The 57,671-nt window shown below is 48.9% G+C and carries 34 protein-coding genes (1 of these 34 running past the window's edge); 15 read left to right on the forward strand and 19 right to left on the reverse strand.

All coding sequences use genetic code 11. The features are described from left to right. Positions 1 to 118: 118 nt before the first annotated feature. The 7 genes from E5358_RS10255 to E5358_RS10285 all read right to left on the reverse strand — a co-directional run bounded on the left by E5358_RS10255 (position 119) and on the right by E5358_RS10285 (position 18,873). The gene (locus E5358_RS10255; RefSeq protein ID WP_277821253.1) at positions 119 to 1,507 is read right to left on the reverse strand and encodes a glycoside hydrolase family 43 protein; all 1,389 of its coding nucleotides are present in this window, start codon (positions 1,505 to 1,507) and stop codon (positions 119 to 121) included. Positions 1,508 to 1,770: 263 nt separating this feature from the next. Beyond that, positions 1,771 to 5,985 (reverse strand): beta-d-glucuronidase/beta-L-arabinofuranosidase, encoded by a 4,215-nt coding sequence (locus E5358_RS10260; RefSeq protein ID WP_135940101.1) that lies wholly within the window; start codon positions 5,983 to 5,985, stop codon positions 1,771 to 1,773. A gap of 115 nt (positions 5,986 to 6,100) precedes the next feature. Further along, the gene (locus E5358_RS10265; RefSeq protein ID WP_135940102.1) at positions 6,101 to 8,941 is read right to left on the reverse strand and encodes an alpha-d-galacturonidase; all 2,841 of its coding nucleotides are present in this window, start codon (positions 8,939 to 8,941) and stop codon (positions 6,101 to 6,103) included. Between the two features lie 68 nt (positions 8,942 to 9,009). Beyond that, positions 9,010 to 13,080, reverse strand: coding sequence for a family 78 glycoside hydrolase catalytic domain (locus tag E5358_RS10270; protein WP_277821254.1), 4,071 nt, complete (start codon positions 13,078 to 13,080; stop codon positions 9,010 to 9,012). Positions 13,081 to 13,153: 73 nt separating this feature from the next. Next, positions 13,154 to 14,929 carry an exo-alpha-sialidase gene (locus tag E5358_RS10275; RefSeq protein ID WP_135940103.1) on the reverse strand — a complete coding sequence of 592 codons (1,776 nt, stop codon included), beginning with the start codon at positions 14,927 to 14,929 and terminating at the stop codon, positions 13,154 to 13,156. 3 nt (positions 14,930 to 14,932) lie between these two features. Further along, the gene (locus E5358_RS10280) at positions 14,933 to 16,408 is read right to left on the reverse strand and encodes a glycoside hydrolase family 140 protein (protein ID WP_135940104.1); all 1,476 of its coding nucleotides are present in this window, start codon (positions 16,406 to 16,408) and stop codon (positions 14,933 to 14,935) included. Between the two features lie 2 nt (positions 16,409 to 16,410). Further along, positions 16,411 to 18,873 (reverse strand): glycosyl hydrolase family 95 catalytic domain-containing protein, encoded by a 2,463-nt coding sequence (locus E5358_RS10285; RefSeq protein WP_135940105.1) that lies wholly within the window; start codon positions 18,871 to 18,873, stop codon positions 16,411 to 16,413. A gap of 807 nt (positions 18,874 to 19,680) precedes the next feature. Between E5358_RS10285 and E5358_RS15365 the strand changes: the two genes are divergently transcribed. Together E5358_RS15365 and E5358_RS10290 are read left to right on the forward strand one after the other, a co-directional pair. Beyond that, positions 19,681 to 19,851 (forward strand): hypothetical protein, encoded by a 171-nt coding sequence (locus E5358_RS15365; protein ID WP_277821255.1) that lies wholly within the window; start codon positions 19,681 to 19,683, stop codon positions 19,849 to 19,851. Positions 19,852 to 19,897: 46 nt separating this feature from the next. After that, positions 19,898 to 20,317 carry a hypothetical protein gene (locus E5358_RS10290; protein ID WP_277821256.1) on the forward strand — a complete coding sequence of 140 codons (420 nt, stop codon included), beginning with the start codon at positions 19,898 to 19,900 and terminating at the stop codon, positions 20,315 to 20,317. Positions 20,318 to 20,572: 255 nt separating this feature from the next. Here E5358_RS10290 and E5358_RS10295 read toward each other — a convergent pair whose 3' ends face one another. From E5358_RS10295 to E5358_RS10330, 8 genes are all read right to left on the reverse strand, one after another. After that, positions 20,573 to 23,665, reverse strand: a complete 3,093-nt coding sequence (locus tag E5358_RS10295; RefSeq protein WP_135940106.1) for a beta-glucosidase — start codon at positions 23,663 to 23,665, stop codon at positions 20,573 to 20,575. A gap of 358 nt (positions 23,666 to 24,023) precedes the next feature. Next, entirely contained in the window at positions 24,024 to 27,047 is a 3,024-nt protein-coding gene (locus E5358_RS10300) for a helix-turn-helix domain-containing protein (protein ID WP_135940107.1), read from the reverse strand. 24 nt (positions 27,048 to 27,071) lie between these two features. Continuing rightward, positions 27,072 to 28,568 carry a xylulokinase gene (locus E5358_RS10305; protein ID WP_135940108.1) on the reverse strand — a complete coding sequence of 499 codons (1,497 nt, stop codon included), beginning with the start codon at positions 28,566 to 28,568 and terminating at the stop codon, positions 27,072 to 27,074. 161 nt (positions 28,569 to 28,729) lie between these two features. Beyond that, positions 28,730 to 30,289 (reverse strand): ATP-binding protein, encoded by a 1,560-nt coding sequence (locus E5358_RS10310; protein WP_135940109.1) that lies wholly within the window; start codon positions 30,287 to 30,289, stop codon positions 28,730 to 28,732. Between the two features lie 588 nt (positions 30,290 to 30,877). Continuing rightward, the gene (locus E5358_RS15370) at positions 30,878 to 33,067 is read right to left on the reverse strand and encodes a TonB-dependent receptor (protein ID WP_277821257.1); all 2,190 of its coding nucleotides are present in this window, start codon (positions 33,065 to 33,067) and stop codon (positions 30,878 to 30,880) included. Positions 33,068 to 33,186: 119 nt separating this feature from the next. After that, positions 33,187 to 33,915 (reverse strand): winged helix-turn-helix domain-containing protein, encoded by a 729-nt coding sequence (locus tag E5358_RS10320; protein ID WP_135940110.1) that lies wholly within the window; start codon positions 33,913 to 33,915, stop codon positions 33,187 to 33,189. Between the two features lie 206 nt (positions 33,916 to 34,121). After that, positions 34,122 to 34,853, reverse strand: a complete 732-nt coding sequence (locus E5358_RS10325) for a Fic family protein (protein WP_135940111.1) — start codon at positions 34,851 to 34,853, stop codon at positions 34,122 to 34,124. A 29-nt stretch (positions 34,854 to 34,882) separates the two neighbouring features. Continuing rightward, complete coding sequence (locus E5358_RS10330) at positions 34,883 to 36,160, reverse strand: SH3 domain-containing protein (RefSeq protein WP_135940112.1); 1,278 nt, start codon at positions 36,158 to 36,160, stop codon at positions 34,883 to 34,885. A gap of 295 nt (positions 36,161 to 36,455) precedes the next feature. On the opposite strand from E5358_RS10330, the gene E5358_RS10335 reads away from it, so the two are divergent. The 9 genes from E5358_RS10335 (at position 36,456) to E5358_RS10375 (ending at position 47,178) form a co-directional block, all read left to right on the forward strand. Then, positions 36,456 to 37,703 carry an efflux RND transporter periplasmic adaptor subunit gene (locus tag E5358_RS10335; RefSeq protein WP_135940113.1) on the forward strand — a complete coding sequence of 416 codons (1,248 nt, stop codon included), beginning with the start codon at positions 36,456 to 36,458 and terminating at the stop codon, positions 37,701 to 37,703. A 19-nt stretch (positions 37,704 to 37,722) separates the two neighbouring features. Then, a complete protein-coding gene (locus E5358_RS10340; protein WP_135940114.1) occupies positions 37,723 to 38,793 on the forward strand; it encodes an ABC transporter permease in 1,071 nt (356 codons plus the stop codon). Positions 38,794 to 38,815: 22 nt separating this feature from the next. Beyond that, on the forward strand, positions 38,816 to 39,247 hold the full coding sequence (locus E5358_RS10345; RefSeq protein WP_135940115.1) for an FtsX-like permease family protein: 432 nt from the start codon (positions 38,816 to 38,818) through the stop codon (positions 39,245 to 39,247). A 43-nt stretch (positions 39,248 to 39,290) separates the two neighbouring features. Beyond that, positions 39,291 to 39,956, forward strand: coding sequence for an ABC transporter ATP-binding protein (locus tag E5358_RS10350; protein ID WP_135940154.1), 666 nt, complete (start codon positions 39,291 to 39,293; stop codon positions 39,954 to 39,956). Between the two features lie 30 nt (positions 39,957 to 39,986). After that, positions 39,987 to 41,276, forward strand: a complete 1,290-nt coding sequence (locus E5358_RS10355) for an ABC transporter permease (protein ID WP_135940116.1) — start codon at positions 39,987 to 39,989, stop codon at positions 41,274 to 41,276. Positions 41,277 to 41,285: 9 nt separating this feature from the next. Next, complete coding sequence (locus E5358_RS10360; RefSeq protein ID WP_135940117.1) at positions 41,286 to 42,524, forward strand: ABC transporter permease; 1,239 nt, start codon at positions 41,286 to 41,288, stop codon at positions 42,522 to 42,524. A gap of 191 nt (positions 42,525 to 42,715) precedes the next feature. Then, on the forward strand, positions 42,716 to 44,209 hold the full coding sequence (locus tag E5358_RS10365; protein WP_135940118.1) for a TolC family protein: 1,494 nt from the start codon (positions 42,716 to 42,718) through the stop codon (positions 44,207 to 44,209). A 228-nt stretch (positions 44,210 to 44,437) separates the two neighbouring features. Further along, a complete protein-coding gene (locus tag E5358_RS10370) occupies positions 44,438 to 45,748 on the forward strand; it encodes a sigma-54-dependent transcriptional regulator (RefSeq protein ID WP_135940119.1) in 1,311 nt (436 codons plus the stop codon). A gap of 284 nt (positions 45,749 to 46,032) precedes the next feature. Continuing rightward, positions 46,033 to 47,178, forward strand: coding sequence for a sensor histidine kinase (locus E5358_RS10375; RefSeq protein ID WP_135940120.1), 1,146 nt, complete (start codon positions 46,033 to 46,035; stop codon positions 47,176 to 47,178). Positions 47,179 to 47,552: 374 nt separating this feature from the next. On the opposite strand, the gene E5358_RS10380 is transcribed toward E5358_RS10375, so the two are convergent. After that, positions 47,553 to 48,881, reverse strand: coding sequence for a family 43 glycosylhydrolase (locus E5358_RS10380; RefSeq protein ID WP_135940121.1), 1,329 nt, complete (start codon positions 48,879 to 48,881; stop codon positions 47,553 to 47,555). A 312-nt stretch (positions 48,882 to 49,193) separates the two neighbouring features. Here E5358_RS10380 and E5358_RS10385 point away from each other — a divergent pair, with 312 nt between their 5' ends. Further along, a complete protein-coding gene (locus E5358_RS10385; protein ID WP_135940122.1) occupies positions 49,194 to 50,336 on the forward strand; it encodes an AAA family ATPase in 1,143 nt (380 codons plus the stop codon). Positions 50,337 to 50,666: 330 nt separating this feature from the next. Here the strand turns inward: E5358_RS10385 and E5358_RS10390 are convergent, their stop codons facing one another. Both E5358_RS10390 and E5358_RS10395 read right to left on the reverse strand, forming a co-directional pair. Next, positions 50,667 to 52,628 carry a TlpA family protein disulfide reductase gene (locus E5358_RS10390; RefSeq protein ID WP_168354641.1) on the reverse strand — a complete coding sequence of 654 codons (1,962 nt, stop codon included), beginning with the start codon at positions 52,626 to 52,628 and terminating at the stop codon, positions 50,667 to 50,669. 91 nt (positions 52,629 to 52,719) lie between these two features. After that, the gene (locus tag E5358_RS10395; protein ID WP_135940124.1) at positions 52,720 to 53,238 is read right to left on the reverse strand and encodes an NADAR family protein; all 519 of its coding nucleotides are present in this window, start codon (positions 53,236 to 53,238) and stop codon (positions 52,720 to 52,722) included. Between the two features lie 246 nt (positions 53,239 to 53,484). Here E5358_RS10395 and E5358_RS10400 point away from each other — a divergent pair, with 246 nt between their 5' ends. The 3 genes from E5358_RS10400 (at position 53,485) to serB (ending at position 56,624) form a co-directional block, all read left to right on the forward strand. Beyond that, on the forward strand, positions 53,485 to 54,231 hold the full coding sequence (locus E5358_RS10400; RefSeq protein WP_135940125.1) for an SDR family NAD(P)-dependent oxidoreductase: 747 nt from the start codon (positions 53,485 to 53,487) through the stop codon (positions 54,229 to 54,231). Positions 54,232 to 54,366: 135 nt separating this feature from the next. Continuing rightward, positions 54,367 to 55,341: an Rpn family recombination-promoting nuclease/putative transposase gene (locus E5358_RS10405; protein ID WP_135940126.1), complete on the forward strand. Its 975-nt coding sequence runs from the start codon at positions 54,367 to 54,369 to the stop codon at positions 55,339 to 55,341. A gap of 62 nt (positions 55,342 to 55,403) precedes the next feature. Further along, on the forward strand, positions 55,404 to 56,624 hold the full coding sequence (gene serB, locus E5358_RS10410; protein ID WP_422121074.1) for a phosphoserine phosphatase SerB: 1,221 nt from the start codon (positions 55,404 to 55,406) through the stop codon (positions 56,622 to 56,624). Between the two features lie 129 nt (positions 56,625 to 56,753). On the opposite strand, the gene E5358_RS10415 is transcribed toward serB, so the two are convergent. Then, positions 56,754 to 57,671: the 3' portion of an Omp28-related outer membrane protein gene (locus E5358_RS10415; RefSeq protein ID WP_168354642.1), read on the reverse strand. It continues 1,050 nt past the right edge of the window; 918 of the gene's 1,968 nt are visible here — the last part of the coding sequence; the start codon falls outside the window, past its right edge; its stop codon occupies positions 56,754 to 56,756.

Genomic DNA, 57,671 nt, shown 5'->3' on the forward strand with positions numbered 1-57,671 from the left:
TATTTTTTGTATTTTAGCGAATAATTAACGAATATAAATTAGTTTGAACAAGTTCGATGACATTTTTGCAGAATATCTCTATTTCACCATAAATATCTATGCATATCTCAAAAAGGAATCACTCCTTCATTTGCCAACAGTCCATGTCGAACAATTCGCCGTCGTCGCCTCGGAAGAGCATATATACATCGTGAACACCGCTAATGTCCTTATTGACAACTGCTTCACATTCTGACTGATGGACATCGGTGACACGAACGGAAGCGATAGGATTCTTGCTCAAATGGTCAATGAAGAACTCTATGCTGCCGCACTGCTTGACATTCCTGACAATGGCTTTCACCTTTGACGGCTTGCCTTTGCCGAAATCAACATTGCGAACTCGCAGCCAGTCGCCGTTATGCACGGAGGTGATGACATGGTCGTTGCCTGCCATACGGTCGGTCTTGAGTCCATAGCTGTCTGCCATTGTCTCTGCCTCTATGCGAACATAAGGGTTGAGAGTGCCTGCTGGATGCTTCACACCGTCATTGGTGAAAGGGATGAAAGGAATCTTGCCGTCTTTCGTGAACTCAAACTCCTCCACTGCCGTAGAGCGGCGGAACCCTTGACCGTTAGGGAGCAGCCCGTTATGGTAGAACATGAAGTTACGCCCCTTGAACTCTATGCTGCCGCCATGGATGGTGAAGCTCTTTGGTGACTCACCCATTATCTTTCCTTCGTATTTCCATGGACCGTTGATGCTTTTTGAGGTTGAGTAAGCCATGTGTTCAGGCACACCGCCGGCGGCATAGACAAGGTAATAGAGTCCGTTGCGCTTGAACACCCACGGTCCTTCCTCAAAGTTGGTCTTCATGACTTTCTTTCCAAGCTTATAGTCCATCTTCAGCTTCTTTGGTCCAAAGGCTTTCTCGTCGTTCAAGCCCTTCACTTCCATCACCTCACTGCCAAGGGAAATCATGTCGTCGTTAAGACGGGCATACCACAGTCCGTTGTTTCCCCAAAAGAGATATGCCTGACCGTCATCGTCAACGAACACAGAAGGGTCGATATATCCCCAGTTGCCCGGGACAAGAGGACGGTTCAATGGGTCAGTATATGGACCTTCCGGACGGTCGGCAACGCCTACGCCTATGCCATGAAGATGGGCTGTGGTGTCTTCGGCACAGATATACCAATACCATTTGCCGTTGCGCTCTATCGCCTGCGAAGCCCATGCGTTATCGCCTTGCTTAGCCCAACGGAAGGTGGCGGTGGACATAGGAGTGCCACGGTAAGTCCAGTTAACCATATCGGTAGAGCTGTAGAGCTGCCAGTCCTTCATACTGAAATACTGTGCATCGTCCTCATCATGGTCGACAAAGAGGTAGACAGTATCGTTATGGACATAAGGTGCCGGGTCGGGCGTGAACGATGTCTGTATGACAGGGTTTTGCGCAAAGGATGGGGCTGCACTGAGAAGCATGCAGGCGGTCGCAACGATTGATGTCAGGTTTTTGTTTTTCATATAATGTTCTGATTTTGTTGTCCTCGTTATCTTTAGCATGGATACACATACATTTTAGCATGGATGCACACAGATTTTGTTTTCAAAAATCTATACGCAATGCCATACAAGCACAGAGAATGTTTCTGCAAAGTTACTGTATTTCATGCAAACAAACTTTCTTTAATGTTCCATAAAGTTTTATCTATGTATCATTTCACAAAGTATTATACAAAAAAAGGCTGCCCAAACATGAGCAGCCTTCTTCTATACCTTATATTATATTATTGCACTTCCAAATACTCAAACTCGACAGGGGTTGCGCCGACGATAGGTTTTTTTGTGCCGGGCACAAGGAGCTGTACCTGATAGTTGCCGGCGTTAATCTGAGTTCCCGTTGTTGTGGAAACGAGCTTGAACTTCTTTGGTGTTGTAGGGAATTTCATCTCACGGTCGACAAGGACAGCACCCTTCTGGTCAACGATGCGGAGCTGTGCCGTTAGCGGTGTGCCCACGTTCTTGTAACGGAAGCGCAGGGCATACTCGCGTGCAACACCGGGGGTGATGATGAACTCCTTCTTCTTATTGAGTGTGTAGCGTGATGCAGGGAAAGCCTCTTCCTCAGCAGGGAGCATGGATTTCGGCAGTTTCTCAACACGGTCGTTGTCAACCTTTGCCCAAAAACCAGCCTCGCTCTTATCAGCAAGTGGCTTGACGGAGGCGTCAGATGTGCGTACTGCAATCGCTGAGATGACAGCCTGACCAGCCTTGACCTCTGGGAAGGATATTGTCAGCTTGCCACCTTTCACCTCTGCCTCAACAGTCTTGCGGAACGCTCCCGCATGACCTGCCTCTGCCCAAAGGTCTATGTCGGCAATCTTTACCTCACCATTTACGGCAACGGAGAAGAGACGCTGACCATCACAGTCCGTCTTCAGTCCGCCACCAAGTCCGAGCCATGGCTCTGCGAAATAAAGCTCAACTGTGTATTTTCCGTCAGCAAGCGGGAATTCATAGCAGAGTTTGTGGCGTCCGAAGCGGAATGTTTGGAAGAGTTCCCAATCCTTTGTGCCGTGGATAGGCTCCGCGATGCTGCCCTGAGAAGCACGTATGCCATCCCAAGATTTGCCATAAGTGAGGTTGTCACCCTGCCACTTGTTGCCGAAAGAGTCAGTGTAGCTGTCACCGCCACAGTTGAGTCGGAGGACATAGTTCTGTCCCTCGGCAGGCTGAAGGCTTACAGGGTGCATGTCAGCAGCTACGGAGACAATGTCAGACCCTTTGTAAAGTTTTGCAAATCCTGGAGCTTCAGGCAGCCCTTCAAGGAGAATGATGTCCTCAGCAACCGCCTTTCCGCCACGGAAACCTACGGCACGGAGCACATTAAACTTAATAAGGCGGTGTTCCCAAAGCATGTGTGTGCCCGGTTTGCGTGCGTTGCGCTTTCTTCCGAGATACTCGCTGTCATCGGCACTATTGTAGAGACGCACGCTGTCGCAGTTGGAATATACAGCGATGTCTGTACGGCGCGCACCGGTTTTCTTGAAGCGGTCTGCCCATGTATGGCTGTTGATGTAGACCATCGGGTCAACATCAGGAGATACATAGTTGGACCTGTACATATAGTAAACGTCAGCCGGCTGCTCCCAAGATGTGAGAAGTCCCTTGTAGTTCACAGGTCCTATCTTGTCAGCCATGCGGTAAGCACCGTCCGGCTGCACACGTCCCGGATTGTCATGTGTGGCGAAAATCCACTGATAATGTCCGCAGACACTGTCGCGCGCTTCCTCAGCGAGGCGCACTTTTGTCTCAAGAAGGTCTGTCGCGCGCTCCTCGCTGTAAGACTTTTCCTTGCGGAGAGAATCCACAAGGGCCTCACTGTGAAGGCCTATGGTACGCCATGCGCCGTACTCACCGTTAAGGAGCTGGTTAGGCTGTTTGAGTTCCTTGTCGTAGTTGAGTGCTGTTCCGCCGTATGTTCCGCTCCAGTTCTGTATGACATTCCAGTCGGAGCCCTCACCACCGTTACATGTTGTGACAGGGCGACGGGCAGGGTCAAGTTTCTTGATTATCGCAGTACATTCCTCTGCAAAGTCTTTCGGGAGGGTTGACTCGTTCTGCAAGCCCCACATGACTACCGATGGAGAGTTACGGCGTTCCTTGATGTATTGGCGTAACAGAGTCTTGAAATTCTCGCGGAACTGTGGCGTGTCGTACCAGATGTGTGCGGAGAACTGGCTCCAGAAGAGCATACCTTCCTTATCTGCCAACTGCTGATAGAGGAGATTGTGTGGCTGATGAGCCTCACGGTAGGCATTGAAACCTGCCTGACGGATGAGTTTCATACGTGACTCTATCTGCTCATTGCTGAACGCATGGCTGCTGCCGAAGAGGTGATCATAGTCGCATGTGCCATTGATGAACACCGGTTTGCCGTTCAGATAGAAGCGGTTGTCGCCGTCATTGCGCATCAGAGGCCATGAGAAGTTACGTATGCCGTAGGCTGTCTCCACCTGGTCGGTGGTCTTACCATTGCGCTTAACCATGGAAACCACCTTATAAAGATAAGGGTCTTCCTGTGACCACAATGTCGCATCGGTTACATTTGCCTGCTGTCGCACTGTCTTTGTCTCACCCGGTTTGAGGGTGATCTTGTCAGTACAACGAAAGACACGCTTGCCGGAAGCCATGTTAAAGTTGTTCACAACCTCAAAGTCTGCCACCGTAGTGCCGTAGTTCTTCACTTCCGTCTCTATGAAAACAGAGTCGCAAGCATCATTGTTCCATACATGAACACCGAACGGTTCGATGCGCACCTCGTCAGTCTCAACAAGGCTTACAGGGCGATAGATACCGAAAGGCTGCGAGCCTTCGGAGAAGCCCCATTCGGAAGAGCAACCACCACATACCCAAGGCATGTCGGTGATGAGTTCCGGATGGTCGCAGAGGACAGTCAGACGGTTGTCACCATCCTTTATGCAGTCAGTGATGTCAAGGGTGTATGTAAGTCGTCCAACAGGCTTGCGGTCGAATTTCTTGCCGTTGACTGTTACAGTGGCGTAAGAGCCGAGTCCTTCAAAATAGAGGAAATAACGCTTTCCCAGAACACGAGTGGCACGGAAATTCTTCTCATAAAGCGCAGAACCATGAAGGTTTCCGTGCTTCTTCTGGCTGTATCCGTAATAGTCATCCCAGTTATGTGGGACATTGCCCTGCCACACTTTGCCTTTCGCTGCAGCGTCTGTGGCAGTGAGGAGAGTTGACGTCCATCCTTCGGAGAGTGAGGTAACAGTACGCTTTGCCTTACGCTGCGGAGCAGGGAACGCCACGTCGGACTTACCCATCGGGCGTGATGTGGCAAGCGCTATGCCACGCTGTCCGTCGTTGTTCACGGCACAATAGAAATGGTATACAACACCGTCATGCTTCAACACATAGCTCTTATGGGCAAACATCTCATCATACTGCTTTGTCGGCCATACCAAATCCTGTCCGTTCCAGTCCTGCCAATGAACCAAATCGCGGGAAACAGAGAATGTGTTGAAGGCGTTATACTTCCTGTCAGGACTGAAAGCGGAGAAGTAGAACATTACATACAGTGGCTGTTCCTTTCCTTTCACGGTAGTGGAAGATGAAGCATTTCTCTCCTGTTCCCACTTGGTGAAGTCCACAATCTGCGCGTCACCGGTGATGATCCCCGGTGCTTCGTGGGTGAACACTGGGTTTCCTGCATAGCGTTCCCATTTCTTCATGTCGTTGGAGAGTGCTATGCCGATGCGTTCTGCCTTAAGATTGTTCTCAGGGTTTATGCCACCTGCATTGTAGAACATCACAAAACGCTTGCCGAAAGTCTTGCGCTTGTCTTCATATATGGTGGACTTGTACTGTATGAGTTTCTCCCACCACTGTGCCCCCTTGTCATTGATATGCAGGAGAGGCTTGTCGAGTGACTGCCATTCATGTGTCGTTGTGATGGAAGTATCAATGCCGTCCTTCAGCGCAACGTCAGTCCATGCCTTGCCAATGAACAGCGGTGCACGGACTCCTTCGTAGCCTGTGCCCTCGCCACCAATGTATGTCATCCAGTGCTTGCCCTTATATGTTCGCATACGGTAGTCACCGTTCCATTCCCAATCTATGAGAGCCGGGAAACCGCCTCGCTGGTTCATGTCCCATCCACTGTCCTTATAGTCAAGAATGCAGCCAAGGGGACGCCAATGGAGCAAGTCATCACTTTCGCTCAACCATGTAGTATAGCCACGACCGTCAAGTCCGTCGGAGCCGTTGTAGATGACATAAGTCATATACCATTTGTTGCCTTCACGGTAGACTGTAGGGCAATCTATCTTATGACCGTTGTCCTTCGGTGCAACGACCATACCGTATTTGTATGGTGATTTCACCTCATTATATATATCCGTCATAACCTCCTTGGAGACTTTCTGCGCCACGGCAGAGAGGGAAAGGAATGACAGAACCGTCAGAAGTGTATGTTTCATTTTTCCAAAAATATAGTTTTCAGATTGTTTTTCTCTCCTCTAATATAATTATAATGCTTATACAAGGAGCAGCGGGACAGGGCTTTCAACCCAATCCCACTGCATGAATTCATTATCAATAAAACAGCCAGTCGATTGAACTGTCCGCACCGGAAAGACCTGCATCGCGAGGGTTAATTTTGTCGGAGGTGTAGCCAAGAACAACAAGGAATCCCTTAGGCAACTGCAGACGGTGCTTGCCGGCAGCGAAATTGTAAGGATGGACATTCACCTGTGGCATGCCATTGATACGTAATGCCGAGGTGAAGCATGGATCCTGCTGTCCGTACTCGCTGGCTGTGGCGTCAATCTCCAATTTCGGTGCGCGTGCATACTTGCGCTGGTCGTCACGGAAATAACCCACAAGAAGCGTCACAGGCTTGTCGCAAGAGAACTCCACAACGGTACCGTCGTTACGCTGTGCCTTGGAAGAGAACACATAAGCCTGCATTCCTTCGAGTTCCTTGCCATAGTCCGTGATTACGGAATCAAGGTCATTGAACAGTTTTGCGCCTTTCTCTATCTTCACAGTCTGAGCGTTACCCAAGAGAGTAACTTTAGCGTTGCGCAACGGTTTGATGACCTTCTTCTGATTGTCGGCTGAAGGAGACTTGAGCTGTGCTATATTCTTCTTAAGGTTTGCAAGTTCTTCTTCGTACTTAGGAAGGAGCTCACTCCAGTGCTTCATCTTGCCGTCGTCTCCTGCAATAGGCACACGACGCATTGAAGTCTGCATACTGTTAGCATAATGGTATGTCTTATTTGTTATGGCAACAAGACGGCGATAATGCTCCAAACCCTCCTCAAGGAGTGGCACAGCCTTGTCAAGTTCTGAAATATCGTTTGTGTACTTGTAGTTAAGCACATGCTCACAAGCACGTACTTTCAGACCAAAAGCATACGCAAACTCACGGTAGCTGTGAATATCATTCTTCAGACGCTCAAATTCGGCATTGTTCTTGCCGATGTTCTTGCTTGCAGCCTCTATTGCCTTAACAGCCTTGTCACCATGCTCCATGCACTGACGCACGATGTCAAGAGGAAGTTCGCCCACATGTTCCTTGACATTCAGTTTAGGATTGATATTATCAGGGAAGTTGGTGTTGATAGGCAATGGTGCGTTATGCTCCTTTGCTACATACTCGATGAGTTTCTCACCGTCAGGTCCGCAGCTCTCATAGAAGCCCGGATAGACTGTGTATTTATAAGGGTTTACAAGTTGTGAGCAGAACATTCCGAGGAGGAGTGTCTGACGGTTGCCCTCGGTAATGCCGAAACGGCGCAGGAGTTTCGGAGCGATTTCGCCACTTTCCTCCAATGCTTCACGGATACGTGCTGCATTCTCAGCCGTTGTGCCGTAAGTGTTTGCGAGTGTGTCATCCCAAAAAACAATCTCCTCATTGCGGTCGCGATGGCAATTCCAAGCATAGCGTCCCCATGCGGAGTACCACATCCAATCGCGGTCAAGCTGCTTCTGGCGTGAACCGTCAGCAAGTTTGTCGGCTGTGTAAGGCCAGTCCCAATACGACGCCTGCGGATAAAGGTGCAGGGCATTGGCATTATGTGCATTGTGCATAGCGTTCACTGTCTTCTGGATAAAGTCAGGGGAAGACCAGCGGAATGGCTCCAGATTGGCAAGAATGTGTACGTTTGCGATGTGTGTGGAACCAAGAGCGGCAAGGGCACGGTGGGTTTCTCCCCATGGACCTTGTGGAGTGTAGGTAGTCAGGGACTCTCCGTTGTACTTGTTCATCGTGTAGAGATTCTTGTACAAAGGCAGTGAAGCCTCCATGACCATCTTGCAGTCAGTGTCGTGGGCACGCAGGAGAATCGGCGGCTCGTCTGTTCGTCCGAGAGTCTTCAAGCCGTCCTTCACGGCAGGAATAATAGTCTTTGTCATCCACTCAACATCATCTTCGTAGGTGTCCATTGCCTCACCAAGGCACACAAGGAGTCCAACGTTAGGATAGTTTTCGATGAAAGCCTGAATAGATTTGTGGGTATAGTCCTGAATCAGCGGTGTGATAGGACGGTGACGATCCTGAGTCTTTATGCCGTAATGCTCGGCAAAAGGCTTGGAAACAAGGATGTTGTAGAACATCTGTATGACAAAGATACCACGCTTGTCTGCCTCATTGGTGAGGAAAGCGAACACCTCCTTGTTCTTCTCGAACGTAGCATCATCGACCTCAACGGCAAAAGGATAGTCCTTCAGTTTCACCAAAGATGCGAAAGGATGACCGTTCCAAAGATAGACGGAGTTCATGCGGTTCTCCACAAGCATGTCAAGATAGTCAATCCAGTGCTGCTTGTCGTAGAACCAAGGGAAGAGTTCCGGAGTGTAAGGATACTCATAGACCATGCGTCCGGGCAGGAGATAAGGCTTCTGCACACCGATACATCCGCCGCGAAGCACCATCTCCGGAGCGTCCTTTATCTGTCCCGGAAGGTCTGTTATGCAATGCTTCTTAATCTGCTCGGCAAGCTCTCCGCAACCGTAGATACAGCCTGTGCCGTCGTTACCGACAACAGTGATGCGCGCTTTCAAGCCACGCTGCTTGCTGCCGAGGGTTACTGAGGTAATGGTGAAACCTTCCTTCTTTGTTATGAAGGAATCGATTTGCTCAACAGGATAGCCTTTACGGCGGTCCTTTTTCATCTGTTTCTCACGCGCAGCAAGTTCCGCCTTGGCGTCAGTAACCATGCCAAGCTTAATGCGGTGGGTGGCTTTCTTGTCCTCTTTGCCGTCAGTTGTGACGGTGACGGTGAAGCCCTGCTGTTGGAGTTTCTTCTGCAGATATTCCGCAGCATAGGAAACTCGGTTTCCTGCACCTTTCGGTATCACGATGTTCACGCTCTCCGCCATTGCGAACAGAGAGAACATGAACAAGGAAATGGTTGCAATAATGTTTCTCATATTGTATGCTTCTTATGTTTTCTTTATTCTTCTTTATGTAACTTGTGCAACATCAATGGTATTAAGGATTAAGGATTAAGCACAACACGCTTATATGCCACACGCTGGCGACGCCATGTATAGATGCAGTGCAGCGAACCGTCCTTGCCTTCGATGATGGCAGGGTAAGAATACTGGCTTATAGGTGAGTCCTCCAACGTGATAAAGTGATTCCAGTTGACACCATCCTCGGAGATTGCAAGTGAACACGGTGTGCGCGGGCCTTTCGGAGTGCCAGGAAGCGTGGAGAAGTTGTTATAGATAAGCACATGTCTGCCGTCCTTCAATGTCACGGCGTCTGTACCTGACTGGTTCTGAGGCACATCAAGCAATGTTACTTTCGTCCATGTATCACCATTGTCACTGCTGTATGTGGACGCAAGTTTGCCGTTGCGTGTGCGTCCTACAGCCTGCAAACGACCGTCCTTCAGTCGCAGGATAGACGGCTGAATGCAGTAAATCGGCTGTGGCTTATGCTCCTTCACTGTATCGTTTGTTATCAGTGTGCCGTCCGGATTCATATCCTGAGTGAGGATGGACATCTCACGTTCTATCGGTCCGACATACTTCCATTTGCCGGTCTTGAGGTCCATTATCTCGAAATGGAACTTCCAACCGCCATTGCCCTCTGTACTTGAAGGACATACAAGGCGACCTGCGATAATCTCTGGCTTGTTCTTTACCGGTCCGATGAATCCGCGGTCAAGCGGTTTGCGCTCAGACCATGTCTTGCCACCGTCCTTGCTCTTCACGATCCAGCCTGTCCAGTCAGCGACAGAAGAACCTATCTTGAAGAACAGCCAAAGCTCTCCAGAAGGCATCTCAAAGAGCACCGGGTTCCAGCAAGCCTTGCGGCGATAATCCTTCAAGGCACCTTCAGCAACTGTTTTGTCTGCAACCGGAGTGACAGTCTTTGCAGGTTTCTTTCCTGCCCACTCCTCTTCCTGCTCGTCATCGGCAGACTTGGTGGAGACAGGGGCCTTCTTTGCAGAATAGAAATAGTTCGGTGCGAGTTTCAAAGCCTCGGCAAGTTTGATGTAACCCTTGGTTGCAGGAGTTGTCTTTTCATCAATGCCTGCTATCTCAGCATCCTCTGTGCCAAGGCGGAAGACACCGTCGGCAGCGAGAACTGGCTCGCTCCATTTGTCAGAACCTTTTGCCTTGCGCTGTGTCCAGATACAAACATCAGGGTTGCGCTCCTTAGTTCCGCCGAAATATGTTGCTACAAGGTCACCGTTTTTCAGTTCGACAATTGATGCGGAGTGGCACTCCGGGAAGTCGGTTTGCTCGTAAACAAATTCGGAATCGACAATCTTTGCATTCTGAATGACAGGGTTATCAAGTGTAGGACGTGTGTTGTTTATCATCAGATTGAACTTGCTCTCGAAGGTATATGCACCGGAACCGATGGTCTTCACAGTACCGTCAGGAAGGTAAACATCAGCAGTGGTGTTTGCAGGAATCTCCACTTGCCAGCGCACTTTCTCAAGGTCTTTTTCCCACTTTGAGACAACCTTGCCGTAAGGTGTGTTGTATGACATGTCGACATTATCAAGTTCCTGAATCTCAAAGTTAGGACGGAGCGTGATATGCTTGTAAGCCACCGAGCCTTCGGCATTGCGCAGACCGCCAAGATACTGATAGCACCATGGGAGAAGGTCGCCAAGGAGCATGACATGGTTGCCGGAATTCATGGCAGGGTTTGCCTTGTCACCATTCCAAAGTTCCCAAATCGTGGTAGCACCGTTCTCCACCATATAGCCCCACGAAGGATATGTGCGGTTTGTGGCAAGAAGATAAGCGACATCGGCATAACCATTTTCGGAAAGACCGCGCATCAGCCATGAGATACCGATAACACCACAAGAGATGTGTCCCTTATTCTTTGTGATGACATCAGTGACAAGATTCTTCACAACCTCTTCCTTGCAGTCGTCCGGAACGATACCGAGAGCGAGCGGAAGAAGATTAGCTGTTGAGGTGTTGTTACCATAGAATACGCTGTCAGGGAACAGAACATGTCCAGGACGTGGAGATGTTCCGCGCTTAACGGTAAGGAATCTCTTGTTGAAAGCCTCTGTCATCTTCTTTTCAAGGTCAGCATAAGCCTGCTTATCGGCGGAAAGCCCCTGTATTTCCGCAAACTCCTGCATAAGGCGGAGGTTGCGAATCATATAGGCTGTGGATATGAGTGCACCGTTTGTCTTACGGGTTTCATCCTTTGAATGGATGAGTTTCAAGTCCTCTGGCGGCACGCACCAGTCGCCATATTGGTCTTTCGTGATGATGTAGTCCTCCATATAATCCTCAAAGACATGCTTCATCCATTTCTTTATATATGGATAAGAGTCAATGGCAGGCTGCTTGTTGCCGAACTGGCGATAGAGCATTTCACAGCCGAAAGGCAGTGCCGAAGGCCATGTCACATCATCATTGTAGTATGTCCAATAAGCCGGTGCGACATCACAGAACACACCATCATAACGTTGTGTCTCATAGATGTCACGCATCCACTTTGAGTAAAGGCGTTCGTTTCCAAAGAGGAAGGACTCGCCGAGGCATCCTACGGTATGGTCGCCAAGCCATGGCTGGCGTTCGTTGCGCTGAGGACAATCAAGCGGGAAGCCTTTGTAGTTGGACAGGATTCCCCACCATGCATTACGGTAGACACTGTTCAGTATGGCATTATTTGTGGAGAAGCTGCCTATATAGTCCAGCCGGTCAGCCACCGTCTGCGCCTCAAGGTCTTCCGCAGAAAGGGTTTTCACGCCTTTCACCTCCACAAAACGGAAGCCGTGATAAGAGAAAACAGAGTGCCAAGGCGTGCCGTCCTCCTTACCGGAACAGATGTATTTGTCCTCGGTTTCTGCATCACGGAGGTTCTTGATGTATAGGTCGCCATTCTCGTCCAAACGCTCCGCATACTTTATCTTTATCGTATCACCGGCATTACCACGCATATTCATCTGCACCCAACCTGCCATGTTCTGACCGAAATCCACGATGTAAGTGCCGCGGTCGGTCTTCTTCACGCTGACAGGCTTGATGTGATGTGTGATTGTCATGTTCGGTGCTGTCTGTCCGTGAAGCTCACCGATAGGAAGGGTTGCACGCTCCGGCTTCTCCCATGATGAGTCATCATAACCCACACAGTTCCATTTGCCAAGGTCTTTGCGCGCGTCATAGACCTCTCCGTCATACTCATTGTTGGAACGGATAGGACCTTCGGCTGTGATTTTCCATTTCTCTGACGAGCCGAACTTCTGCTGTGTGCCGTCCGTGTATTCGACAATGACGGTCATACGGCATGTCGGCAAGCCAAGGAACGGTATCTTGTAATGCTTATGGTAACGTGGTGGAACAGTCCTGCCATTGCCGAGAATGACACCCATACATGCCTTTCCGCCTGTTGTTGCGGAAGAGGCGAGGCTCTTTGTGATGTCGAATGTATTGTAGATTATTGAACGGCGTGTGTCTGTCTGTGCAGGAGCAAGGACATCTGTGCCTTGTCTTTCGCCATTGACATAGAACTCATAGAGTCCCAGCACACCGACGTATGCCGTGGCACGCTTGACGGTTTTTGCAGGATTAAGGTCGATTTCACCACGAAGATAGCGTGCATTGACACGTGTCTTGTAGCCCAGCGACTCTCCTTCAAGCAAATGGTCGATACCCACCCAGCGACCGGTCCAATGACTGTCGGCAGTGAGTCCGATACCGAACTCCTGCGGTTCTGCCCAATCGGTAGTGCCATTATTGGTCTTCACCTGCACAGTCCAGAAGCAACGCTGATTGTCTTTCAATGCCTTTCCGGCATAGTTTATCCAAATAGACTCGTCACTCTGTACCATACCGCTGTCCCAAAGGTCTGCCCTACCCTCTTTGAGGAGTTCGGGAGCAGACGCCACCATGATGCGATAGGCTGTCTGTATGGTGTTCTTCTTTGCCTCGGAAAGCTGCCAGGAGAAACGCGGAGTGTGCGTAGGCAGTCCTAACGGGTTCTCCATATTCTCAGTGACAAGACGCACAGCCTTGGGCTTTGCCATGGCAAAAGTCAGCGAGAATAACGCCAATATGGCGATAATGATTCTTTTGTTCATAAAAGGTTAGTGGTATATGGATTATGTTTTATTTCCTAATAAAGCATGTTTTGTTTTCAAAAGTACCAAGGGGCTATTTCCCTTCATTAAGGATTGCACTGTTGATGCCCTGCTTGTTTGAACCGTCGAGCACACCGTCATTGAAGCGATAAGCCTCAACCTGCATGCCAACCTTATCATATTCCCATGTGTACATGTTCGCAATAGCACCTGTAAGGCGCACTCCGACGAGGTCACGCGGTTCCGAAAGCAAGTTCCAACGGCTTATAAGGCGCACCATACCGTTAGGACGGTAGTGTGACCAGCGTGCAGTGTTGTCGTCCTTACGCACCCATTCCCACACTTTTGTGCCATCCTCACGCCACAAAGTCTCTGTTCCGACTTTCTTGCCGTCTTTGTATGTCACCTCATACTGCTTCTGTCCGTTAGGATAAGTGTAGCTTTTCTTGCCATTAAGGACATAATATCCAGACTTCGCAAGCGGAGTAAGTGCGGACTGCTTGCCATAGACGGAGCCTTCAGCGTCCTTTGCAGTAACAATATCGCTGTCAATCCACGCCTCGTTGAACTCTATCTCAAGTCCCGGATAATTGGTTGTTGTGAGAACATGGATAAGACCGTCATGTCCCTGACGCATCGTAACATAACCCAAAGAAGGATGTGTCACACGGTGATGCTGTGGGAGGGTGACAGGCAAAGTCTTGAATTTCCATGTCTTGCCGTTATCGCGTGATATGGCAACGAAGCACTCATTACCATTCTTCCACTCTTTCGGAGGAGCGATTTTCTTCTTGTGCATATAGGAATCACCCACGATACAAAGTGCTCCTGACTGCAGACGGATGATGCAAGGGCGCTGTGCCGTGCCTGCCGGAGGGAAAGGTGATGGTGTGCCTTTTGACCATGTAGCCCCCCAATCGTGAGAGATGTTCTGCGGATTCCAACCATTGATACTGTTGTTCTTGCCTCCTGCGGAAAGCAATGTTCCGTTATCGTCCAGCATAACAATAGTAGAATGACGGCTGTCTGTGCGTCCTCCCATGTCGTGCCATGTCACACCGCCGTCCTGACTGCGGAGAAGGAAACTCTGTGCGCCTTTTCCGTCAAGAACAACAAAGAGTTCTCCCTTCTTGTTCTTGAACGCATTGGACACAGGCTGTGCAGTGTACTGCTCCAGTTTCTTGTCCATCTGAGGAATGGAGAATGTCCATGTCGCACCATTATCCGTGGATTTCATTATGCGGAAAGGCACATAATCGGTCATTCCTCTGCCACCACCGAAGAACCAAAGTGTGTCCTTGTCAGTGAAAAGCAGTGCAGACTGGTCATTTCCTCCCTGAGTGGTGAAAAGCAGTTCCGGCATATCCCATTCGTCACATCCATAGCGACGACGGCACTGAACAAATGTTGTACAGGTGTCAGCCTCCGCCTTTCCTGTCGGAGTAGAGAAATAAACGGCAAGGATATCGCCGTTGGGAAGCACCTCCATGCCTGCGGAATGCAGGTGGGTGTACACTCCCCAATCAAGTCCGACCTTCTCGCCCTGCTCCGTAGGAGTGTAACATGACGGCACAGGGAGTGCCATACGCACATTATAATAAGGTGTGTTTCCTGTATTAGTGACAGGAGCGGGCTTGCTTTGTTCAACACACTGCTGCGTGAATGGCACAATATCGCGCTTGGCAATCTCAAAGACAGCCCGGCCGTCCGCATCTCCTACGGCTGCCATATTGGCACCGGCGGTTATGTTAGCACCCACCACAGTGTACTTGTGCTGTGGGAAAGCAGATTGGGCAGAGGCTGCAACAGCCCCTGCCACAAACATTATTGACAATATCTCTTTCTTCATTGCTTACTCATTAAGGTCTCTGAGATTCTTCCAATCGCTCTGCTCCGAAATGATTGTCATCTCCGGTTTGAGATATTCCTTCTTAGCATCAAAGGCGATGAGCACACCGTCATTGACACCTCCGTGAGATGATGCCGGACGGAAAGTCTGGATTTTGTCAGCCACTTCGCCTATATATTCCAGATGACCTGTTGCCGCATCCATCCAGAAAACCTTTTTTGCCTTGCCTGAAATGGTGCGGAGGTCTATCTTCATGTCACGTCCTGTATAGTTGTAGACCATAAGATAGTCCTTGCCACGTGTGGCGATGAGTCGGTTATACTGCTTTCCGTTCTCACCCGAAATGACCTTCTGGTCAGGGACACGCTCAAAATATGGGAAGGTCAGCATGAGTCTTTTCACATACTGCATCTGTGAGAAGCCCGGGTCTTTCATAGCCTGATACCATGTCTTCACATCACCGGCATCACCATAGCTTGTGCCATAGCCCGGCTTGAGGAACTGCATAATGGCATTGTGACCGTAAGTATGTCCGAAACTTCCTGCGAACACAGACCAGTAGGCATAACGGCGCACATCACAGTCAAGCCAACGCTTCTCATTTGCATCGTGCAATCCCTGAGGAATGTCCTCATAGGAAGGCTCTGCATCGATGACAGGCTTGATAGGTTTGTAAGCCCAAGTTGAGTCAACATACATCCAGTTATCCTCCTCGGTGTTGTCAGGAATAGGATAATCCTTGTTGCCCATACGCTGTCCGTAACGGCGGTGTCCGGACTGGAACATGTGGAAATCAAGCCACGGAGCCTTGGCAAACCATTTCGCACTGGTGTAGCGTCCGCGTGGATGGTAGGTCATAAGGTGGTTCTTGTCGATGGACTTGATTGTTGTGGCAAGAGTGTTCCACACATCAGCATTAATGTCTCCCTGGATGTCACCACCGATAATCCACACGATGTTCGGTGAGTTCTTGTAGCGGTTGGCAAGGAATGTGCCGTACTTGACAGCGTCTTCCTTGGACAAAAGACCTGCCTTCACAAGACCGCCCCATATACACACCATACCTATATATATACCTTCATGCTCCGCCTGCTTGACGATATAGTCCATGTGGTCCCAATAACCATAAACGCCTTTCCTGTCAATGTTCTGGAAATTCCAGCCGTCTATGTTGGACATCTGTCCGTAATGGTTGTAGGCAGGCACACCGTCAATGACCTGAATCTGCACCATGTTGTAGCCTGCCTCACGCACACGCTGCAGATAGTAGGCAGCCTCGGCGCGGTCAGTGCGCTCAGGCAGCAACCAGCCCGTCTCACCGAGCCAGAAGAACGGCGCACCGTTCTCATGCTGCAGGAAGCGTGAGTTCTCTGAGACTTTGAGTTTTCCGTTATCCCATGGTTTCTTGTTGCCTTCAGCAGAGGCAGTCCCTGCCACAAGGGCAAGGAGGAGTGTTGATAGAGCAATAATCTTTTTCATTGTCAGTTCTTTATTGTAATCATTTGGTTAGCAGTTGTCTTTATGTCGTAAAGGTAAGTCTTCGGCATGTTCACCGGATTGAGTTTCACCTCCGAATTGTTCTTTGTCTCGAGAGTTACAGGCACTTTGAAGAGTGGATTCGGGTTCTGTCCCTTGGCACTCTTGAGACCTTTTCCCTTCACAGGACAAGCTGTTCTGATGCGGAGGTTTCCTCCTATTGTAGAGCGTATCTTGCAAGTTGTGATACGTCCGCCCTTCCATGCAAGTTCCTCGATGACAAATCCGCCACGGCAGCGAATACCGGTCACCTTGCCTTCATTCCATACTGAAGGGATGGCAGGCAACAGATAGATTGCTCCATCATGGCTCTGCACGAGCATTTCCGCGATACCTGCGGTGCAACCGAAGTTGCCGTCAATCTGGAACGGTGGGTGGGCATCAAAGAGATTGCCGTAAGTGCCGCCCTTTTTCTTGTTCTTTCCGTATGCCACAAACTTATCATCAGTGAGTTTAAGCTGTTCCTTTATGAGTTTGTAGGCATGCTCTCCGTCCAGCATACGTGCCCAAAGGCATACTTTCCAACCCATGGACCAACCCGTGGAAGGGTCACCGCGATGAATCAGCGAGGTGCGTGCAGCGTCGAAAAGTTCAGGGGTGCGCAGCGGAGAGATAGAGGTTCCCGGATAGAGTCCGTAGAGATGACTGACATGACGGTGGTCGTCCTTCGGGTTATCCCAATCCTGCGCCCATTCCTGCAGCTGTCCCCACTTGCCTATTGTGCCCGGAGTCAGCAGTTTGGCGCGCTCAAGATAGCGTGCGGCAAGGTCGGCATCAACACCGAGGATAGCGGCTGCCTGTGCCACCTCACCGAAGATTTCAGCCACAAGCTGGTTGTCCATGGTGCATCCGGAAGCTATGTTCTTGCTGCCTTTGTCGGCAGGATGAAGATTCTCCGGCGATACGGAAGGACAGATGACAAGATAGCCTGTATTAGGGTCTTTGACAAGAAGTTCGTCAACAAACTGTGCCGCACCCTTCATGATAGGATAATATTCCTTCAGGAATTCCTTATCTCCTGTGAACAGATAGTGATTCCACAAGTGCTGGCAAAGCCATGGACCGCCTGTCATCCACAATCCTGAAGCAGCACGGTCGACAGGACCTGTGATGCGCCAGATGTCAGTGTTGTGATGAAGCACCCATCCTCCGACACCGTACATTGTCTTTGCTGTTGCCGCACCGGTAGTGCTGACATCCTTTATCAAGCTGAACAACGGACCGTTAAGTTCGGTAAGGTTGGTTACCTCTGACGGCCAGTAGTTCATTTCAAGGTTTATGTTGCAGGTGTACTTGCTATCCCATGACGGCAGGAGCTTGTCATTCCAGATGCCCTGAAGGTTTGCAGGTTGTCCGCCCGGCTGTGAAGAGCAGATAAGGAGATAACGACCGAAAGCGTAGTAAGTACCCACAAGGTAATTGTCATTATTCTTCGCAAACTGCTCCACACGCTGTGATGTGGTCAGATGACCGAACTTGTCAGAACCGAGCCACAGCTTGGAACGGTTCATGAACTGCTGGAAATAAGCGACATGAGTCTTTTTGTCCGCCTCATAGTCGTCAGCCATTGCCTTGCGGAGATAAGCCTTGCACTTAGCAGCCTCATCACCACTGATGTCGTTGTAGTTGACAAAATTCGTTGCTATGCTGACATAGACAATAGCCTCATCGGCACCTTCCACACAGATGATACCGTCGCGTGACACGGTCTTTCCGCCCTTTGTCTGCACGGCAAGCCTGCCTTGGAACTTGACCTTGCCTTTCAGTGCCTCATGGGTAGGCGTTACACCCTCGAGAGAAACTTCCTTGCCGTCGCTCTTGATAATAACATCATGGTGAGGAGACGACAGATTGGCATTGAACGTGATGCAGCCCGGCTTGGAGGCGGTAAGGCGCACCTTGATGACGTTGTCCGTAAACGAGGTAAGTGCCTCACGCTTGTAGCGCACACCGTTGACGGTGTACTGCGTGACAGCTATCGCCGAATCGAGCGAGAGATAACGCTCATAGTCGGTGTATCCGGCATGTCCCGGAGTGGAGATTGTCAAATCGCCGAAAGTCTGGTAAGGCATACCGCTGTTGCTGCCTGACATCAGATGCTCATCAGCCATCTGCTGTGCCTCGGCAAACTTACCGGCGAAGACAAGGCTCTGCACTTTCTTGTACCATTCTTTGGAAGTTTTGTTGGCGTTAGTGTTAGGTTGTCCCGCCCAGATTGTCTCTTCGTTAAGCTGCAGACGCTCCGTTGTCGGAATGCCATAGACCATCGCTCCAAGACGGCTGTTGCCAAGCGGCAACGCCTCTGTCCACACCTCTGCCGGTGAATTGTACCACAAACGGTACTGCTGCGCGCTCGCCGTGAGCGTGCAGAGCATTGTAACTACCAATGCTATAACGTTTTTTCTCATTCAGATGTTAGTTTGGGTTAGTGTTGCAAAGTTACAAAATAAATTTCAAATACCCAACCTTATCGCACATTATTTTATGGATTTAGTGGGACTTGGTCTTTAATAGGGTTTGTTTCATGAAGGAAAATGTAAATTAAAATATGGTAAATATGTCAAAGAACGCTATAATCTAACACTTGATTGTGATTACGGATACAAAGTTAATGCAAACCGAACGCAATAGAGCTTGCTCTTGATTGCTGAGGTGCAGCTTAACTTATGCAAAGATAGCACAAGGCGAATGCAATAAAGTTAACTTTAATTGCTGAGCCGAAGCCTATCTTATGCAAAGGTACAACAATCCACAAGCGATTCCAAATTTTATAGGGGTATCATTAGGGGTATATAACAGAAAAGCATAATAATCACACTCGAAATTATACCCTTTATGATATAATTTCATGAAAACACAAATATTTATACCCTTTGTGGTATAATTTGAAATATTTATAGTATCTTTGTACCCGAAAAGGTATAATTTCAATCATCATGAACAACATTTCCGTCACAGTAAAAGCTCTACGAAAAAAAGTACAAAATATTACCCGATTTTGAGGTAATGACTTAGCAACCGTCCCATTTACTGCATTTTGCCTTGAATTGCTTTTCAAGTAACTCCTTTTGGGTGCAAAGATAACACTTTCATTTTTATTCATGTAAATACTTGGACTTTATATCATAAAGTTACAACTTTTTTCGCTAATCACCATTTTTTCAGACAATTAATTTCGTCGAACTCGCGTTAATATCAATGTTGTATAAATACAAATGATAGATAATATGAAGGATATTCAGTATTTTTTACATGAAGAAGAAAAATATTTAGCATCATCACAAGCTAATCCGGAATTCGTTTGGAATGATGAGGATGAAGAATTTCACCAGAATGACCCATTGAGTTTTTTACACAAAAAAACCTTTTCAAACTTTCCAGCATAGTAATATTGATAAGGAAAACAACTATGGGCTAACCGAGGTTGAGAAAATGATATTTACTTGTTTTATTGGCAATATATCATACGCATTCAGAGATGATTATTATCCTGGAGAAGTACCAAAAATCGTTCGCGAAATGCAAATGGTACTTCATAATATAATAGTAAAGGCTCCCAAGTATAATGGAAATACATTATATCGCTTTACAAAACCCGGAGATAAAACAGATTTTAAAATTGGAGAGATTTATCAACCGCTTCATAGCCTCACAACTACAACAGAAGATTGGAAACAAAACAAAAGCGATGTTTATATTATAAAAACTCTTCCTAAAAACGAAACCCAAGCACATAATTTATACGTTATCTATAATCAAGGCAATGAGAACCAAGTTAATTTTTTAGAAGGAACTTCATTTAAAATTACAGATATAGAACAAATAGAAGACACTACATATAAACGAATTTGACACTTTAAGTTGCCAAAGGTAATCTTTCGCCGGATAAAAGGTGACACTTTACCATGCAAAAGGTTACCTTTCGTAATGTGAAAGATAACCTTTTATTATGTATTGTTTTATTAAAGGGTAAAATATTATATATCAACAAATTAGCAAGCAACAGACATCCATAAAAAGTTCTCCCCTCATTCCCTCGCTGAAAGCGGGAGGAATGAGGGGGGGGGGAGAGAACGGAGGGATAAAAACATCAAACAACCTTTTCCGTTATTTCTTTATGTACTTGTAGCCATTGAGGATGTAGACACCTTCCGGCAGTTTGTCATAGTCAGACGCGGAGCAGACATAAGCTCCCATGACTGTATAGACATGGTCGGTCTTGGCAAGTTGGGTGCTGTTGGAGATGACCGGGAACTTGTCGATGTTTGTGGAGATGTAGGAATCCTCCGCAATGCCTGCCTGTGCATTCAACGAAACCTTCTTGGCGTTCTCATCTGCGGAGTTCGTTGCCACCTCAAGGGTCACGGTGCAGGCAGGAACTTGGAAGTTATGAGCCTCCGTATTATAGTATGCAAGGCTGCGATATGACACAGGAATCTCCGCTTTCACTGTCTCGCCGGCTTTCACCTCCACACGCTTGAAGCCCACAAGACGCTTGTTGAGATTACCATAGCAACTGTTTCCGCCGAAAGTGGCGTAGACCTGCACCACCTCGGTACCGTCGCGCTTGCCGGTGTTCTTCACGTTTACAGTGACAACGGCGTCACCGCTTGTCTTGCTGATTGACTGCATGTTAAGGACAGGTGTCTCGTATTCAAACGTAGTGTAGGACAGTCCGTAGCCGAAAGGATACATCGGTTTCTCCGCCTGACACGGATTCTTCGCGCCCTTGCCATAGTACATGTAGGTGTAGCCCCAGTCGTCGATGTTGTACTCCATCATGCCCTTGCGCTTGAACTCGGAATAGTTCTTTGCCGAAGGGTCCTCGCTCGGCAGTTCATCGATGCTGTTGTACCATGTTGAGGTGAGCTTTCCGCCCGGGTTTATGTCACCGTAGATGGCATCACAGATAGCTTGTCCCTGTGCCTGCCCGCCATACCAAGCCTCCATGATGGCAGGGAGATTCTCCTTTGCCCATGTGATGTCTACTGACGAGCCTGTCTCAAGCACGAGGACAGTGTTATGGTTGGCTTCATAAAGAGCTTTCAGCACCTCGTCCTGATTGCCGGGAAAAGTGAGCTGCCAACGGTCGTGCGACTCTGTGCCTGTGGCATGGTCGGCAGGCTTGTCAAAGTTTGTGCCGCCTATGAATATCACAACGTCGGCGCGCTTTGCAACGTCAACGGCACGCTGTATCATGGTGGCAGAGGCTTTCTCATTGACATTTGCGGATGTCTTGCAGAGATAGAGCGGGCCTTGTGTCTCTTCGGCAGGTATCTGTGGCGCGTCCGGATTGCTGAACTTGAACGACTGGTAGTTGCCGCAATAGCTGTTTGTGCCGGAGAACTTCACGTAAAGGTCATGCACACCGTTGACAACGGCAGGGTCGACCGTGGCTGTAACGGTTGTCCATTTTGTCCAGCTGCCGGTGTCTTTGTTGCTAACAGTGAGGAAGGGCTTGTTGTCCTTTGAGTCAAGGCAGAAGCTCACTGTGCCCAGGCCACTGCTCTTCGCGCCGCAAGTCATGGCGAAATCCGTGCATCCTGCCTCACCGAAATTGACTTTCTCGTAAAGGAAGATGTCACCCAGGGCAGTGTTCTCAAGGTTTCCAGCCCCCTTGTCATTGCTGCCTTCTCCACGCTTTGAGACAACCGCCTTGTCAAACGGCACGGCAGGAATGTCACCTGTGCGTGCCTTGGAGAGTTCAAAACCGAGTTTCTTTGTGAATGCCTCGTAAGGAGTTGTCGTGTATGTCGGTGTACCGGAGTAGTCACCGAGCATGATGGCATCGGCATACGGACCTATGAGAGCCACTTTCTTGTCCGCAGAGATAGGGAGCAGTCCGCCATCATTCTTCAGCAGTGTGATGGACTCCTGTGCCGCTTTCAGTGCCAAAGCCTGGTTTTTCTCACTTTCGAGAGTGTTGTCTATCGGGTAAGTGTAGTTATCAAACTCACCGAGAGCGAAACGAGTCTCAAGCACGCGCACCACGGCTGTGTCGATGTCTTCCTCCGTAAGGTTGATGTAGCTTGGGTTGGAATTGATGACTGTCGTCTGCTTCCTGTCCTTTATCGGGTAGTCTTTCTCCAATGCACGGAAAGCAGGGTCAGTGGCATTCATCGCCGCACGCTGCATCACTGAGGAGTTGTTCATGAATTCACAGTTAGTGTCGCAGCCCGCCTTTATGGCAAGTGTGGCGGCACGTGCCTCCATTACCGGCTGCACCTGTGTGGGCAGGGAAGAATAAGGGTCATGGATAGCGCTGAAGTCCTTGCCTCTGTTGATTTCTCCGTCTGCTGTATAGCCTCCGAAATAAAGATGCTTCGTGTCGCGATAGATGCAGGACAGGCCGGCGCAGTCTGACACGACATAGCCGTTGAAGCCCCACTCCTTGCGGAGGATGTCGGTGAGGAGCATCCTGTTGCCTGCGCATGGAAGGCCGCCATGGGAGTCCTTGTAGCCGGCGCCTGCAGCGTCCTTCTCGTTGATGTCTGTGGAAAGAGCATTGTAGGCCGCCATGACAGACTTCACGCCGGCGTTCTTCACCGCCATTTCAAATGCTGGAAGGTAGTATTCGCGCATGTTCTTCTCTGTCACGAACGATGTTGTCGACTGTCGTCCCTGCTCATAGTTGTTGGCTGCAAAGTGCTTTGCGCAGGCTATAATCTTATAATAAGGTGTCTCGGGAGTCAGCTCTCCTTGGAATCCTTTGACAAATTCCACGGCAAGAACGCCCGTGAGGAATGGGTCTTCACCATAGTTCTCCTCCTCACGTCCCCAACGCGGGTCGCGCGACATGTTGATTGTCGGTGACCAATAGTTCAAGCCTTTACCTTTGTTTATATGGTAGATGCGAGCCTCGTCGGATGTCGCGCTGGCACAATCATAGATGAGTTGTGGGTCCCAAGTGGCGGACATGCCCTTGGATTCCGGGAAAGAGGTTGCCGGTCCGGAGCGTGCCACACCGTGGATAGCCTCGTTCCAATACTGGTAGGACGGCAGGATAGTGACGCCATTGCGTCGTATCGGTTCGCTGACATTGTTGCCGAGCTGGTCGACTTTCTCACGCAGTGTCAGTTCCTTGCATAAGAGTTTCGCACGTTCATAGAAGCTCAGCGATGTGTTCATCCATGGGAAATCGTCTGCGGAGGCTGACATGGCAACTGCCAGGAAAGCAGTAAGAATGGTTTTCTTTTTCATTGTTCGTATGATAGTTTAGTTATGGATTATTTTTTACAGTTTGATGCTTCATGCCACAAAATTAGTGATTACATAAATAAAAAACAGGGCAAAAACTGACGAAAACAGAGGAGAAAAGATGATTTTCGCATGGGAAACAAATGTTTTTACGCTATTGCCGGCGGAAACAACAGTAATTGTTTTTGGTGTATAGCGAAGAAAAATATTGCTCTAAGAATCCAAAGAATTCAAAGAAACTGCAGCTTCGCCTTTGCACAACCTATTTGCATTGGGAAGAAAATTTCTTTGGATTCTTTGGATTCTTAGAGCAATAACTGCTTTGAGGAACATTGCCATAGGGGCAAGTAGCTGCCACAGGCTATTCCACTGTACTACTTTCCTGACACGATGGCTCTTCCTTCGCACTCTTTCGGAACTCGGAAGGGGACATTCCGGTGTGCTTCTTGAAGCATTTTCCGAAATACTTCGGGTCGGAGAATCCTACCTTATACGCTATCTGCGAGAACGGTTCGCGAGTGCCTTTGATAAGGTCTTCCGCTCGCTGCATGCGCACATGGCGAAGGAAATCGGCAGGCGACATGTCGGCAATCTCCTTTATGCGCTCGTAGAATACTGTACGCGACATTTTCAGTTCCGAAGCCATATTGTCCACACGGAGGTCGGAATCGGCGATATTCTCCTCTATGTAGGCAAGCAACTTGTCCATGAACACCTTGTTCTCATCGATGAAATCGGGAGTTTTCAACAGGAAACGCACCTTTCCGGCGTCAGCCTGCTCCACTGCTTCCTCTGTGATTTCGACCTTCTTGCGACGCATATAGTACACCATGCCATACACGATGCAGAACAAAAGGCACAGCACGCACAGTGCCCTGCCCCACCAACTCTCGAAGAATGTCGGTTCGGCATAGATGTCTATCGACTTGACATTGTCCATCCATACACCGTCACTGTTGGTGCTTTTGACATAGAGTTTATGGTTTCCGGCAGGGAAATCGGTGAACGAAGCACTGTTGCTGCCACGGCGGAGGTAGGTCCAATGGCCGTCATCAAGGCGGTAAGCGTAACGGATTCCGCTGTTCTCTGCGTAGTCAAGTGCTGAGAAATAGACGGTCAGAGTGCGTTTGTCGACACTGACTTCCAGGCGTCCGATGTTGAGCAACGGCTTCATACCCTCATTGTCGTGATAGTCTATCGCTGTGAACACTATGGACGGACAGTAGTTGCTTCTATTCATCTGTCGTGGCAGGAATGAGAGTGTGCCACCCTCCACGGCAAGGATTATCCTGTCAGTCTCGGCATCATGGGACGGCAAGGCTTCCGTAATGTTGACATCGCCAAGGTCATCAGTACCGTATTCCGTGACATTTCCGCTCTTGTCAAGACGGAAAATGCGGGAGTCACTGACCATCCACAGGTTGTCATCATTGTCGCGCACGAGTCCTTGGACTGTCTGTTCGTTCTGCTTGTTGACCTCCTTGAACTTCAGATCGTCGGCAAGCAGGTTCTTGGACGTAAGCAGCTGGCAGCCACCGCCAAGTGTTGCGACATAGATTCTGCCATCCTTCATCCTGCATGTCTGCATGACATCGCTGCTCGGAAGCGAGTTTCTGTCGTTGTTTTCGTGGCAAGAAATGTAGAAACGGGTGGGAGCCCCATATGTGAACTTGTCAGAGAAGGTCACCAATCCACCTGTTGTTGAGACAATGACAACACCGTCCGGTGCCACATCTATGCGTCTCACCTTGTTATGTTTGGACATGTCCCAGGCAAGGTTTCCGTTCTTAGCGTTCTCAATGCTCCATATCCCGCCGAGGGTGATGATGTTGAGACCGCCGTCGAAGGTGGCGACGAGTATGCGCCCGCGTGTGTCTTCGCAGATGTCATAGATATTGTCGCTGCTGATGGAATACTTGTCGTTTTTGTCACAAACGAAATGGGAAAGTTTTCCGTTAGGCCATCTGAGATAGAGACCGTCACCTTTTGTGCCTATCCAAAGCCTGTCTTTGCTGTCACGATACAGCGCATAGATGCCTTTTCTTGCACGAAACTCGAAGCCGGCGCCATAGAGATTACCGTCGATAGTGCCTGTAATCACAGTCCCATCCTTGTCTTGAAGGACAGCGCGCGTCTCACGATTGTCGCTGCGGCGACTGAGACTGACATTTGTTGTCATAAAACTTACCAGCGCAAGGTTATGCGGACACAACGCCCAGAGATTTCCTTGGTGGTCACTGTAATAACGCCGGATGCGTGGCACAACACGCTTCAAACTGTTTGTCGGCACCAGCGGATAAGCTACAAGTGTCCCTGTGCGCTCATCAAAATAGGAGAAAGTGCCGTTTGTCGGCACGACCCACACTGTTCCATTACTGTCTTCATGGAACAAAGGCTTGTCGGAATGCGTCTCATCCGTAACGTTCGGCAAGGACGCATGAAGCCATTTCACATTGGTTTCCTTAGCGTTGAGATTCACAAGAGCCACTCCCGTAGCTGCCGTAAAGCACCACAGGCGGTGCTTGGAGTCAACAAAGATTTCCAGAACCTCCGCAGAACCGCTGCCGGAATCTTGCAGAGAGACATGCTTCTCGCTGCCATTCCTTGTGTCAAGCACCACTATGCCGGCATCGGTTGCCATGGCTATACGGTTGCGGTCAATAGGAATGCAGGAGTTCACGTGCCTTCCTTTGCGTGGTTCAAGCCATGTCTTGCCGTTCATGACATGGACATAGTCGTAGCGTTCCTTGGAGACAAACTTACCATCACAGTACGCTCCCTTGTCCGTAAAGCACCATTCGCGCCCTTTTTCGTCAAGGCAGACCTTATGGAGCTTGCCCGGAAACGAGAACCGCTGTATCCCTTTGCGCTCACGGAGAAGAGAGTCCGTGACCCTGTAATGCTCCGTTTCCTTTCCGACGAACCATGTATGACCGTTGGAAAGCGGATAAACCTTGCGGAGCTCGAACGGTTTCCGTATGCTGTTCGCACCTTTGCCCTCACCGTAAGATGCTATTATCGCCGATGCATCGATATACTCACAGATATGGCTGTCGAAAAGATAAGCCCTATCTGTGTACGTAACTGTCCACAGATTGCCGTTATGTCCGTGGGCGATATGGCTCAGGTGGTTGGTAGGCAATACGGTTTTGCCCGGCACATTACGGAATGTGGTGAACTGATAGCCGTCATAACATGACAGTCCGTTCCACGAAATCATCCATGCAAGGTTGTCCGTGGAATGCACAAGTCCGGAGATTACGCCTGCCGGCAGTCCGTCTTCCGTTCCGAAAATGCGCACTTTACAACGCGGCTGTACCGCTGCCGCCACATTATCCAGTGACAGCAACAGCACAGCCAGTATTGTTGTAATGATGTGTTTCAAAATAGTATCAGAGATATTTCGTGCTTATTTTCCTGCCAAAGCGACCTTCCAGCGCTCGTATGCAGCCTTGTATTCGGCTGCCTCAGCCTCCGGTTTCTCTGTCGCAATGTGCTTCAGAGTCTTGAAAGCGTCATCACTGTCCTTATAGATTCCTGCACCGATGCCTGCACCATAGGCAGCACCTACACTGCCGTCTGTCTCATACAGCTCGATTGTCGCTCCTGTAACGGCGGCAAGAGTACGGCGGAACAGCGGTGAGAGGAAAAGGTTTGCATGTCCCGCCTTGATGGTCTTGATGTCCATGCCCATCTGTGCCATGATTTCCATGCCATAGGCGAAGGAGAAAGCGATGCCTTCCTGAGCAGCGCGAAGCATGTGTGCCTTGGTGTGAATGTTGAAATTTATGCCGTGGACAGACGCTCCCGGATTCTCATTCTGCAGCACACGCTCCGCTCCATTGCCGAAAGGAATGACGCTAAGTCCCTCTGCTCCAACAGGAACAGACTCTGCAAGGTCGTTCATTTCGCTATAGGAAATGCCCTCCGGAGCCACAGTGCGCTTCATCCAAGCATTCAGAATGCCGGTGCCGTTGATGCAGAGAAGCACGCCGAGACGGGTGTCCGGTTGGTTATGGTTGACATGTGCGAAAGTGTTCACGCGTGATTTCGGGTCGTAGTTCACCTCACCGAGCACACCATAAACCACACCTGATGTTCCTCCCGTTGCAGCAATCTCGCCCGGTTTCATTACATTCAGGGAGAGAGCATTGTTAGGCTGGTCGCCGCCACGATAGGAAATAGGTGTGCCTTCAGGGATGCCAAGTTCATCGGCGATAGCCTTGCAGACACGTGACTGCACTGAGAATGTCGGCACAATCTCCGCAATGATGTCGTCAGAGAAGCCGAAATGGTTCATCACATCACGCGAAACCTCATTGTCCTTGAAGTCCCAGAACATTCCTTCCGACAGACCTGAAACGGTTGTTTTCTTGTCTCCGCCTGACAGACGCATGGCGATATAGTCGCCCGGAAGCATGATTTTGTCGATGTTATTATAGATGTCAGGCTCGTTTTCCTTGACCCATGCGAGTTTGGCAGCCGTGAAATTGCCGGGAGAGTTAAGCAGATGACCGAGGCATTTCTCACCTCCGATAGCCTCAAAGGCAGCGTTTCCGTAAGGCACGGCACGTCCGTCGCACCAGATTATTGACGGGCGCAAAGGTTTTCCGTCCTTATCCACGCAGACAAGTCCGTGCATCTGGTAGGAGATTCCTATCGCTGCGACTGCGGAAAGTGGAGAATCTCCACCGATTTTCTCACAAACGCGCCGGGTGGCGGCACACAGTTCGTCCCACCACATCTCAGGTTCCTGCTCTGCCCATCCTGCCTCTTTGGAGATTATCGGTGCCTCCTGGTCAGGATATTGCGCACTTGCCACTGTCTTTCCTGTCGCTGCGTCGACGACAGAAGCCTTTACTGAAGATGTCCCGATGTCATATCCCAGCAAATATTTCTTTTCCATAAGTCGTATAGTTTTGTTGTTTGTATGGTTTTAATCATTATGTGTTAAACAAGCCAACGGAACGACAATGCAGCCTTTCCATGACAGACGCATTGACATTCCGTTAGCAAAATTAATAATAAGTTCTGAATAATACAAATTTTATGGGCAGAATTTCAATGTTATGCCGCATCTTGTTCGTTTATCTGCCAACTTGTTATTCCGCGCTCTTTTGTGCTGAACGCTATGCCGATGCTGACGATTGGCAGGTTGAGAAGTGAGAAGCGTGCCGGATAGTCCTTCAAATCTATCTGCTGCATAGCCTCATCGCTTGGCGCATCAATCTTTGTTTCTATCAGATAAAGCTTGCCGAAGAGCTTCATCACAAGGTCAACACGACCGTCGGAAGTATGCACTTCCACATCGCCATAGCCTCCGAAAAGCGAGAAGATGACGTAGAGCATCTGCTGCCAGTGACCTTCGTAATTAATGTTATCACAATAAGGGACAGTCTTGAAGAACTTCTGCAAAAGTTGCAAAGCTCCATCCATATCGTTCTGATAGAATGCACGGACAAGGCGGTTGATGGTCATGTTCGTATCGGACGATTGTATATAGTTTGGCAACAATGCCTTCATCAGTCCGATACGCACCTCATTGTTCGGGATGTCAAGTGTATATAGGTCGAACAATTCCGAGTAGTCTTTTATGGTGACATACCCGCTTTGGTACATCAACGGCATGATTGAGTGCATTGTTTCCACAGGCGTGTCAAAGTCATCTGCAGTCGCCTCGATTCTTGAGCCTATCTCTGACGGCAGAGTGTTGTATTTCCGCATCATCTCTATGAGATAAGTCGGAGTGCCGGAACTGAACCAATAGTTGCCTATCTGCATACGGTTAAAGCAGGTCAGGAGGCTGAACGGGTTGAAGATGTCCGGCGATACGGAGGAGAAATGGTAACCGTCGTAGTTGTATTTCAACCGTTCTATCGCTTCTTCGCGACTGACTTTCAACTTCTCTGCCAGCAGATCAATGTCCTCACTCATGTCGGTGAGCAGTTCTTCTTTTGTGATTCCGCAGATGCCGGCGAATCTGTCCCACATCGTGATGTTGTCGATGTTGTTCAGTTCGGAGAAGATACTGAGCTGCGAGAACTTTGTTATTCCGGTGAAGAACACAAAGCGCAGATATGGGTCGCAAGCCTTCAAAGGACTGTAGAACGCACGCATTATGTGGCGAAGATTCATCAGTCTGTCTCCCTCGTGTGCCACATCAAGCAGCGGAGCGTCATACTCATCGATGATGACGACCACCTGCTTGCCGGTCTTTTTGTATGCAGCCTCTATCAAATCATCAAGATGTGAGAATGTCGGCATCCTCTCTGTGGCGTAAATACTTTCGTATCTGCGCATCTGGCGCAACAGATATTCCCGCAATTGTGCCTCATCCATGTGCTTGTCCTTGCTCATGTCGAAATGCAGCACAGGGTATTGCTCCCATTCTTTCTCAAGCTCCGCAATCTTAAGACCCTCAAAAAGCTCCTTGCGCCCTTCGAAATAGCAATGCAAAGTACTTGCGAGCAACGACTTGCCGAAACGGCGCGGACGACCGAGGAATACATTTTTTGCATTCCCGTTTGCCAGATTATACACATAATCCGTCTTGTCGATGTACAAGTAACCTTTCGTCCTTATTTCCACAAACGACTGTATTCCGAGTGGGTATCTGTGCTTTTCCATACTCTTGATTGCTTTTTATTTCGCCACAAATATACTACTTTTTGCCGACATAAGCAAATTTGCATTCTCTTTTTTGCGCCTTTATCTTACGGAAGGTGAACAATCAAAGATGTTTTGACGACAGAAGAGCCGTACATGTCATACCATCATCCATGGCTATGCCATTGAAATGACAGTTTTAAAACGGTGAAAAATCTTTACAAACGAAAGCAATGGGTTTTCTAATTATTTCTGTTCAAAAACCTTGAAAACACGTCTTTTCAAGGGGAAAATAATACTTTCACAAATCATTTCTATTAAAATAAAGAGCAAAAGGTATCACTTTATGATTCAAAAGCTATTGATTAGTATTGCCATTCGATACCTTTTGGACTGTAAAGTGATACCATTTGTCATGTCAAGCGTTACCTTTCGCTATAAAAATGGATAGTGATAAGAATACAAATATCCTTATACCATTGATTACCAACACAGTATAAAAAGCATAAAATCCACGCAATAGTTTTGTTTTCCATGTGTGATTTTAGTTTTACGCGACTATTTGCGTTAAAAAAGGCGTGAGTTTTCTAATTTCCATTCGCTTCCACCCTACTCATGCTTCATCACCCCCGGGTCGGTCTTCCGTGGTCGGAGGATGCGCTCAGCCTCAGCAAATTTCCTGCCACGGGACAGACTGACATTCAGTTGCAGAGTCACTTTGTTGCCCATATCGCCGGAAGAGACACGGAGATTCCTATGCAGATTGCGGTTGAGAAGCTCAATGTCGTTCACCGCAACATCCTTGCGGAAAGGGTTCTGCCAATGGAGTGCAAGGTTGAAAACGTGGTTGAAGCGGTAGGAAGCAGACAGGGATGTCGTGATGCAGCCCTTCGATTTTGTCTCGCCTTCCATGAAACTCCAGCCGTTACCGGCAGAGGCGGAGAGCATAAGCCTGCCGAGATAGGCGTTCATCTGCGCACTGTACATCAGCGAAGTGAAGGTGTGCGTATAGTCATCGCCATAGTTCCAGCAGCGCGACACTGCTCCGTAAAGCGACACATCGAGCTTGTCGGCAATGAGATGCAGGGTTGTATAGTCACCGACAAACATCATCCTGATTGACCCTTGGTTACGCCTTGTGAACAAGAACTGCGTCGTGCCGTCGTCCAAAGTGTTGCGAGTAATGTTCTGCATTATGGTGTTGCTCCTGTAATAAAGGTACATGGCGGAGAGCTGCGAATCGACTTTCTTCCCCGCAAACGACAGCAGGAGACTGTGCTCATTGCGGTTGTCGGGCTTCAAGGAAGGATTGCCGACGGTCATTTCCTTTATCACGCCCGACGGCAAAGGCACTGTTTCGTCGGTTGTCGTGACATCGTTCAGGAACATGTTCTTCGGTGCGTGGATTGACAACTCGTAATTGTAACGCACGAAAAAGGCAGGCGAGAACTTGTAACTCAGCATCACGACAGGACGAGGCAGCGTATAACGGAACGACTCACCGCCCTGAGTGTAGCGTTTTTGTGCCAGTCCAATGCCGGCTTTCCAACCCAGTTTGCCTGACGAACCGCGCAACTGTGCATAGGCGTAGACCTCCGATTGGCGCATCAGGGGTGAGTTGGCAATATCGCCGGAGTACTCGTTGCTTATGCGGTCACGGCTGTATTGCAGCCCTGCCGACAGCGTGAAAGGCTTCAAACGGTTCTCGTACAGCACCTCACCGCTCACAGAACGCATCTTTCCTCGCACACTATAAGCATACTCTCCGACATCTTCGCGACGGTAGTCATAACGGCTGCCGACATACGCTGCCGTGGCATTGGCGGTCAATGTCTGCTTGTGCGGAAGATTGATATTGACATATAGGTCCAGCTGCGGTGAGGAATAGCGGTCGCGAATGTTGGAGACAACATTTGCAATGCCCACCGGTGTCTCCATTTCCCGAACGCGTCGTGCCTTGGGAGCGTGGGAGAACGCACCCGACAAAGCCACATTAAACTGATATTTTCCTTCATCCGCAAGACTGTATCTGAGGCGCATCGTGCCGTCAATGCCTTTGTCGGGATTGACAATGTCCTTGGCAAAGGCGGTGTACTCTGTACCGTCGGCAAGGGTGTAGGTAGTGGTTCTCTCCGTCATAACTCCGTCACTGTAGCGCAATCCGCAACCGTAATCCAAGGAAATCTCACTCTTGCCACGGTTGAAGCGTGCGAAAACGTTCTGCGAACCGCGCAGGCAGGTCAGCGGTTGCGTAAGTTCTCCGCCAATGGTGTAGCCGCTTGTCGGTCGCACTACATTGATGTTTATTACATAAGCGATGTCCTTGCCGTAGCGCAATCCCGGCTCGCGGATGAAGTCAACAGACTTTACAGTCGCCATTTCCAGAGCCAAAAGGTCTTGGGAGGTAGCGACAATGTCGTTGATGCGTATCTGCACACCGCCGAGAATGTCAGGGGATTTTATCTCCTTCGTCACCTCATCGACAGAGATTCCCGGCAAGGCGAGGGTTTTAAGGAGGGAATAGCCGGTGGCGGAAGCCTCCAACTGCCTGCGTGTGGGGAAGATTCGCTGGCCGTTTTCGGTGTTCACAACCCTGTGTCCCTGCACCGTAACCTCCCCTATCTCTATCGGTTCTTTTACAGAAACGGTGTCGGAAGGCTCCTGTGCCAATAATGGTGCGGACATAAAAACGAAGCATGACAACACTGCTCCCGCCATGCTTCGCCGGCAGGAAAACGCTTGCCGGAATGCCATTGTGGCAAGCGTAGGATGAATAAAATCAAATAAATAAAAGCCCATATCTTTGCATCTGTGATTTGTTTGCAGTGCAAAGGTATGGGCTTTTTATGTTTTAAGTGAGGAAAACTGTCTGACATTTGCCTGACATTATTCCTGACAAACGGCTAACAACTTGTTTTTCAGTCGCAAGAAGTTTTGTCCTTCAGCATATATGCACGTCCTCTGTCCGACTCGATGTGCAGGTTTCCGTACTGTTCTATGATAGGTTTTATCCTTCGGACGAGCGTGTAGAGCGTGTCACTCGCATCCGGTTTCTTGGGCCAGAGGTCAGCGCAAATCCTCTCTTTCGGCAGTCGGTGGGCATCGGAAAGGAAGAGCATTTCCATCAGACGGTGCTGCATAGGCGTGAAGCGCACCTCCTCTTTCTCCGCTGTGTAAAACCGTTTGCATGCCAAATCGTAGGACAAACCTCCAAAACTGACCACATCTTCCACCGCATTTGCCGCCACCAAAGGATGCCGCCGGCGATGCCACAGCACCCCAACCGTCCACAATGCCGTCAGCAACAGTAGCACTGCCGTCATCCTTTGGTCAGACATCCGCAGCACAGTAAGGAACGGGCAGCAGGCGTCCGCTTCAAGAACAGTGGCGTGACGGTCACCGATTCTGACCATTCTCACAGAGATTGCCGCCGTGTCCCTTATCTCCGCAATGGCTATATTGCTGCGATAAACACTGACGGTGTCGGGAGTTATGACATCGCTCCGCTGCTGTCGCAGTGCCACGGCAAGTGCCCTGTCTGCCTCATGTTGCAGGCAAGCACTCTGATTCTCGTAACTGCAATAGCTTGAGAACAGCGCACTGAGAAGCAGCACAAGGAATACTGTTATTGAAAGGTATGGTTTCATAAGGAAACTTTGTTAAAAAATAGCCATTTTGTTGCATTTTTTTGTGTAATTACACCTATTTAGGCAACAAAGTTACGTTTTTATTTTGAATTATCCCAAATTTATCAGAACAAAATCAAAGATACAACACTGTTATTACATTATTTGTCACTTTCCAAGACTTTCATCTTGCAGCAAAGTCCTTTTACTAAGTTTTGAAGACTGCATCAAACCCGGAAATAAGCCAGCGAATCTCTGTAATCATCCTGTGCCGTAAGACAAGTGTCCGTAAGATAGTCTTTTATGCGCGGCCATTCTCGCAACCCACGGTAATAGAACATTTTCAGTTCATCCGTTATAATAAAAGGTATGATTCCGTTGGCAAGGCATTCCTTGAACATTACAAGCCGTCCGACACGACCGTTTCCGTCCTGAAACGGATGAATCAACTCAAACCTCCAATGGAAGTTTAGAACGCTCTCAAGGTCTTTCTCCTGCAAAGACCGGTAATCGGACAATAGCGCAGACATATCCTGCGCAACATCTTCCGGCAACGAAGTCTCAACACCTCCCACTTCGTTTGGCAGGCGTTTGTACTCTCCGACAGCAAACCAACTTTTGTCACTGTCGGAAGTTCCTGCCTTCAGAAGCGAATGAAGATGTTTGACAAACTCCTCGGTCAGAGGTTCTTCGGCATTGGTGATGATATAATCCATGCAGCGGAAGTGGTTGGATGTCTCTATCACATCATCGACATTCACAGCCTCTTCCGTCACTCCTATTGTGTTTGTCTCAAAAATATAGCGTGTCTGCTCGTGCGTCAGGCGGCTCCCCTCAATATGGTTTGAATTGTATGCCATATCAATCTGTGTCCTATGGTAAATCCCACCCTTAAGGCCCGTTTCGCGTTCCTCTCGCAGTCGCAGCAGCAATCGCTGTGTTATTTTCGTATCACTCATGGTTTTTCTTTATTTCTCACTTATTGCTATCACATCACATTTACAGGACTCCATCGCATCAAGTCCTCGCGGACATAACCCACACGGTCACCATAGCCGAGCTTATACCAGCCTTTCTCAAAGCCAAGGCATGGGTAGGAATCCGGCACACAGCCTTCCTCTGACTCTATCGTCCCAAGTTTCGGACTCGCTGTTGACGGTCGTTGACGGACATTTATTGTGCCAAAGTCTCTTGCAAAAAGGAAGCCGTTGCCTTTTTCTGCCGAGAAATTGACAACACGTGCACCGGCTTTCGGCACAAGACCATAGTCCTGAACCGCCACAAGATAGTTGTCGCCGCTCTCGCCAATGTAACGGCTGACAGAACCGTTTTCCCGGATAACGACATCAGCGGATGTCGCCCAACGTTCGTCAGGCGTAAGCAAATCGGCGGAAACGATACTCATTTCTGCCGTCGGACGGAAGTTTTTAGAATGCCATTCAAGTGTCGCGCCACCGGCAAGGTCGGCGAAAAGGTAATGTCCTTGGTATTTCATGGAAACGGGAATGACAAACCCTTTGCCTTCGGTGATTACAAACGGGGCATCCCTGAACATCGAATCAACAAGGCACAATCCTACAGGAGCACCGGATTTCACCCTCAACGTGAAGTCCTCCACCTGTCCGTTAGCCCACCGTGTGGCAGGAGTGAGCCGGTAAGGTATCTCGAAACTGCATGCAACATTATAACTCATGCGGTAGCGGTAAGTATGGTGCACAATGTTCTTCCCGTGTTGGAAGCGAGCCGGGAAATAGTAAGCATAGGCGAAAGACGTGAGACTGTCAAGTTCCTGGTTATAAACAGCATCCTCATAAGGCAGGATACTGTCCGCAACCTCTCCATATCCCTTCCATTTCGCAGCATCAAGAGGAGTGAAATCTGTGGTATGCACACCGTCAACCCAGCCTGTCGCGACAATGCCGTTTGTGTGTTCCAGCTGTTTGCCGTTTATCATCACCGTGAAATCATGGATGAACGGATGCCCACCTTCACGTCTCAGCGGCTCCATGGTGTTATATGGCGAGGAGGCTTCAAATGCCATTGTCACGGTCTTTTCTTCTCCACGGTTGAAGAACTCGTAAAAGACATCGACATGCGCAAAGCCGTCTTTCCCGACAGTGATTGTCAGAATCTCCTTTGACACAGCAACATCGGTTTCCTTCACAGGCACAAGGAAATTCCCACTTGTGAAGTAAACACCATCGTTGGCATATACGCGCACTGTCGCAACAGCGACAAGCAACATCGCAAAAACCAGTCTCCTCATAAGCCCATTGTTTTTATTATTCTTCACAAAATTACATAATCTTATCAAAAGGCATGCATATTTCATGAAGAATTTTGATTTATTTGCATTTGAGAAGCCTTCTCCGTCAATGGCACAAACTATCTGAAAACACAGCAACCAACTGTCCGTTTTCGGACATCAGGTATTTATTACCGTACACAAGCGTATGGCAACCAGCATTGATTATCAAGCATTTGCATGTTTGGCATGGTTTTAGCGATAATAAACAGCGTAACAGCAAACAAACGAACAAACTAAAAAAACAAAAAGAAATATGGACAGAGAAATTCCAAAGAAAGAGATTCTGATGCGGAAAAGGAAGAGCCTCATCAAAGTGGCGGCGGTCATTTTAGTGGCAATCATTGCGGTTGTATGCGTCATGCAGGCATTCATGAGCAGTGTTTACATGCGCGACCTTGCCGTGAGCGATGTGGACAAAGGCACGATAGAGGTGAGCATCACTGCCTCGGGACGCGTCACCGCCTTTGACGAGATTATCAATTCGCCCGTGTCAACGCGCATCCTCGAGGTGCTTACGCAGGAGGGCGACAGCGTCAATGTCGGTACAGTACTCATGCGTCTTGACCTTGACAAAGCGGAGACCGACTACCAGAACGCCGCCGACCAAAGCGAAATGCAGCGTCTGGAGATGAGCAAACTAAAGGTGAACAACACCACACAGCTGAACAGTCTTGAGATGCAGGTGAAGGTTTCGGAGATGAAGGTCAACCGCCTTGCCACCAATGTGCGCAACGAACGTTACCTTGACAGTCTCGGAAGCGGGACAACGGACAAGGTGCGAGAGGCGGAACTTTCCTACAAGACTGCACTTTTGGAACTTGAGCAGTTGCGCCAACAGCTCGGCAATGAGAGGCGTATGAAGCATGCCGACGAGAAACTGAAATCGCTGGAGTGTGACATTTCCGACAAAAACCTTGGCAACATGCGCCGCACACTTGCCGATGCACAAATCCGTTCGCCACGCAAAGCGGTTGTCACCTACATTAATAATAATATGGGAGCAATGGTCAACCAAGGCGAAAAAGTGGCGGTGGTCAGCGACCTGAGCCACTTCAAGGTGGAGGCGAGCATCGCCGACGCTTACAGTGAGCAGCTTGGCATTGGTGGAAGGGTCATCGTGCGCATCGGCAGCGACAAGCTGGAGGGTTCTATCGCCTCTATAACTCCGACCTCAAAGGACGGTACAATCAATTTCACCGTACGTCTTGACAACCCGAGCCACAAGCGTCTGAGGGCGGGACTGAAGACAGATGTCTACGTGATGAACTCCGTTAAAGACAACGTTCTGCGCATAAAGAACGGCTCCTACTACATCGGGCAGGGCGACTACGAGCTCTTTGTCTTCGACGGTGACGGTGAGTTGCGCAAGCAGAAAGTAAAGTTGGGCGACTCCAACTACGATTATGTCGAGGTCATAAGCGGACTGAAACCCGGCGACCGTGTGGTGGTCAGTGACATGAAGGAATACAAAGGGAAAAACAAACTGAAGGTGAAGAAATAACAACCAAACACAAAGCAATATGCGACAAGCTATTAATCTTCTTAAGCAGCACAAGCTGTTCAGCGGAATTAACATCCTCGGAACAGCCTTGACCATCGCAATGACGATGACGATATTCATCATCCTTTATGTCAAGTTCGGGCATATCTATCCCGAACAAAACCGCGACCGCATGCTTGTTGTGGGACCTATCAAGTCCTATCCTAAAGGAAAACCGGAGAATTACCACATTCCGATTGGACATTCTGTGCTGTTTGCCAACGAGTATCTTGCAAAATTACCTCACGTGGAAGCTATTGCAACAGCTATTAGTGATTATGGGAAACAGGGAGTCTTTATATCAAAAGACCGTAAAGCAGAGGCCGTGGTTACCGCGACAAATGAAGGCTTTTGGCGAGTGTTTGGCTTTAACTTCATCGCAGGGCATCCCTATTCACGCAAGGATGTGGCAAGCCATGCTAAAGTTGCTGTCGTATGCCGTTCCTTGGCACAAGAGTTTTGGGCAACAACAGATGCTGTCGGACGCACGCTTACGGTAAGGGATTCTGTCGAAGTGAAGATAATAGGAGTTGTTGACGACTGCTCTTTGGCTGCCACATCATGCTATTCGCAAATATGGATTCCCATTCAAGGAAGCGACACTGTTCTTCCCTCCTTTTGGACAAGCAACCTATATGGCGGATGCGCCTCCTATCTGCTTTGCGACAATAAGAAGAACATACCATTGATACAGCAGGAGGCGGAGAACATTATGAAGCGTATCAGCAATGCAGACAAAGAGGATGAATATTCGTTAATGGGGCAGCCTGACACATTTGTCAAAAGCGCTTTGCGCACTGAGTTTACAAAAGATTATGATGAAAAGGCATCTATACGTGGATTTCTGTACATACTTTTGGCAGTCCTGATTATCCCTTCGCTGAATCTTAGCGGCATGATTAGCAGCCGAATGAACAGCCGTTTGCCCGAACTTGGTATACGCAAGGCGTACGGAGCAAGCAACCGACAGTTGCTTTTCCAAATGATGAACGAGAATCTTTTGCTCACGGCAGCCGGCAGTTTGATAGGATTATATCCAACTAAGGAATAAAGTTTCCGGACACATTAATAAAATGCGTCTGCAATCCGCACTTATCGGTTTCGCACTGTTAAGCATTTTCCTCGGAATGCTCGGCACATTCTGGATGCGTTGCAACGCCCGTCGTGCCGAAATCGGACTGATGCGCAGCATGGGAGCGCCGAAAAGGAACATAACAAACCGTTGCTTGCTGGAAGCTGCCATACTTACCACGATAGCATTCGTGTTGATTGTTCCGATTATGTATCTTTATGCTGATGCCAATGGGTTCTATGTGATTGATGAAAAGTTGGTCGAAAACGGACAGCTCAATATAGATTACCCGCAAAACAGATTCGGAAGCCATTTCGCATTGGTAACAATAATAACTTATGTTGTGCTGCTTGGCATATCATTGCTTGGCACATATATCCCTGCGACTCTTGCCGCCCGAATGCAGCCGGCTGACGTGTTGAAGGATGAATAAAACAGTAAACAACAAATTAAACAAAACAAATACAATTATGGAAATCATCAAATTAGAGCGTGTAAACAAAATCTACCGCACAGACGAAATCGAGACTCAGGCATTGGAGAACGTTAACATAGAGATTGAGAAAGGCGAATTTCTCAGCATCATGGGACCTTCCGGCTGTGGCAAGTCCACACTGCTTAACATTATTGGACTGCTTGACACTCCCACATCGGGAACAATAACCATTGACGGAACCAACATTGCAGGAATGTCCGACAAACATCTGGCACAGTTCCGTAACAAGACATTGGGCTTCGTGTTCCAGTCTTTCCACCTTATTCAGTCGTTCAACGTGATTGACAACGTGCAGCTGCCACTGCTCTACCGCAATGTCTCTGCATCCGAGCGTGAGGCTCTGGCACGCAAAGTACTGGAGCGTGTAGGCATGACCCACCGCATACACCACATGCCAAGCCAACTTTCAGGCGGACAGTGCCAGCGCGTGGCGATAGCAAGAGCCATCATCGGTAACCCAGAGATTATCCTTGCCGACGAGCCGACAGGTAACCTTGACTCAAAGATGGGTGCGGAGGTGATGCAGCTGCTCCACCAACTCAACAAGGAGGACGGACGCACCATCGTCATGGTGACCCACAATGAGCAGCAGGCAGAGCAGACCGACCGCACCATAAGATTCTTTGACGGCCGTCAGGTGCAGTAAAACAGGCAGCATAACAAATAAGAAAAAGAAATGAAACAACTGATAAGACAGACCATCAACCAACTGCGCCAGCAGCCTGTCATCTCGTCCGTGACCATCATAGGCACGGCACTGAGCATCATGCTCATCATGATTGTCGTGATGATGCAGCAGGTCAAGGTTGCGCCATTCGCACCCGAAAGCTATCGCGACCGTATGCTTCACTACTCTTTTTGCTCTGTGGAGAACACAGATGTAGAGAACAGTTGCAGCAACCACCCTTGCACGGAAGGCATGCTGAAAGAGCTTTTCAAACCGATGGACATACCGGAGGCGGTGACAATCTACACATGTAACACCGAAGCCATGGCTGTCGGTGTGGCAGGACAGCCAAACATCAAGGCGAACATCCGTGAGACTGACGGCGACTATTTCAAGGTCTTTGACTTCCATTTCATTGCAGGACAGGCGGCTTTCGCGGACTTTGACAACGGCAGACCCGTCGTTATCCTCTCTGAAAGCACAGCCCTCAAAGTGTTCAACACCATCGAAGGCGTTGTGGGACGTGAGGTGAACATCAACTACATGCCTTACAAGGTCGTGGGCATCGTCAGCAATGTCAGCACTTTGGCTGAAAACGCCTACGCAGAGGCATGGGCACCGTACAAGGCAAACGATGCGACAATGAACAGCGAGTACAACAACGGCACCGGTGGCGTATTCTCCGCGACAATCCTGGCAAAGAGCCGTGACGACTTTGATGCCATCCGCCGGGACTATGAGAAGCGCCTTGTCGCTTTCAATAAAGGATGGAGCAAAATCGATCACAAGGTAATCTCCCGCGGCAGACCATACGACCAGGAGAAGAACTCCATAAAGGTTGGCGCGAACAATGAGCCGGATGTGGAGAAGGAGCGCATGTTCAGATGGCTGGTTTATGCCATACTGCTGATTGTCCCTGCCGTCAACCTTACAAGCATGACGCAGAGCCGCATGCGCCAAAGAGTGAGCGAGATAGGCGTAAGGCGCGCCTTCGGCTGCACACGCCGGCAGGTTATGAGCCAGGTCATCAACGAGAATCTCATCGTGACCCTCATCGGCGGCGCGATTGGAGTGCTGCTCGGAACCATCACCGCCTACCTGCTGACAAACATCCTCTTTGCTCCGGACTGGAGCATCGTGGGCACAACACCAACGGTCAATCTGGCAATGCTCATACAGCCGACGACCGTAATCCTTGCACTTGTGTTCTGCTTCGTGCTCAACCTGCTGAGCTGCGGACTGCCGGCACTGTGGGCTTCAAGGGTGAACATTGTTAACGCGTTAAACAAAAGGAAGTAAGATAAGACCATGATAAAGAAACTTTTCACACAGATGCGCAACGAATGGCGCTCCAATGTATGGCTTGCCATCGAGCTGCTTATAATCAGTTTGCTGTTATGGTTTGTGTTTATGTCGCTCTGTACAAAGCTGGACATCTATCTGCGTCCGTTGGGATTCGATGCCAATCATTGCTACAAGCTGTCAATGGGCATGGTAAACAGCAAGAGCACCGAGGCGAAGGACTATAACAACAGAAGCGAGGTGAACGACGATGTGGAGGAACTTGTCGAGCGACTGCGCCACTACGAGGGCATCGAGGCAGTAAGCCTCTCTTGCAGCTCTCATCCCTACAACGGCAGCAACAACTGGAATCCGTGCAGGATTGACACAATGACAGTGGACTGCGTTTACCGGCAAATCACCCCGGACTTCATCAAAGTGTTCCGCTACGAGGGCGCAAACGGCGAGACTCCCGGGCAGTTGGCGGAGAAAGTCAATGCCGGCGGAATCTTTGTCTCGGAGAGTTTCCTTGACCTATATGGCAAGGACATAAAGGAATATGTGGGCAAGGAAATGGTGAGTGTCTTTGACTCCACATGGAGCCCGAAGATTGAAGGTGTCTTCAAGACCGTCCGTTACAGCGACTTTGACAACGGTTTCTCAAGCCGTTCTTTCTTGGTGAAGCCAAAATGGAGATTTGGCAACGATGCCGAACTCTGCATCCGCGTGAAACCGGAAGCTGACAACGGGTTCATGGAACGCTTCATCAAGGACAAGGAAACGCGCTTCCGCGTGGGCGGACTGTACATCTCTGACATCAAATCGTTTGAGGACATCCGCGCCAATTTCCACCAAAGTGACTACAACTCTCTGCGCAATGCTGTCACGATAGCAGTGTTCCTCCTGCTCAACATCTTCCTCGGACTGTTCGGAACGTTCTGGTTCCGCACGCAGCAGAGGCGCACCGAGATTGCCCTCCACAAGGCTTTGGGAGCAACCAACAGCGATGTGTTCATCCGATTGGTAAGCGAGGGACTCTTTGTCCTGCTCATCACAGTGCCGTTTACGGTAGCTATCGCATCCTTGATATACTATTACGGTCTGTTCTTTTCCGAGGACTCATGGTATACAGGAGTGGAAAAGATAATCCTTATAAGCGGAATCACCTCATTCGCTGTCATAGCATTGGTGATTGTCATCGGCATCTATTTCCCGGCACGCAAGGCGATGGGCATAAGCCCTGCCGAGGCATTGCGTGACGAATAGGAGGAAATGAAAAAAAGGACTCTCCGGGGGCATTTTCCCAATATATCATATTGAACGCCTCAATATATCATATTGAACTCCTCAATATATCATTTTGAGAATCTCAATGTAGCACATCGGGAAAGTATAGCAACCACTTGTTCCTGAACCATGCGGAAATGTATAAAAAACAACCAAACAATTCTACGATTATGAAGCAATTAATAGTTATAAATAAAAGGACATTAGGATTAATTGCATGTGCCTGGCTGTGCGTGAGTATAGCCAGCGCACAATCTCGCAGCCTGTCACTCGAAGAGGCTGTCTCTTTGGCAAGGAAGCAGAGCGTTGACGCCTCGGTGGCACTCAACGAACTGAAGACGGCGTATTGGGAGTACCGCACATACAAGGCGAATCTTCTGCCGGAGATGAACTTCTCTGCCAGTCTGCCTAACTATCAGAAGGCGTACAGTGCTTATCAGCAGGATGACGGCTCATATACTTATGTGCGCAACAATTATCTGAACATGCAGGGCGAACTGAGCATCGACCAGAACATCTGGCTGACGGGAGGCAAACTGTCCATAGCGACCTCACTGGATTTCATGAAGCAGCTTGACGGGACAAAGGACCGCCGCTACATGTCCCTGCCGGTGGCTATAACTCTGCAGCAGCCTGTCTTCGGTGTGAACTCCATAAAATGGGATCGCCGCATAGAACCGGTGCGCTATCAGGAGGCTAAGGCGGCGTTCATTTCCGCCACGGAGGATGTGACAATAAAGACCATAGACTATTATTTCAACCTTCTTCTTGCAGGAGAGAACGTGGGAATCGCCGAACAGAACCTGCGCAATGCCGAGAAACTTTATGAGGTGGCGAAGGCTAAAAGGGAGATGGGGCAGATAAGCAAGAACGACCTTCTGCAAATGGAGCTTAATGTGCTTGACGCACGCTCCTCGCTGACGGGCTACGAGAGTGCAAGGAAGAGTTCGATGTTCCGCCTGCAATCGTTCCTCGGACTGGAGGACAACGAGCAGATTGTGCCTGTCGTTCCCGACACTCTTCAGGCTATAGAACTGAGCTATGGCGAGGTGAGGGAGAAGGCGCTGAGGAACAACTCTTTCGTGCATAACATACGCCGCCGCCAGTTGGAGGCGGACTATGCTGTGGCAAAGGCGCGCGGCAACTTGCGTCAGGTGACACTCTTCGCACAGGTGGGGTTCACCGGCACCGCCCGTGATGCCGGCGATGCTTACCGCAATCTGAAGGACAATCAGGTGGTGCAGCTTGGCGTTAAAGTGCCGTTGCTTGACTGGGGCAAGCGTCGCGGACAGGTGAAGGTGGCGCAGAGCAACAGGGAGGTGATGCGCAGCCGTCTGAAAAAGGAGACAATGGAGTTCAACCAGAACTTGTTTATCCTTGTCGAACAGTTCAACAAGCAGCAGGAACAGCTGGACATCGCCAACCGTGCCGACGAGATAGCGCGCAAGAGATACGACACAAACGTGGAGACGTACATGATTGGCAAGATCTCCACTCTCGACCTCAACGACTCTCAGACGACCAAGGACGAGGCACGGCGCAAGCACCTGACCGAGATGTTCTACTATTGGTACTATCTCTATCAGATACGCAGCCTCACTCTATGGGATTGGCATCACAACACGGGTATCGACGCTGATTTTGAGAAGATTATCAAAGAATAACCTTGTTGCCACTCCAAAAGAAAAATATCTCTCGAAGAATACAAAGAAACAAAAGAATTTCTCTTTTATGGAACATGAACAAACAATATAAAAGCGAATAAAATTCTTTTGTTTCTTTATTTTCTTCGAGCAACTATCCTCTTAGAGAAAGGCTTGCCACTGTACGATGATGCCCAAAAACCATGGCATTCCCTTGTATGCCTTGGATATTTTTATTAATTTTGCAACATGATTCTGATAATTGATGACGACAGCGCGATACGCGCCTCACTGAGCCTCATGCTCAAACGCAGCCACCACGAAACCCTCACGGCAGCCTCGCCAAAGGAGGCAATGGCGATTGTCAGGGAAAGGGAACTGCGACTGATAATGATGGACATGAACTTCTCCTACGCCACTTCCGGCGACGAAGGACTGACGCTGCTGAAGCAAGTGAAGCTGTTCCGTCCGCATGTGCCGGTCATCCTCATGACGGCATGGGGCAGCATCGACCTCGCCGTGAAAGGAATGCAGGCTGGAGCGTTCGACTTCATCACCAAGCCGTGGAACAACGTTGTACTCATGCAACGCATAGAGACTGCGCTGGAAATGAGCGCGATGACCGCCGGCAAAGAGAAAGAAAGCGCAGAAGAGGAGTTTGACCGCAGCTTCATAATCGGTGAGAGCCGCGGGCTTATGGAGGCGATAGAGACCGCGCGACGCATAAGCAAGACCAACGCCGCTGTGCTCATAACGGGCGAGAGCGGCACCGGAAAGGAACTCATTGCGGAACTTATCCACCGCAACAGCCGACGGAAAAGCGCGCCGTTTGTGAAAGTGAATCTTGGCGGCGTGTCACAGTCACTGTTCGAGAGTGAGATGTTCGGACACAAGAAAGGGGCGTTCACCGATGCCGTAAACGACCGCAAAGGACGCTTCGAAATGGCTGACGGCGGCACGATTTTCCTTGACGAGATAGGCGAGCTGGACCTCTCGTGCCAAGTGAAGTTGCTGAGAGTCTTGCAGGAACAGCAGTTCGAACCGCTTGGCGACAGCCGCACACGGCAGGTGGACATACGCATAGTGAGTGCGACAAACGCCGATTTGGCACAGATGGTGAACGACAAGAGTTTCCGCGAGGACCTGTTCTACCGCATCAACCTTATCACCATCCACCTCCCACCGCTGCGTGAACGGCGTGAGGACATCCCACTTCTCGTCAGGCATTTTGCTGAGGATGCAGCAAAGCGAAACGGCATAGCACCGGCAGAATTCCCGGAAGAGACCATGCAGAGGTTTGCCGCCCTGCCATATCCTGGCAACATCCGCGAACTGAAGAACCTTGTGGAGCGTGTGGTGCTGGTGGGCGAAAGTGTGCTTGACGACGTCACACTCACGTCTTTGCCCGAACAGGCAACGGGACTTCACGACATGGAACGCCAAGCCGTAGAGGCTGCCTTGCGGAAATGTGAGGGCAACATCTCACAGGCAGCGGAGCTCCTCGGCATAAGCCGCCCTGCCCTCTACCGCCGAATGGAGAAGTACGGAATCACAAAATAAGTCCTATCCCTCAAAGCCATCATGGCTTGAAGAGGTTATGGCTCTAAGAACTAAAAGAAACAAAAGGATATTATTCCTTATATGCACCTCAATAGCTCATACTGTTGCAGAAAAGCACATCAGAGGTTGTGGCAGAGCCACACTTTCTAACAGATTCTTATTTGGGAAAGCATCTTGCAAAGGCGAAGCGGGTTCTTTTTCTTCTTTTCTTTCTTAGAGCCATAACCTCCTAGAGAAAACCACTCACCTTCAAGCAACACCAACCAAAATAAAAGACAAAGCCTATGTGGTATGCCATTGGAACATTAGCAGCAATCAACGCGCTTATTCTCACCTATTACTATTTCAAAGTATGGAAACCCATGCGCACCATTGCCAACGGCATTGACCTCCTGCATGAGCAGGACTTCAGCAGCCGTCTTGCACCCGTGGGCGAAAGACAGGCAGACAGGCTTGTGGCGATGTTCAACGAGATGATGGACAGCCTGAAGAATGAGCACCTTAAGCTGGAGGAGCAGAATTTCTTCCTCACCCAACTGATAAAGGTTTCGCCCATGGGCGTGGTGGTCTACGACTACGACGGCAACGAGACCATGCGCAACGCTGCCGCAGAACGCCTGCTTTCCGAAGGAGGAAGCACACTGCAACGTGAGTTAACCGGCATGAGGCGTGGCGAGGAAACGACCATAAGGTTAAGCGACTCACAGATTTACCGCTGTTTCCGCATGTCGTTCACCGACCGTGGCTTTGCCCGGCAGTTTCTCCTGATAGAAAGCCTGACGGAAGAGGTGGTGGCTGCCGAACGGCGTGCATACGAGAAGGTGATACGCATGATTGCCCACGAGGTGAACAACACCATGGCGGGCGTGGGCTCCATACTCGACACACTGCAGCAGCTGAGCGATGAGGAGGAGAAAGAACTCATGGCTGTGTGCGTCGACCGCTGCCACTCCATGAGCCGTTTCATCACACGGTTTGCCGATGTGGTGAAGATTCCGGAGGCTGTTACCAAGGATTCCGAGATACGCTCGTTCATCCTCAGCCGCAGCAAATTCCTTGAGTCGCTATGCTCTCCGCGCAACATACGCCTTGTTTTCCGTCTCGGCAATGAAGACATCACTGCACCAATCGACGAGTCCTTGTTTGAGCAAGTGCTCACCAACATCGTGAAAAACTCGGCGGAGAGCATCGGGCAGGACGGCACAATAACCATCGGCCTGCATGGGCGCACCCTCGAAATCATCGACAACGGCCACGGCATAAGTCCCGAAGTGGAGCAGAAACTCTTCTCTCCGTTCTTCTCCACAAAGCCCGACGGACAAGGCATAGGTCTGATTTTCGTGCGCGATGTGCTGCGCAAGCATCATTTCCGCTTCTCCCTCCACACCGACCAAGAGGATGGGCTGACGCATTTCAGGATACATCTTTAGCCTTATCACACGCAACACGATACATCATGGTGTATCACACTGTATCTCAGTCCATTACAAACAACAAAACAAAAGGTAACACTTTGCATTGCAAAAGGTTACCTTTGACATAGTAAAAGGTTACCTTTGACATAGTAAAAGGTAGCACTTGACATGGTCAAGTGCTACCTTTCGTTTTGCCCATAAATAGCCTGCGGCAGAGCCACAATCCTCATGGCGACTTTACATTTGTAATCACATAGTAAAAACTGCGTGGAGGAACCGCGTTAGCGGTTCCTATGCACAGAAACATCCGGATATTTAAGTGTACATAATTATGGATACATTATATTTTACCGGACGCCCACTACCACTGCCCGGCAAGATGTTTGGTGTCAATACACCTCCACCGCATCTATGCGCACCCAAGTGCCGACTGTGCCGTAATCGGAACGCTTCTTGTCGCTCCAGTTTGATTTCAAGCCTGTCACCTCTATCTCCAGACGGTACGCGCCCTTCGGCAGACGAGGGCTGACATAGCGGACGCCGTCAGCCGGCACATTGCTGTAAAAGTCTATCAGCTGCCTGTGGCGTTCCTTCCCTTTGTTGTCAACTATCCTCACCAAGGCATATCCGCCGTCATTCGCCGTGCGACCTTTTATGATTATACGGTTGTTTTTCTTTAGTTTGAGGGACAAAACTTTCACCGCACCCTGCTCACACGACTGCCAAGCCAACGGCTTCCGTGTGCCTGCAAACTGCACAGCCTGACCGGTGAAAGGATTCCACGCCTCTTTGTATTCCGGAATCGACAGCACACCGTCCTTTGCTTGGATAGGAAGCCACACCTGAGTGGCGGCAGAACGCTGGTGCGGGAAAGACCACCTGTCGCCCATGTACATATAACTTGTTGAGCCATCCTGCTTTACAGGCAGCACAAAGGAGCATTGGGAATTGTAGGAGAGAGAACCTTTCGGACAGAATTCTCCACGATAAGTCCAAGGACCGGATAGGTTTGTGGCTGTGAAATACATGTTGTCATTGCGTTCCCAACTGGTGGTGTGGGACGACAACCAATAGTATATGCCGTCCTTCTTCATCATGGCAGGCGATTCGCCCACACCCTTTTGTCCGCTTACGATACACGAGTCGAGAGAGTGGAAATCCTCGCTGAAACGGTAGATGCTGCCGTGGTGCACAAGAAGATAGGCTCTGCCGTCGTCATCCGCAAACGAACCGATGTCCCAACGCTTTATCGGATTGCCCTTATAGAGCAACGGACCGCGATAAGTGTATTCGCCATTGACGGTGGGACTTGTGGCATAGACCACGCACGGGTCTTTGTACCGCCTGTCGTCAGAATGGGCTATCATGATGAACTCCCCCGTCGTGGGGCAGCGCAACACCTTCGGACGCTCGCCGATGCGCATAGGACCAAGCCGTCCGTCCTTCTGCACAGGCAGGGCGATGCGCTCAAACTGCCAGTCCGCAAGGTTGTCTGACGAATAGCAACTGAAGCCATTGAAAACATTGGCACTGTCGGTCTTACTCTCTCCGAACATGTAGTAACGCCCGTTGTCATGGATGATGTTCACGCCATGCGCATTGACTATGCTGTCGCGTTGGTCATACCATGGCACGCCGTTGACCACCACCGCCTTCTGCGCAAACGATGCGACAGCTGCCGCAAACATACAGGCAAGGATATAGATTTTTCTTTTCATATTGATAGTTTACTTTATGCAAAGATAGCGAATTTCCATGAATTATCGGATGATTTCTGCAAGATTGATGTATAAAAAAGTGATAAATTTAGATATATCGCCGCTGTTTTCATGCCTACTTTATAGGCTATTATAGTCTGTATAACAGTTTTTTACCATTGGTACACAACTTTGTGGTCCACAAAGTTGTGTACCAAGATATTTTTTTGTATCTTTGCATAAGATAAGCTGCACCTCGGCAGTTTTGAGCAAGCTCAACTGCACTCGGTTTGCATTATCTTTGCCACAAAACGAAACAACATTACAAGAAACATGACCAAAGTTTTTGTCTATGGAATGTCGGTAGATGGGGATAATTTCACCGACAGGAAAAAGGAAACGGCACGATTGAAACTAAACTTCGAGAATGGCATCAACACCATATTGATTTCACCGCGCCGTATGGGAAAGACCTCGGTCGTAAAGAAAGCCATTGGTGAACTGGAAGGCAACGATGATGTCATGACGGTTTATATGGACATTTACGATTGCAGGAGCGAGTATGATTTCTACAACAAGTTTGCTGCGAGTGTCATACAGCAGACCGCAGGACGCATTGAGCAATGGGTAGATAACGCAAGGGAGTTTCTGTCACGCCTGTCACCGAAAATATCGTTCAGCACAGACCCAATGAGTGAATATTCGCTGTCGTTGGGCATCACCCCTGCGACACATTCGCCTGAAGAGATTCTTAATCTGCCTGAAATTATCGCACGGAAGAAAGGTAAAAGCATTGTCATCTGCATTGACGAGTTCCAGCAGATTGGGGAGATGACCGACTCGCTAAGCATACAGAAACGGTTGCGAGGAGTATGGCAGCACCAGCAAAACTGTGCCTATTGCCTGTCTGGCAGCAAGAAGCATTTGATGATGAACCTGTTCCAAAACAAGCGCATGCCTTTCTATATGTTCGGAGAGACTATGCTGCTTGAGCGTATCCCGACAAGCGACTGGACGGAATACATACAGGGACGCTTCGAGAGCAAAGGAAAGAGAATCAGTGAAAAATTGTGTGCGCTAATCTGTGATACCACAGAGAATTATTCCTCCTATGTCCAGCAGTTGGCATGGAATGTCTTTGCCGAGACTGAGGATGTCGCCACCGAGCAGAACTTTGACGACGGCAAGGACGCACTTATAGCGCAATACAGCGCATTCTGCCAACAGACGATACAGGGATTGAGCACATACCAGCTGAATTTCATGCGGGCTATCTTGTCCGGAGTCCATTCCGGATTTGGCAGCAAAAAGATTATGGAGGAATACAATCTTGGCAGCAAATCAAATGTCACAAGGATTCAGGATGTGCTGATTGAGAAAGAAATCATTGAGAAGCGCAAGGACGGACTGTTCTTTGCTGACCCTATATTCGCCATTTGGTTTGGCAGAGAGTCGCATGTAGGTATGCGAAGGTAGTGCGCAATCCACTTTCCATGCAGGCATGCCGTGAGAAGCGAAACGTCTTTGGGGATTGTCAAAGCCATAATGCACCAAAAGGAGACTTTTCATAAAAATGAGAAGCCTCCTTTTTGATTATTATTATCCGATACAATTATTCTCTATTGAGATACCCCCATTTATACCCCAATAAAATTTGGAACCGCTCGTCAAATGTTGTACCTTTGCATCGTAATCGGAAACAATACTGATTACTGTGTTCTTTGACATATTTACCATAATTTATATATAGGAATCTTATTGTTTTTGCACCTGTTTTCTTACGACACCTTTTAATGTACCACCTTGTCACTCGAGAGCCTTGTCAATGGCAGAACTTATCTCATCGGCGCGGTAGCCGGTGCGTTTATAGACGTAGCGACCGGTCTTGTCGATGACGAGATAGGACGGCCAGCCGGTGAAGCCGAACTTTGAGAACAGTTCATGCGACTGCTTCGGAGTCATGCGGTAGTGATCACCGTCCATGCCGCTCGCCATGTTGCGCCAAATGTCTTCTGGCGATTTGTCGTCTGTCAGGTAAATGAATTTCACACCCTTATCCTTGTATTTCGCCTTCATTCCGCTGCTGTCAAACTGCTTTATGGCATGGCGGCATGGACCGCACCATGTGCCCCAGAAGTCCACCATAATGGCTTTTCCTTCGTATGTCTTGCAGACATCGGCGAGGAAGTGCTCGCCGTCGGTTGATGGCGTCTCGTAGATAGTGAAATTGTTTCCCTTCTTGCGCTCCTCCAATATTTGGCGGAGCTTCTCATTCTTCACTGTATAATATTCGCGTATCACAGGATTACTGAGTTTCGCCAGCATCTCGTCGGTCAGAGGTGTGTCAGTCTCCATCGCACGGCTTGCCTCTGCGGCTTCTATGCCTTCAAACAACGGACCTTTATCTGTGCCCAAATGTGTTATGCGATATTCATTCACATACTGTTTTATTTTAGCGTTAAGAGCCTCAATTTCTTCGGAGGCAATAGTCTCGCCGACCTTTTGCTTCTCATTTATCGGCTCTGACAACTTTTTCATTCTTTCCACAAATAACGAATCGGAGAAATGAGCAAACTCAAAAGAGTTTATCACACTGTCGAACTCTCCGCTATATGCAATCATCATGTTGTTGGTGTCCAGTTCCTTGTGCATCAGGATATTCTCGTTGCCCATCCTTGCACCTTGCCCTATATATGGGGCAGCATATTGCACAGTTTGTATTGCGGAAGCGTACTCATGCAGTCTTACCACCTGCTTGGCACGCTCACCAATGCGCAGTGTGTCAATGGCTTTCATTTTCTTCTCCGTCCAATCTTTCCGCTGCTTCAGGAACTCCTCCACACTGATTGTCTGCCCTTTCTTAGGGCGTGGCATACGGTTCCATATCACCATACGCGCCTCAGGGGTAGTGATTCCATTGTTGACATCCGCCAGCGGCCCTTGACAGTGCAGCCTGTTAAGATCCGGAACGGTGGCACGGTTTCTCACATTCACATACCGGCTTCCGCCCATGCGGTGAGTGTTTTCCGTCAGGTCGAGTGTCACACGGCATGTGTCACCCTCCGTCAGCACAAGTATGCCGTACCAGTTGCCTATGTGCACATACACACCTTGGTGGGTGGCGTACATAGGCACATCAACGCTAAATGAGCCGTCGGGCGCGATGTCGGTGTAAAAATCCTTTCCGTTCGAGTTTATGGCAGAGCGCGAGGAACCTTCTATCTTCATATTCATTTCCGGACGGTAGCCTATGATGCGTCCCGCCAATGTGCCTTTTCCGCTGCGCCATTCGGGCATTGCGAGCGGCTCTTTGCTCTCGGTAATGTCTTTATATTCTGTGATTTTCCCTTTATTCCTCTTGTCGGTGGATATGCCCCAAATCTGGAAATCCCCTTTCGCCGTGCCTTCAAGGAAATCAAACTCGCTCACTTTAGGGTCAATCGGTTCAAACACAAGTGCAAACTTCCTTGTGCCTGTCGAATCGACTTTCTCCCGCTCATTCGGTTTCAGGTTCTGCGTTCCTTTCAGCACATATTTCTTTCCGTCAGCCTGCAGCCAGCTCCCTTTGGCTATTATGAACCACCAACCCGGATTCGAATAGTATGTGCAGCGCATCACAGTGGCAGTGTCACTCAGTTCCAATTGGTCTATTTGCAACTGCGGAGTTGTTGACACATCACACCATGGGTTCTTCACCACTTTCACTTTTGCATTTAGCTGTGTCGTCACAGCTATCATTGCGATTAACAACAATAAGATTTTTCTCATAATCTGGTAGTTATATTTAGGTTTGTAATACAAAAGAGGCATCTAAACCTCTTTTGACAGCAAATGTTTTTCCGTAGCAACACATTTCACATTATCTCTTTTTCCTCAGCAATTCACGCACCTCCATAAGTGCGAACCCAAGGAGGTTTTCCCCTTTCCACAGGCGAGGGTCGCAGGCATCAGGATTCTTGGCTTCAAGACCGATGCCCCAAATCTTATCGTAAGGACTTGCCTCTACGAGGACTTTGTCACCGGTGGAGAGAAGAAAGTCGCGGAGTTTCGGATTCTGTCCGAATTTATGGAGGTTGCCATTCACAACAACTTGTGACTTCTTCATGTCCCAAAGACGGGCATCGAAATCCCTGACCATACGTCCAAGTTTCTTTATTTCCCGTGGGTCGTCAGTGGCAAGAATCCGTTCGCGTGTCTCCGTGTCACCCATAAGGCGTGCCTTTTCCGACATCATATACTGCTCTGTGGAGGAGTACATCTGACCGTCAACCTCAAACTTGCATGGATACCACTGGCTGAAACACGCCTTTGTCACGACATGAGGAGCAGAGAGGTGTCCCCAAAAGAATAGGTATTCGTGAATACATGAACTTGAAATGAGGTCTTCTTATATCATAATGTTACCGTATGGATTTGATTCGTTGTGATTATGACGCAAAAATACTGCATTTTTCTGACATATCAAAATTTTATCAGAGAAATATGCCGCATCATGCAAAAAGTCTATAATAATATTCCTTCACCAGCTGCGGTGAAGGTACTCACGCTCGGAAAACTCAAATAAAATTTGGTTTTCTCTCGACTTATTCGTACCTTTGTCCAAAGTTATGAAAACATTTGGGGCATGAACAGAAAAACAAACAGAAAGGCTATAATAATCGGAGCCACTTCCGGCATTGGCATGGAGGTGGCAAAACTGTTAGCACTGCAAGGTTGGGAAATAGGTGTTGCCGGACGACGCATTGAGCGGTTACGGCGGCTGCAGCAGGAAAACCCTCAGATTATGGCGATAAAGGAAATCGACATCACTAATGAGGACGCACCAAAGAAGTTGGAGGAACTTATCGCAGAATTGGGAGGTATGAACCTTTATTTCCACAGTTCTGGCATAGGATACCAAAATGTTGCGCTTGATGCCGACAAGGAAATGGCAATCGTTGCCACGAATGGTATGGGCTTCACGCGTATGGTGACCGTGGCATTTAACTATTTTGCCGCTCATCCTGAACAAAAAGGACATATCTCCGTGATAAGCAGCATCGCCGGAACAAAAGGACTTGGTGCATCCCCTGCCTATTCTTCCACAAAGCGTTTCCAAAGTCATTACATGGAATGTCTCGAGCAACTGGCGCATATCCGTGGGCTTGACATTGCATTCACCGACATACGTCCGGGCTTTGTCACCACGGAACTTATTGAAGGATGCAACTATCCCATGCTGATGGATGCAACGAAGGTGGCACGGAAGATTATCTCCGCAATAAAGAAGAAAAAGCACAGCGTAGTAATTGATTGGCGTTACCGCATCCTTGTCTTCCTGTGGCAGCTTGTCCCGGGGTGGCTGTGGAGGCGATTGAAGATAAAGAGTTGACGTTATGTTAATAAAAAATGTCCGTAATTTCTTTGTACAATGAAATAAAAAGGCTATCTTTGCATAAGATAAGCTACACCTCAGCAAACTCTATTGCTTTATCCTTTTACAAAAAAATATAATTCTTAGACGCTTATGGCACCATTCGTTGAAGAGGCAAAATACATTAATCCGTATACTGATTTCGGTTTTAAATTTCTATTTGGCACAGAATGCAACAAGGAATTTCTCATAGAATTCCTTAACGCACTGCTGCCTATGGATCAAAAAATACAAGACATTACATACCTTAATCCCGAACAACTTGGCGATACAGCAGCAGAAAGAAAATCAGTCTTTGATGTTTACTGTCACTGCGATGACGGAAGCTATGTTATTGTGGAGATGCAAAGAGCGCCACAAGTGTTCTTCAAGGACAGGTGTGTCTACTACTCATCCTTCCCTATACGCCACCAAGGAAAGAAAAGTCAGTGGGACTATAAGCTGTCCGCCGTCTATACAGTCGGTGTGCTTGACTTTAAGTTTGATGACGATGAGGAATACTACCATCATGAAGTGCAACTGGTTGACAAGGCTACGGGCGAGGTGTTTTATGACAAACTGACATATGTCTTCCTTGAAATGCCTAAGTTCAAGAAGGAAATCAACGAATGTGAGACTATCATGGACAAGTGGCTTTTTGTCCTGAAGAACATGGCACGCCTGCTTGACCGTCCTATAGAACTGCAAGAGCGCGTCTTTGAACGCCTCTTCCGCACGGCAGAGATTGCCAAGATGTCACACGAAGAACTTTTCAGTTACGAAGAGAGTTTGAAGAACTACCGTGACTGGAGAAGCACTCTTGACAAAGCCGCGGATGAAGGGCATTCCATAGGACTTGCCATAGGACTTGAGAAGGGATTTGAAAAAGGAAGAGCAGAAGGGCTTGAAAAAGGACGTGAAGAAGGAAGAGCGGAAGGAATTGCAGAAGGAATGCGCGCCACAGCCATTAGAATGCTGTCATTGGGTCTTGACCATGAAACAATATCAAAAGTATCAAGACTAACAATTGAAGAAATAAAAACATTAGACAAACAAACAACAATTATACAAGTTTGCAACAAAGGGTAATTATTGGAGGCAGAATCTCTAATAATTATCCTTTATACATCATCTAACCCATGGAACAGAAAATGAACCAAGAAGAACAAATACTCATAAGAATCACAGGTCAGGACCGTCCCGGACTCACAGCGTCGGTCATGGGAATATTGGCAAAATATGGTGCACAAATCCTCGACATCGGACAGGCTGACATCCATAGCACACTGTCACTCGGAATCCTTATCAGGACTGATGAGACACTTTCCGGACAGGTGATGAAGGAACTGCTCTTCAAGGCAACAGAACTGAACGTGAACATCAGATTCTCACCTGTCACCGATGAGGAATATGAGGATTGGGTAGGCAGACAGGGAAAGAACCGATACATCCTCACACTTGTCGGCAGACAGCTCACAGCACGACAGATAGAGGCCGCTGCAAAAGTAATTGCCGGACAAGGGCTGAACATAGACTCTATACTGCGCCTTTCGGGACGTGTGAGCATGAAAACACCATGCAAGAACTCTCGTGCCTGCATAGAGTTCTCACTCCGCGGCACACCAAAAGACCGTTCTGCCATGCAAGGCGAACTGATGCAACTCTCAGCAGACATGGAAATAGACTTCTCCTTCCAGCATGATGACATGTACCGCCGAATGCGCCGACTGATATGCTTCGACATGGACTCCACTCTCATACAGACAGAGTGCATCGATGAACTTGCAGCGCGTGCAGGCGTTGGCGACAAAGTAAAGGAAATCACCGAGCGTGCCATGCGTGGCGAGATAGACTTCAAAGAGAGTTTCACCGAGCGTGTGGCTCTGCTCAAAGGTCTTGACGCATCAGTGATGCAGGATATTGCCGACAACCTCCCTATTACAGAAGGTGTGGACCGCCTTATGTCTGTCCTGAAGCGTTGTGGCTACAAGATTGCCATACTCAGCGGAGGATTCACATTCTTCGGGGAACATCTGCAAAGACGCTATGGCATCGACTATGTCTATGCCAACGAACTTGAAATCGGCAGTGACGGAAAACTCACAGGCCGTTATGTCGGCGAGATTGTCGACGGTCATCGCAAAGCAGAGCTTCTGCGCCTTATAGCACAGGTGGAAAAGGTGAACATCGCACAGACCATCGCTGTCGGCGACGGAGCCAACGACCTTCCGATGCTCAGTGAGGCAGGTCTCGGCATTGCTTTCCATGCCAAGCCGCGTGTTGTGGCAAACGCAAAACAGAGCATCAACACCATAGGCATCGATGGCGTGCTCTATTTCCTCGGATTCAAAGACAGCTATCTGGGTGAATAATACTTGTTGCCGGAAACAAACAACATTTCCGGTCGACTCTCACACCTAAATTTATTACAATATGAATCAGGGTGTACCGTTGATGAAATAATCACGGTACACCCTGATTTCATTTATTGTCAATCACTATTACTTTACAATTTCCTTGACAATGCTTCCGTCAGAGAACTTGATAATGTTCAAACCTTTCTTTGGAGATGTCAGACGGCTACCGTCAGCACTGTAGCGCGCCACTTCCTTGACATCAGCACTGTTTCCTGCAATGTTCTCAATGCCTGTAGTAGTGGCATCCTTAACAGCAGCAGTCTCTGTGTTTGTCACCCACAGTTTGTCATAGAGATTCTCATTGGCAGGCTTACGGCTTATGAATGCCACAATGTGCATTTTATCCTTGTCCCATGTGCTGTTGAGAGTGGTACTGTAAGTTTTCTCATACTTGCCACCGTTCATCTGAATATCATCACCATAAGGATGAGTCAAGACCTTGCGCAGTACGTTGTCATGAGTAAAGTTGGTAATCCACCTGCCCTGATTGAGCTGCTTTGAAACAAGACCATCCTCTGTAAGATAAACAGTCAGAGCAGCATTGTTGCCAACAAACTGTGTGAATGTTTCAAGAGTCTCTCCCGATACTGTTATGTCAAGCTTACGTGTTGCCTCATCGTATTTTGCATCAAGTTTGATCGAAGCAAGCGCAGGAATCTCATTTGTGTAGTCAATAATAGAACTGAGATATTCCACAGCATAGTCGGTATAACTTGGGTCAAAACCAAGACCTATCGCCAAAGCGTCTTCTCCCGGCAGAAGCACACGGTTGAAAGAAGCACTTGGGAAGCCCATTGTCTGGAATCCGGCAATATAGCCGCCTTCCGTTATAGTGTACATGTCTTTTTGCTGGTCACTCATGTCTCCGTGTACGGAAACCCATGCTATGTCGTTACGTGTGGTGACAAGTTTCTCAAGAACATTGATACCAAGTGGACAGTATGTACAATACTGTGATGTGAAGTGCTCCACAAGCTGTTTTTGGCGTGGCAGGCTCTCTAC

The organism is Palleniella muris, assembly GCF_004792655.1.
In the GTDB taxonomy this organism is placed as follows: Bacteria; Bacteroidota; Bacteroidia; order Bacteroidales; family Bacteroidaceae; genus Prevotella; species Prevotella muris_A.

Excerpts from the sequence above, each read along its gene's own strand:
- E5358_RS10285 (WP_135940105.1), bottom strand. The coding sequence starts at position 18,873 with ATGAGAAAAAACGTTATAGCATTGGTAGTTACAATGCTCTGCACGCTC.
- E5358_RS10385 (WP_135940122.1), top strand. The coding sequence starts at position 49,194 with ATGACCAAAGTTTTTGTCTATGGAATGTCGGTAGATGGGGATAATTTC.
- E5358_RS10340 (WP_135940114.1), top strand. The coding sequence starts at position 37,723 with ATGCGACAAGCTATTAATCTTCTTAAGCAGCACAAGCTGTTCAGCGGA.
- E5358_RS10360 (WP_135940117.1), top strand. The coding sequence starts at position 41,286 with ATGATAAAGAAACTTTTCACACAGATGCGCAACGAATGGCGCTCCAAT.
- E5358_RS10345 (WP_135940115.1), top strand. The coding sequence starts at position 38,816 with ATGCGTCTGCAATCCGCACTTATCGGTTTCGCACTGTTAAGCATTTTC.
- E5358_RS15365 (WP_277821255.1), top strand. The coding sequence starts at position 19,681 with ATGATAGATAATATGAAGGATATTCAGTATTTTTTACATGAAGAAGAA.
- E5358_RS10305 (WP_135940108.1), bottom strand. The coding sequence starts at position 28,568 with ATGGAAAAGAAATATTTGCTGGGATATGACATCGGGACATCTTCAGTA.
- E5358_RS10365 (WP_135940118.1), top strand. The coding sequence starts at position 42,716 with ATGAAGCAATTAATAGTTATAAATAAAAGGACATTAGGATTAATTGCA.
- E5358_RS10265 (WP_135940102.1), bottom strand. The coding sequence starts at position 8,941 with ATGAGAAACATTATTGCAACCATTTCCTTGTTCATGTTCTCTCTGTTC.
- E5358_RS10310 (WP_135940109.1), bottom strand. The coding sequence starts at position 30,289 with ATGGAAAAGCACAGATACCCACTCGGAATACAGTCGTTTGTGGAAATA.
- E5358_RS10405 (WP_135940126.1), top strand. The coding sequence starts at position 54,367 with ATGGCACCATTCGTTGAAGAGGCAAAATACATTAATCCGTATACTGAT.
- E5358_RS10280 (WP_135940104.1), bottom strand. The coding sequence starts at position 16,408 with ATGAAAAAGATTATTGCTCTATCAACACTCCTCCTTGCCCTTGTGGCA.
- E5358_RS10290 (WP_277821256.1), top strand. The coding sequence starts at position 19,898 with ATGATATTTACTTGTTTTATTGGCAATATATCATACGCATTCAGAGAT.
- E5358_RS10375 (WP_135940120.1), top strand. The coding sequence starts at position 46,033 with ATGTGGTATGCCATTGGAACATTAGCAGCAATCAACGCGCTTATTCTC.
- E5358_RS15370 (WP_277821257.1), bottom strand. The coding sequence starts at position 33,067 with ATGGGCTTTTATTTATTTGATTTTATTCATCCTACGCTTGCCACAATG.
- E5358_RS10400 (WP_135940125.1), top strand. The coding sequence starts at position 53,485 with ATGAACAGAAAAACAAACAGAAAGGCTATAATAATCGGAGCCACTTCC.
- serB (WP_422121074.1), top strand. The coding sequence starts at position 55,404 with ATGAACCAAGAAGAACAAATACTCATAAGAATCACAGGTCAGGACCGT.
- E5358_RS10295 (WP_135940106.1), bottom strand. The coding sequence starts at position 23,665 with ATGAAAAAGAAAACCATTCTTACTGCTTTCCTGGCAGTTGCCATGTCA.
- E5358_RS10355 (WP_135940116.1), top strand. The coding sequence starts at position 39,987 with ATGAAACAACTGATAAGACAGACCATCAACCAACTGCGCCAGCAGCCT.
- E5358_RS10370 (WP_135940119.1), top strand. The coding sequence starts at position 44,438 with ATGATTCTGATAATTGATGACGACAGCGCGATACGCGCCTCACTGAGC.
- E5358_RS10270 (WP_277821254.1), bottom strand. The coding sequence starts at position 13,080 with ATGAACAAAAGAATCATTATCGCCATATTGGCGTTATTCTCGCTGACT.
- E5358_RS10390 (WP_168354641.1), bottom strand. The coding sequence starts at position 52,628 with ATGAGAAAAATCTTATTGTTGTTAATCGCAATGATAGCTGTGACGACA.
- E5358_RS10255 (WP_277821253.1), bottom strand. The coding sequence starts at position 1,507 with ATGAAAAACAAAAACCTGACATCAATCGTTGCGACCGCCTGCATGCTT.
- E5358_RS10275 (WP_135940103.1), bottom strand. The coding sequence starts at position 14,929 with ATGAAGAAAGAGATATTGTCAATAATGTTTGTGGCAGGGGCTGTTGCA.
- E5358_RS10380 (WP_135940121.1), bottom strand. The coding sequence starts at position 48,881 with ATGAAAAGAAAAATCTATATCCTTGCCTGTATGTTTGCGGCAGCTGTC.
- E5358_RS10330 (WP_135940112.1), bottom strand. The coding sequence starts at position 36,160 with ATGAGGAGACTGGTTTTTGCGATGTTGCTTGTCGCTGTTGCGACAGTG.
- E5358_RS10335 (WP_135940113.1), top strand. The coding sequence starts at position 36,456 with ATGGACAGAGAAATTCCAAAGAAAGAGATTCTGATGCGGAAAAGGAAG.
- E5358_RS10325 (WP_135940111.1), bottom strand. The coding sequence starts at position 34,853 with ATGAGTGATACGAAAATAACACAGCGATTGCTGCTGCGACTGCGAGAG.
- E5358_RS10320 (WP_135940110.1), bottom strand. The coding sequence starts at position 33,915 with ATGAAACCATACCTTTCAATAACAGTATTCCTTGTGCTGCTTCTCAGT.
- E5358_RS10260 (WP_135940101.1), bottom strand. The coding sequence starts at position 5,985 with ATGAAACATACACTTCTGACGGTTCTGTCATTCCTTTCCCTCTCTGCC.